At 67.9% G+C, this 57671-nt stretch carries 50 protein-coding genes (2 of these 50 cut by a window edge); 15 read left to right on the top strand and 35 right to left on the bottom strand.

The window, feature by feature from the left end:
- Together OC550_RS05425 and OC550_RS05420 are read right to left on the bottom strand one after the other, a co-directional pair.
- Positions 1 to 1777, bottom strand: the 5' portion of a protein-coding gene (locus OC550_RS05425; RefSeq protein ID WP_262104265.1) for a S41 family peptidase. The gene continues 1721 nt to the left of window position 1, outside the view; the window shows 1777 of its 3498 coding nt (coding positions 1–1777); the start codon lies at positions 1775 to 1777; its stop codon lies beyond the left edge, outside the window.
- Between the two features lie 44 nt (positions 1778 to 1821).
- Positions 1822 to 3522: a serine/threonine-protein kinase gene (locus tag OC550_RS05420; RefSeq protein ID WP_262104264.1), complete on the bottom strand. Its 1701-nt coding sequence runs from the start codon at positions 3520 to 3522 to the stop codon at positions 1822 to 1824.
- A 118-nt stretch (positions 3523 to 3640) separates the two neighbouring features.
- Between OC550_RS05420 and lipB the strand changes: the two genes are divergently transcribed.
- Genes lipB through OC550_RS05405 form a run of 3 tightly spaced genes read left to right on the top strand, consistent with a single transcriptional unit; the run spans position 3641 to position 6133 of the window.
- Positions 3641 to 4339 carry a lipoyl(octanoyl) transferase LipB gene (gene lipB, locus OC550_RS05415; protein ID WP_262104263.1) on the top strand — a complete coding sequence of 233 codons (699 nt, stop codon included), beginning with the start codon at positions 3641 to 3643 and terminating at the stop codon, positions 4337 to 4339.
- On the top strand, positions 4336 to 5337 hold the full coding sequence (gene lipA, locus OC550_RS05410; RefSeq protein ID WP_262104262.1) for a lipoyl synthase: 1002 nt from the start codon (positions 4336 to 4338) through the stop codon (positions 5335 to 5337). Before lipB ends, lipA begins: the two co-directional genes overlap by 4 nt.
- Positions 5338 to 5374: 37 nt before the next feature.
- A complete protein-coding gene (locus OC550_RS05405; protein ID WP_262104261.1) occupies positions 5375 to 6133 on the top strand; it encodes a DUF4191 domain-containing protein in 759 nt (252 codons plus the stop codon).
- A gap of 85 nt (positions 6134 to 6218) precedes the next feature.
- Here OC550_RS05405 and OC550_RS05400 read toward each other — a convergent pair whose 3' ends face one another.
- Positions 6219 to 6656, bottom strand: a complete 438-nt coding sequence (locus tag OC550_RS05400; RefSeq protein ID WP_262104260.1) for an RDD family protein — start codon at positions 6654 to 6656, stop codon at positions 6219 to 6221.
- A gap of 241 nt (positions 6657 to 6897) precedes the next feature.
- Between OC550_RS05400 and glnA the strand changes: the two genes are divergently transcribed.
- Complete coding sequence (gene glnA / locus OC550_RS05395; RefSeq protein ID WP_262104259.1) at positions 6898 to 8322, top strand: type I glutamate--ammonia ligase; 1425 nt, start codon at positions 6898 to 6900, stop codon at positions 8320 to 8322.
- 123 nt (positions 8323 to 8445) lie between these two features.
- On the opposite strand, the gene OC550_RS05390 is transcribed toward glnA, so the two are convergent.
- The 3 genes from OC550_RS05390 to OC550_RS05380 all read right to left on the bottom strand — a co-directional run bounded on the left by OC550_RS05390 (position 8446) and on the right by OC550_RS05380 (position 13332).
- Positions 8446 to 8778 carry a cupin gene (locus OC550_RS05390; RefSeq protein WP_262104258.1) on the bottom strand — a complete coding sequence of 111 codons (333 nt, stop codon included), beginning with the start codon at positions 8776 to 8778 and terminating at the stop codon, positions 8446 to 8448.
- 181 nt (positions 8779 to 8959) lie between these two features.
- Positions 8960 to 11980 (bottom strand): bifunctional [glutamine synthetase] adenylyltransferase/[glutamine synthetase]-adenylyl-L-tyrosine phosphorylase, encoded by a 3021-nt coding sequence (locus OC550_RS05385; RefSeq protein ID WP_262104257.1) that lies wholly within the window; start codon positions 11978 to 11980, stop codon positions 8960 to 8962.
- An 11-nt stretch (positions 11981 to 11991) separates the two neighbouring features.
- Positions 11992 to 13332: a glutamine synthetase family protein gene (locus OC550_RS05380; protein WP_262104256.1), complete on the bottom strand. Its 1341-nt coding sequence runs from the start codon at positions 13330 to 13332 to the stop codon at positions 11992 to 11994.
- 151 nt (positions 13333 to 13483) lie between these two features.
- On the opposite strand from OC550_RS05380, the gene panB reads away from it, so the two are divergent.
- The 3 genes from panB to OC550_RS05365 all read left to right on the top strand — a co-directional run bounded on the left by panB (position 13484) and on the right by OC550_RS05365 (position 16086).
- The gene (gene panB / locus OC550_RS05375; protein WP_262104255.1) at positions 13484 to 14350 is read left to right on the top strand and encodes a 3-methyl-2-oxobutanoate hydroxymethyltransferase; all 867 of its coding nucleotides are present in this window, start codon (positions 13484 to 13486) and stop codon (positions 14348 to 14350) included.
- Positions 14351 to 14462: 112 nt separating this feature from the next.
- Positions 14463 to 14735, top strand: a complete 273-nt coding sequence (locus OC550_RS05370) for a hypothetical protein (protein WP_262104254.1) — start codon at positions 14463 to 14465, stop codon at positions 14733 to 14735.
- A complete protein-coding gene (locus OC550_RS05365; RefSeq protein WP_262104253.1) occupies positions 14686 to 16086 on the top strand; it encodes a hypothetical protein in 1401 nt (466 codons plus the stop codon). The genes OC550_RS05370 and OC550_RS05365 overlap by 50 nt, the downstream gene beginning before the upstream one ends.
- Here the strand turns inward: OC550_RS05365 and OC550_RS05360 are convergent.
- Positions 16083 to 16247 carry an SPOR domain-containing protein gene (locus tag OC550_RS05360; protein WP_262104252.1) on the bottom strand — a complete coding sequence of 55 codons (165 nt, stop codon included), beginning with the start codon at positions 16245 to 16247 and terminating at the stop codon, positions 16083 to 16085. The genes OC550_RS05365 and OC550_RS05360 overlap by 4 nt on opposite strands.
- A 77-nt stretch (positions 16248 to 16324) precedes the next feature.
- On the opposite strand from OC550_RS05360, the gene map reads away from it, so the two are divergent.
- On the top strand, positions 16325 to 17203 hold the full coding sequence (gene map / locus OC550_RS05355; protein WP_262104251.1) for a type I methionyl aminopeptidase: 879 nt from the start codon (positions 16325 to 16327) through the stop codon (positions 17201 to 17203).
- 52 nt (positions 17204 to 17255) lie between these two features.
- A complete protein-coding gene (gene ppgK / locus OC550_RS05350) occupies positions 17256 to 18071 on the top strand; it encodes a polyphosphate--glucose phosphotransferase (RefSeq protein WP_262104250.1) in 816 nt (271 codons plus the stop codon).
- 111 nt (positions 18072 to 18182) lie between these two features.
- Here ppgK and nrdR read toward each other — a convergent pair whose 3' ends face one another.
- The 25 genes from nrdR to dinB all read right to left on the bottom strand — a co-directional run bounded on the left by nrdR (position 18183) and on the right by dinB (position 47424).
- Positions 18183 to 18683: a transcriptional regulator NrdR gene (nrdR, locus tag OC550_RS05345; RefSeq protein ID WP_262104249.1), complete on the bottom strand. Its 501-nt coding sequence runs from the start codon at positions 18681 to 18683 to the stop codon at positions 18183 to 18185.
- 82 nt (positions 18684 to 18765) lie between these two features.
- On the bottom strand, positions 18766 to 20151 hold the full coding sequence (gene hisD / locus OC550_RS05340) for a histidinol dehydrogenase (RefSeq protein ID WP_262104248.1): 1386 nt from the start codon (positions 20149 to 20151) through the stop codon (positions 18766 to 18768).
- 44 nt (positions 20152 to 20195) lie between these two features.
- Positions 20196 to 23738, bottom strand: a complete 3543-nt coding sequence (dnaE, locus tag OC550_RS05335; protein WP_262106263.1) for a DNA polymerase III subunit alpha — start codon at positions 23736 to 23738, stop codon at positions 20196 to 20198.
- Positions 23739 to 23794: 56 nt separating this feature from the next.
- Entirely contained in the window at positions 23795 to 24730 is a 936-nt protein-coding gene (locus OC550_RS05330) for an RluA family pseudouridine synthase (RefSeq protein WP_262104247.1), read from the bottom strand.
- Positions 24723 to 25364 carry a signal peptidase II gene (lspA, locus tag OC550_RS05325; RefSeq protein ID WP_262104246.1) on the bottom strand — a complete coding sequence of 214 codons (642 nt, stop codon included), beginning with the start codon at positions 25362 to 25364 and terminating at the stop codon, positions 24723 to 24725. The genes OC550_RS05330 and lspA overlap by 8 nt, the downstream gene beginning before the upstream one ends.
- Before the next feature lie 130 nt (positions 25365 to 25494).
- The gene (locus tag OC550_RS05320; RefSeq protein WP_262104245.1) at positions 25495 to 26187 is read right to left on the bottom strand and encodes a DivIVA domain-containing protein; all 693 of its coding nucleotides are present in this window, start codon (positions 26185 to 26187) and stop codon (positions 25495 to 25497) included.
- A gap of 146 nt (positions 26188 to 26333) precedes the next feature.
- Positions 26334 to 26624: a YggT family protein gene (locus OC550_RS05315; RefSeq protein ID WP_262104244.1), complete on the bottom strand. Its 291-nt coding sequence runs from the start codon at positions 26622 to 26624 to the stop codon at positions 26334 to 26336.
- A 72-nt stretch (positions 26625 to 26696) separates the two neighbouring features.
- Positions 26697 to 27230: a cell division protein SepF gene (locus tag OC550_RS05310; protein ID WP_262104243.1), complete on the bottom strand. Its 534-nt coding sequence runs from the start codon at positions 27228 to 27230 to the stop codon at positions 26697 to 26699.
- A 44-nt stretch (positions 27231 to 27274) separates the two neighbouring features.
- Positions 27275 to 28039 carry a YggS family pyridoxal phosphate-dependent enzyme gene (locus tag OC550_RS05305; RefSeq protein ID WP_262104242.1) on the bottom strand — a complete coding sequence of 255 codons (765 nt, stop codon included), beginning with the start codon at positions 28037 to 28039 and terminating at the stop codon, positions 27275 to 27277.
- Entirely contained in the window at positions 28036 to 28740 is a 705-nt protein-coding gene (locus OC550_RS05300; protein WP_262104241.1) for a polyphenol oxidase family protein, read from the bottom strand. Before OC550_RS05300 ends, OC550_RS05305 begins: the two co-directional genes overlap by 4 nt.
- A gap of 26 nt (positions 28741 to 28766) precedes the next feature.
- Positions 28767 to 29975, bottom strand: a complete 1209-nt coding sequence (gene ftsZ / locus OC550_RS05295) for a cell division protein FtsZ (RefSeq protein ID WP_262104240.1) — start codon at positions 29973 to 29975, stop codon at positions 28767 to 28769.
- A 209-nt stretch (positions 29976 to 30184) separates the two neighbouring features.
- On the bottom strand, positions 30185 to 31429 hold the full coding sequence (locus OC550_RS05290; RefSeq protein ID WP_262104239.1) for an FtsQ-type POTRA domain-containing protein: 1245 nt from the start codon (positions 31427 to 31429) through the stop codon (positions 30185 to 30187).
- Entirely contained in the window at positions 31429 to 32859 is a 1431-nt protein-coding gene (gene murC / locus OC550_RS05285; RefSeq protein WP_262104238.1) for a UDP-N-acetylmuramate--L-alanine ligase, read from the bottom strand. The genes OC550_RS05290 and murC overlap by 1 nt, the downstream gene beginning before the upstream one ends.
- Positions 32856 to 33965: an undecaprenyldiphospho-muramoylpentapeptide beta-N-acetylglucosaminyltransferase gene (murG, locus tag OC550_RS05280; protein ID WP_262104237.1), complete on the bottom strand. Its 1110-nt coding sequence runs from the start codon at positions 33963 to 33965 to the stop codon at positions 32856 to 32858. The genes murC and murG overlap by 4 nt, the downstream gene beginning before the upstream one ends.
- Before the next feature lie 59 nt (positions 33966 to 34024).
- A complete protein-coding gene (ftsW, locus tag OC550_RS05275; RefSeq protein ID WP_262104236.1) occupies positions 34025 to 35329 on the bottom strand; it encodes a putative lipid II flippase FtsW in 1305 nt (434 codons plus the stop codon).
- A gap of 9 nt (positions 35330 to 35338) precedes the next feature.
- Complete coding sequence (gene murD, locus OC550_RS05270; protein WP_262104235.1) at positions 35339 to 36883, bottom strand: UDP-N-acetylmuramoyl-L-alanine--D-glutamate ligase; 1545 nt, start codon at positions 36881 to 36883, stop codon at positions 35339 to 35341.
- On the bottom strand, positions 36880 to 37989 hold the full coding sequence (gene mraY / locus OC550_RS05265) for a phospho-N-acetylmuramoyl-pentapeptide-transferase (RefSeq protein ID WP_262104234.1): 1110 nt from the start codon (positions 37987 to 37989) through the stop codon (positions 36880 to 36882). Before mraY ends, murD begins: the two co-directional genes overlap by 4 nt.
- Positions 37986 to 39488 (bottom strand): UDP-N-acetylmuramoyl-tripeptide--D-alanyl-D-alanine ligase, encoded by a 1503-nt coding sequence (murF, locus tag OC550_RS05260; RefSeq protein ID WP_262104233.1) that lies wholly within the window; start codon positions 39486 to 39488, stop codon positions 37986 to 37988. Before murF ends, mraY begins: the two co-directional genes overlap by 4 nt.
- A 6-nt stretch (positions 39489 to 39494) precedes the next feature.
- Positions 39495 to 41150, bottom strand: a complete 1656-nt coding sequence (locus OC550_RS05255; protein ID WP_262104232.1) for a UDP-N-acetylmuramoyl-L-alanyl-D-glutamate--2,6-diaminopimelate ligase — start codon at positions 41148 to 41150, stop codon at positions 39495 to 39497.
- On the bottom strand, positions 41151 to 42845 hold the full coding sequence (locus tag OC550_RS05250) for a penicillin-binding protein 2 (protein WP_262106262.1): 1695 nt from the start codon (positions 42843 to 42845) through the stop codon (positions 41151 to 41153). It abuts the gene before it with no gap.
- A gap of 119 nt (positions 42846 to 42964) precedes the next feature.
- Positions 42965 to 43609 (bottom strand): hypothetical protein, encoded by a 645-nt coding sequence (locus OC550_RS05245; protein WP_262104231.1) that lies wholly within the window; start codon positions 43607 to 43609, stop codon positions 42965 to 42967.
- A gap of 62 nt (positions 43610 to 43671) precedes the next feature.
- Complete coding sequence (rsmH, locus tag OC550_RS05240; protein ID WP_262104230.1) at positions 43672 to 44661, bottom strand: 16S rRNA (cytosine(1402)-N(4))-methyltransferase RsmH; 990 nt, start codon at positions 44659 to 44661, stop codon at positions 43672 to 43674.
- Positions 44662 to 44844: 183 nt separating this feature from the next.
- Positions 44845 to 45276, bottom strand: a complete 432-nt coding sequence (gene mraZ / locus OC550_RS05235; RefSeq protein ID WP_262104229.1) for a division/cell wall cluster transcriptional repressor MraZ — start codon at positions 45274 to 45276, stop codon at positions 44845 to 44847.
- Positions 45277 to 45599: 323 nt separating this feature from the next.
- Complete coding sequence (locus OC550_RS05230; protein ID WP_262104228.1) at positions 45600 to 45974, bottom strand: DUF3040 domain-containing protein; 375 nt, start codon at positions 45972 to 45974, stop codon at positions 45600 to 45602.
- 184 nt (positions 45975 to 46158) lie between these two features.
- Positions 46159 to 47424 (bottom strand): DNA polymerase IV, encoded by a 1266-nt coding sequence (dinB, locus tag OC550_RS05225; RefSeq protein ID WP_262104227.1) that lies wholly within the window; start codon positions 47422 to 47424, stop codon positions 46159 to 46161.
- Between the two features lie 98 nt (positions 47425 to 47522).
- Here dinB and OC550_RS05220 point away from each other — a divergent pair, with 98 nt between their 5' ends.
- The gene (locus OC550_RS05220) at positions 47523 to 48668 is read left to right on the top strand and encodes a polyprenyl synthetase family protein (protein WP_262104226.1); all 1146 of its coding nucleotides are present in this window, start codon (positions 47523 to 47525) and stop codon (positions 48666 to 48668) included.
- 13 nt (positions 48669 to 48681) lie between these two features.
- Here the strand turns inward: OC550_RS05220 and OC550_RS05215 are convergent, their stop codons facing one another.
- Positions 48682 to 49035: an Rv2175c family DNA-binding protein gene (locus OC550_RS05215; protein WP_262104225.1), complete on the bottom strand. Its 354-nt coding sequence runs from the start codon at positions 49033 to 49035 to the stop codon at positions 48682 to 48684.
- 220 nt (positions 49036 to 49255) lie between these two features.
- On the opposite strand from OC550_RS05215, the gene OC550_RS05210 reads away from it, so the two are divergent.
- Together OC550_RS05210 and pknB are read left to right on the top strand one after the other, a co-directional pair.
- A complete protein-coding gene (locus tag OC550_RS05210; protein WP_262104224.1) occupies positions 49256 to 50812 on the top strand; it encodes a lytic transglycosylase domain-containing protein in 1557 nt (518 codons plus the stop codon).
- Between the two features lie 99 nt (positions 50813 to 50911).
- On the top strand, positions 50912 to 52918 hold the full coding sequence (pknB, locus tag OC550_RS05205; protein WP_262104223.1) for a Stk1 family PASTA domain-containing Ser/Thr kinase: 2007 nt from the start codon (positions 50912 to 50914) through the stop codon (positions 52916 to 52918).
- Between the two features lie 19 nt (positions 52919 to 52937).
- On the opposite strand, the gene OC550_RS05200 is transcribed toward pknB, so the two are convergent.
- Both OC550_RS05200 and OC550_RS05195 read right to left on the bottom strand, forming a co-directional pair.
- A complete protein-coding gene (locus OC550_RS05200) occupies positions 52938 to 54323 on the bottom strand; it encodes a class II 3-deoxy-7-phosphoheptulonate synthase (RefSeq protein WP_262104222.1) in 1386 nt (461 codons plus the stop codon).
- Positions 54324 to 54412: 89 nt separating this feature from the next.
- Complete coding sequence (locus OC550_RS05195) at positions 54413 to 55399, bottom strand: 1-acyl-sn-glycerol-3-phosphate acyltransferase (protein ID WP_262104221.1); 987 nt, start codon at positions 55397 to 55399, stop codon at positions 54413 to 54415.
- A gap of 162 nt (positions 55400 to 55561) precedes the next feature.
- Between OC550_RS05195 and OC550_RS05190 the strand changes: the two genes are divergently transcribed.
- The 3 genes from OC550_RS05190 to OC550_RS05180 form a co-directional block, all read left to right on the top strand.
- Positions 55562 to 56332 (top strand): carboxylesterase, encoded by a 771-nt coding sequence (locus tag OC550_RS05190; RefSeq protein ID WP_262104220.1) that lies wholly within the window; start codon positions 55562 to 55564, stop codon positions 56330 to 56332.
- A complete protein-coding gene (locus OC550_RS05185; protein ID WP_262104219.1) occupies positions 56325 to 56756 on the top strand; it encodes a hypothetical protein in 432 nt (143 codons plus the stop codon). Before OC550_RS05190 ends, OC550_RS05185 begins: the two co-directional genes overlap by 8 nt.
- Before the next feature lie 165 nt (positions 56757 to 56921).
- Positions 56922 to 57671: the beginning of a long-chain fatty acid--CoA ligase gene (locus OC550_RS05180; protein WP_262104218.1), read on the top strand. Its footprint extends 1059 nt past the window's final position; only the first 750 of its 1809 coding nucleotides appear in the window; its start codon is at positions 56922 to 56924; its stop codon lies off the right edge, out of view.

Here is a 57671-nt window from a genome sequence, read left to right as displayed (position 1 = left end):
AGTCCAGGGCCACGAGGAACGGTTTGGTCGACTGCGGAAAGCTCAGGTCGAAGCTGTGGGTGTCGTAGACCGGGTCGAAGCTGCGCTCCGAGAGGAACGCGGCGAACTTCCCGTCCGGGGTAAACGCGGGCGAGTGGTCCCGGAACCGGCCGTCGGTGATGTCGTGGACGGCGTCGCCGCCGCGCGCCGCGCCGATCCGCAGCCTGGTGCGGGTCCCCTCGGCGGTGACCGGTTCGCTCCAGAGGACCCAGTTCGAGTCCGGGGAAAAGACGACGTCGTTGATCGCACCGTGCGCCGTGGAGGCGAGTTCCCGCAGCTCCTTGGACTCCGCGTCCAGCAGCAGCAGCTGGCCGTACTCGGTTGCCACGGCCGCAAGCTTGCCGTCCGGGCTGGCACACAGCTGGCTGACACGCGTGCGCTCGGGGAAATCGATCCGGGTGCCGGACGGCGCCACCGGCCCGTCGCCGCCGCTGCGGGCCGGAATGGAGGCGGCGGCTCCTTCACCCGCCAACCAGGACCGGCCTGACTGGGGACCGGCGGATCCGGCTGCTACGGCCGGCGCCGGAGCCAGGGCGACCGAGGTGCCGCCCAGCACCGCCGAAGCCGATACCGGCTGGGGCAGGGGGTTGGCCTCCTCGGACGCGGGGACTGCACCGCCGACCTGTGGCTCGGCGTCCTGCAGCGGCAGGTCGTCGAAGACGCGGCGCACGTAGAGTGCCTCCGCTCCCCCGTGGTCCGCCACGTAGATGACGGCGTCGTCGCCGAGCGGGCGGGCCAAGCGGGCACGCACCCCGGGAGCCGCCTCGACGACCCGTGATGGCCCGTCCCGGTGGGTCAGCCAATGGACGGTGCCGTGGGTCTCCACCACGGAGGCAGAACCGTCCCGGTTGGGGACGGCCGCGGCGAGGTGGCGTTCGACGTTGAGCGGACGGCGGCGGCGGCCCGTGGAAGCGGACCCCAGTGTCAGTTCGAGCTTGCGGGGCTCCGCGTCCAGATCCTCGGCCAGCCACAGTTCGCCCGCGGATTCGAACACCACACGCTGTCCGTCGGTGGCAGCGTGCCGGACGTAGAAGTCCTCGTGGTCCGTGTGGCGGCGGAGGCCGCTGCCGTCGGGCAGCACCGAGTACAGGTTGCCGTATCCTTCATGGTCGCTGAGGAAAGCCACCCGGCCGCCGATCCACATCGGATCCGTCAGGTTGCCGTTCAGCTGCGGAACCAGCCGGGCGAACTGCCCCGAGCCGTCCCGGTCGATCCAGAGCTTGCCGGCCGTTCCGCCGCGGTACCGCTTCCACCACGCCGGTTCCCGTGACAGGACGCTGCCGACCACCACCGGCCGCTCGTCGCCGACCGACGGGCCGAACGCAATCGTGTCGAGCGGCCCGAAGTTCAGCAAGCGGGGAACGGCGCCGTCGAGCGGCACGGCGTGAGCCCAGGTGTGGCGCGACTCTTCGCGCTGGAAGGCGCTGGTCACGATCGCCTCGCCGGCTGCGGTGAAGCCCTTCATCCGGGTCGTGGGGTGGCCCCAGTACGTCAGCTGGCGGAAGTCGCCGCCGTCGGTCGATGCCGCGACTGCTTCCGGGGCGCTCCCCTGCACCACGCTCCAGGCGATCTGCGAGCCGTCCGGGGAGAACCGGGGATTCCTCGCCGGCAGCTGCAAAGACGAGACCCGCCAGGCCCGTCCTCCGTCGACCGGCGCGACCCAGACATCATCTTCGGCGATGAACGTGACAAGGCCGGCATGCAGGTGCGGGTAACGGAAGTAGCTCGAGGAAGTCATGCATCGATCTTAGCCACGCCGCGGTGCGAGCCCGCGGACCGCCGTCACCGCGGCGGATCATGAAGTGAAGAGATGAGCCACCGGCCCCGTTCCCGCACGAGGGCGAGCACGAGGCGCTGTACCTTCGGCTCGCCGGCGGCGGCAACGACGCGGCCTCCGGCGTCGCGTTGTTCGAAGCCAGATGTCGTCACCGTCGCGGCAACCTCAACGACCCCGCCGGCACGGCTGACGACGGCGGCGTGCGACACTTCCACGGACAGGCCGCTGAACCGATGCTCCCGTTCCTCCAGCGCAGCAATGACCTCCCGGTCCGCGGCCATGGCCGGCGACCCTTCGGCATTCACCTGGGCGAGCAGTCGTGCATCCCTGGTCAGCAGCGCTTCCGTGCGGAGCCAGGTCAGGCCCTCGACCGCGGCTGCCGGATCATCACCCGTGACGGCGGCGGCATGCTTCCCGGGCGTCGCCCGCGCCGGAGCACCCGGCCCCGGGGAAGCCGGAGCCGCCGGGGAAGCCTCCAGCCCGGCGTGCACGGTCGCCGGGGGCGTCCCCCGGCCTGCCCCCGCGATGGCGGCCCCGACGAGAACGGCCGCCGCGAGTCCCACTGCCAGCAGGCCGGCGGCGAGCACGGCGCCGTGCCTTCTCCCGCCGGCGGCCCTCCCGGCCCTTCCGGTGGCCGCCGCCGCTTCGTGCCGCGGCTTCCGCTCCGCACGGGGGCTGCTCGGCAGTGAGCGGGAGCGACTCAGCGTCCTGCTGGGGCGCCGGCGTGTCGTCCCGCGCACCCGGCCACGGCCGATATGGCCAAGTAGTTGGGACAGCACCGGACGGCGGTCCTTGCCCGTGGCGATCCGCCGGGTCAGCAGCTTGGGCGCCACCGACGGATGCACGGCCGCGGCCAGATCCACCGGCTCGGGCCGTGCCGCCCGGAAGGCACGGCGGGCGAACTCTTCAGAACCGGGGCGCTCGGCGGCCGCCTCCGACAATCCTGCTTCAAGCAGTTCGACGAGCGTCACCGGCACGTCGGGCACCATGACCCGGAGCGGCGGCCGCTTGGCCGTGCGGGCCGGAACCCGCCCGGTCAGCATGTACCAGCCAAGCGCGGCCAGCGCATACACATCCGCGTCCGGTTCGAGTCCTTGGTCCGGGCGGGAGGAAGCGGCCGCCTCCGGCGCGAAGAACCCCGGTGTGCCTCCCGGAACGGAGCGGACCGAGCCGACGGGACGTGCGACGCCGAAGTCGCTGAGCAGCGGCTTGCCGTGCTCGGTGAAGAGCACGTTCCCCGGCGCCACGTCCCCGTGGGTCATCCCGCGCGCGTGCAGGAACGCCAGGGCCTGCGCGATCGGCGTCAGCACCGTGACGGTCTCGGCGACGCTGAGCGGCCCCCGTGCGGCGACCAGGGCCCCGAGCGACCCGCCGGCAGCATGCTGGAGCAGGAGCCCGGGGCCGGCGTCCGTCGGAACCATCCGCAGGGCCGTCACCAGATGGTCGTGGGCCGCTGCCCCCAGTAGCTGCCGCTCCCGGTCCGCCTCCGCCGCGGCGGCAGCATCGGCGTGATCAGGACCGTTTTGCGGCCGGAAGACCTTCAGCGCATACTCCGCGCCGCCCCGTTCCTCGGCGACCAGCCAGACATGGGCGGCTGCTCCGCTGCCGAGCCAGCGGATGACGCGGAAACCTTCCGCTACGGGTCGCGGTGGCTCCTCGGCGCCGACGGCCAGGCCCCCGGAATCCGGTAACAGTGGCTGTGTCATGTGTCCAGATCTACTACAGGCGGGCGGCACGCGCTGGAGTTATCCACAGGCTGCAGTGGCTCCCCGGCCGCCGACACACAACTACGTGTTGGAGGGGCTGCGGCGTAGGCTGGTCCGCATGAGCCTAGAGTTTTCCCGAATCGGGTTTGCCCCCGACTATGTCGACTACCAGGAGGGCTGGGACCTCCAGCGCCGCATCCACGATGCAGTCCTGGCAGGAGAGGCGCCCAGCACCGTCCTGCTCCTCGAGCACAGCTCTGTATATACGGCCGGCAAACGCACCGAGGAACAAGAGCGTCCCCTGGACGGCACCCCCGTTGTCAACGTTGACCGGGGCGGCAAGCTGACGTGGCACGGACCCGGCCAGCTCGTCGGCTACCCCATCGTCGCGCTGCCCGAACCAACCAAGGTCGCGGACTACGTCCATGTCCTGGAACAGGCCCTGATCAACGTCCTGGCGGACTTCGGCATCAACGGCACGCGCATCGACGGCCGGTCCGGAGTCTGGATCGAGGGTGAGGGAGGCCGCCAGGACCGGAAGATCGCGGCGATCGGCATCCGGGTCAAGCACCGCGTGACGATGCACGGCTTTGCCCTGAACTGCAGCAACGAACTGGCACCCTACGAGCAGATCATCGCCTGCGGGATCAGCGACGCCGGAACCACCACCATCAGCACCGAAACCGGGCGCCCCGTGACCCCGGCGGACGTCGCCGACCGGGTCGAGGAAGAACTGCGACGGTTCGAAACCGCGCTCGTCAAAACCGGTGACGCCACCGGAGCCGGCTCCGTCCGGCAGGAAGGAGCATTGCTGTGAGTGCTGCCCCCGAAGGCCGCCGTCTGCTGCGCATCGAAGCCCGGAACGCCGCGACCCCGGTCGAGCGCAAGCCGGAGTGGATCAAGGCCAAGGTCAACATCGGGCCCGAGTATGTCCAGCTCAAGAACCTGGTCAAGGAAGAAGGCCTCCACACGGTCTGCGAAGAGGCCGGATGCCCGAACATCTTCGAATGCTGGGAGGACCGGGAAGCCACCTTCCTGATCGGCGGCTCCGAATGCACCCGGCGCTGCGACTTCTGCCAGATAGACACCGGCAAGCCCTCGCCGATCGACATCATGGAACCGACCAAGGTCGCCCGGTCGGTCGCCAGCATGAACCTGCGGTACGCCACGGTCACGGGTGTCGCACGCGACGACCTCGAGGACGAAGGCGTCTGGCTCTATGCCGAAACAGTCCGCAAGATCCACGAACTGAACCCGGGCACCGGCGTCGAACTCCTGATTCCGGATTTCTCCGGCAAGCCGGACCACATCGCCGCCATCTGCGAATCGGCGCCGGAGGTCTTCGCGCACAACGTGGAAACCGTACCGCGCATCTTCAAGAGCATCCGGCCGGCCTTCCGCTACGAACGGTCGCTCGACGTGATCACCCAGGGCCAGCGGCACGGCATGGTCACCAAGTCCAACCTCATCCTCGGCATGGGCGAAACCCGGGAAGAGGTCTCGGAGGCGCTCCGCGACCTGCACGAAGCCGGCTGCGACCTGATCACGATCACGCAGTACCTGCGTCCGACGGAGCGGCACCATCCGGTGGACCGCTGGGTCAAGCCGGAGGAATTCGTCGAGCTGCGCGATGAGGCCGAGGAAATCGGCTTCCTCGGCGTCATGAGCGGACCGCTCGTGAGGTCCTCCTACCGGGCGGGCCGGCTCTGGGCGACGGCGATGCGCAAGAAGGGCCGGGAGCTTCCGCCCGAGCTGGCGCACATCGGCGATTCCGGCTCCACGCGGCAGGAAGCCGCCAGCCTTGTCGCGCACTGAAATCCACCGTCCCCGGCCACTGTAGAATTGCCTCATTATGTCCAATAGCACTGGTTCCGACGCCACCCCGAAGCGCGCCTTGTTCTCGCGCAAGCCCAAGCCCGATAAGCCCGCCAAGGCCAAGAAGGGCCCGGGCCGCCTGAAGCAGATCGGCCAGGTCTTCCAGATGACCCGGCGCAACGACCCCAACGTCGTGTGGATCATGCTGCTGGCCTTCCTGGGCATCGTCGCCGTCGGCCTGCTGATTGGCCTGTTGATCAACAACTGGGTGACGCTGCTCATCATTGCGATCCCGCTGGGCCTGCTCGCCGCCATGTTCATCCTGTCCCGGCGCGCCGAGCGTGCCGCCTTCGCGCAGATCGAAGGCCAGCCGGGCGCGTCCGGAGCCGCCCTCAGCGTGCTACGCCGCGGGTGGATCCTGCAGGAGCAGCCCGTCGCGGTCAACCCTCGCACCCAGGACGCCGTGTTCCGCGCCGTCGGCCGTCCCGGCATTGTCCTGGTGACCGAGGGCCCGTCGCACCGCGTCAAGCCGCTGGTGGACAACGAGCGGCGCCGGCTCGCCCGCATCCTGCCCAACGTCAAGATCCACGTGATCGAGACGGGCCGGGGCGAGGGACAGGTGGAGCTGTCCAAGGTGGCCAAGCACGTCCAGAAGCTCAAGAAGGAGCTGACCAAGCAGGAGGTGCAGGCCGTCGACAAGCGCCTCAGCGCCCTCGGCACCAACAAGCTTCCGATCCCGAAGGGTGTCGATCCCTTCAAGGCCCGCCCGGACCGGCGCGCCATGCGGGGACGCTAACCATAACGACGGCGAAGGCCACCTGGGAATTCCAGGTGGCCTTCGCCGTCGTTATGGGACTTTTTACGAGAGTTCGAGGCGGCGCCTACATCCGGACCAGGAGGGTGGACATCGCCCGGTCATGCAGCCCGCGCTGGTCCTGGTCGAAGATCACCGCGGGAATCACCAGGCACAGCAATACGGTGCGGACGACGGCGGCCAAGAGGCCGGGCGCCGATCCGTCCGGTTTCCGCACCGCGATCCCCATAATCCGGTGGCCGATGCTGTAGCCCAACGTGCCGACCAGCAGCAGCTGCTCCACCGCGAAGATTGCCAGGATGCTCAGCTCGGCCCCGCCGAACAGCCACCCCGCGATCAGGTAGCTCAGGCCCCAGTCGATCATCAGCGCGACTATACGGCGGCCCGGCCGGGCGATCGAGCCGGGTCCGGTCCGGGGCAGGCCCAGTCGCTGGCCGGGCCAGTTCTGCTCGTTGGATTGGGGCGGCCCTTCGAGCCAGGAGCCAAGGTCTCTTCTGCTTACCACCCCTTAAGGGTACCGACACTTGGCAGCGTGGACGCCTGCTCAGGGCTGCTGCCGTCCCGGCGTAACGCGGTCGGCGCGGCGGCCCGCGGCACGCTAGTCTTGACGGGTCGGACCCCATAAGTAACCTGCCGGAAACATTTGCGACACCAACGGGAAATTCCGTGGTTCTACATTGGTCACTGTTGCCGGCGCCTGTGTCGCTGCCGGCGGTTACCCCCTGAATGCGTAAGGAGCATGCCCGATGTTCAACAATGCGGACGAAGTCCTCAAGTACATCGCGGACGAAGATGTTAAGTTCATCGACATCCGTTTCACCGATCTGCCCGGCGTCCAGCAGCACTTCAACGTGCCGGCCAAGACCGTTGACGCGGACTTCTTTGTCAACGGACAGCTGTTCGACGGCTCCTCCATCCGCGGGTTCCAGGGCATCGCCGAATCCGACATGCAGCTCATCCCGGATGTCACCACCGCGTTCATCGACCCGTTCCGCGTCGAGAAGACCCTGGCGCTGAACTTCTCGATCGTGAACCCGCGCACCGGCGATCCCTACCACCGCGATCCCCGCGGCGTGGCCGAGCGCGCCGAGGCCTACCTGGCCTCCACCGGCATCGCCGATACCGCGTTCTTCGCCCCCGAGGCCGAGTTCTTCATCTTCGACGACGTCCGCTTCCAGTCCAGCCCGGAGCACTCCTTCTACGCCGTCGACTCCATCGAGGCGCACTGGAACTCCGGCCGCAAGGACGAGGGCGGCAACCAGGGCTACAAGACCCCGGTCAAGGGCGGCTACTTCCCCGTCGCGCCGATCGACAAGCAGGCCGACCTCCGCGACGCCATCTGCGTGGAACTGGACGCCGTCGGCCTCGAGGTCGAGCGCTCCCACCACGAGGTCGGCGCCCCCGGCCAGGCCGAGATCAACTACAAGTTCGACACCATGGTCCACGCCGCGGACGACCTGCTGAAGTTCAAGTACATCGTCAAGAACGTGGCCGACGCCTGGGGCAAGTCCGCGACCTTCATGCCGAAGCCGGTCTTCGGCGACAACGGCTCGGGCATGCACTGCCACCAGTCGCTGTGGATGAACGGCGAGCCGCTGTTCTACGACGAGAAGGGCTACGCCGGCCTCTCCGACACAGCCCGCTGGTACATCGGCGGCCTGCTCAAGCACGCCTCCGCCGTGCTCGCCTTCACCAACCCGACGGTCAACTCCTACCGCCGCCTGGTCAAGGGCTTCGAGGCTCCGGTCAACATGGTCTACTCGCAGGGCAACCGCTCCGCCGGTATCCGCATCCCGATCACCGGCTCCAACCCGAAGGCCAAGCGCATCGAGTTCCGCGCCCCGGACGCCTCCTCGAACCCGTACCTGGCATTCGCCGCCCAGCTGATGGCGGGCCTCGACGGCATCAAGAACCGCATCGAGCCGGCTGACCCGATCGACAAGGACCTGTACGAGCTGCCCGCCGAGGAAGCCAAGGACATCCAGAAGGCTCCGGGCACGCTCGAGGAAGCCCTGGACGCGCTCGAGGCCGACAACGAGTTCCTGCAGGCCGGCGGCGTCTTCACCCAGGACCTGATCGACACCTGGATCGCCTACAAGCGCGAGAACGAAATCGCCCCGCTGCTGCTGCGCCCGAACCCCTACGAGTTCGAGCTCTACTACCACATCTAGCCGGAGCCGGCGCGAAGCAGGCGCCGCGACTACAGAGGGCCCGTCCGAACTGCCGCTTGGCAGTCCGGACGGGCCCTCTGTAGTTGGCTCTGGTTGGCCTTAGTTGTTATGCCTCGGCGCAGGTCAGCCGGGCAGATGCGTCTCGGTCACAGCGGTCAGCAGGAAGACCGAGTCCTCGCTCGCCTCGACGGAATGCCGTTCCTGCGGCACCAGCGCCAATTGGTTCTCGTTGACGACGACCCTCCCGCTGGCGGAGACCAGGGTGATGGACCCTTCAAGCACATACACGCTGCCGGCCACCGGCGCGTTGTGCTCGCCCAGCACGGCGCCGGCTTTCAGCGCCAGCACCGTCTGCCGCAGGGGCCCCTCCTGCGCCACCATCGCCGCGCTGCGCCCGTGCGGGGCCTCCACCGCGACGGCCAGATGTTCCCGGGCTACCAGCTCAATGTCGGTCATGTTGCGCTCCTTCGTCATCAGGTCCTGGCCCCAGCCTAGCCGTCAGGAGCGCGAAGCCGGCAACACCGGCCGACCGGTGCGGGGACGGACGACGGCGGTGGCCGCGTTGGCAAGCCGCCGGGCTCATCGCCAGCGACCGTGCGATGGCCACGCGCTGCTGCTGGCCGCCTCACCTAGGAGGCTACTCCGTGCCGAAGCCGTAGAAGTACCGTTCGAAGATGCCGCGTGTCCGGCGGGTGAGCCTCAGGTAGTCCTCTTCAAGCGCGCCGCCGTGCCCGGGCTGGTAGCCGCACCAGCGGGCCACCGCCTCCAGATCGCGGCGGGAGGACGGCAGCAGGTCTGCGTTCTTGCCGCTCCAGATGACGTTGGCGGACCTGATCCGGCTCGCCAGGGACCAGCTCCGGCGCAGCGTCAGGACGTCGGCGGCCGGCAGCAGGCGGGCCTCCTCGATGGCGTCCAGGGCGTCCAGGGTTCCGGTGGTGCGCAGGCCCGGATGGTCGTGGGCGTGCAGCAACTGCAGCAGCTGGACCAGCCATTCCACGTCGCTCAGGGCACCGCGGCCCAGTTTTAGGTGGCGGGCCGGGTCGGCGCCGCGGGGCAGCCGTTCCGATTCCACCCGGGCCTTGATCCTGCGGATCTCGCGGACTTCCTCCGGCCCCACCTCGCGCCCGTAGCGGATGGGATCGATGAGCTCGATGAACTCGGCCGCCAGCTCGTCGTCACCGGCGATCGGCCGGGCGCGGAGCAGCGCCTGGGTCTCCCACACGAGGGACCAGCGCTGGTAGTACTCCCGGTAGGAGTCCAGCGAGCGGACCATCGGGCCGTTCTTGCCCTCGGGGCGCAGCGCGGCATCCAGCTCCAGCGGGCGTTCGGCGAGCACCGGCGGGCTGCACGGCTGCTGCAGCAGCGACGAAAGCTGTGAGACGATCCGCAGCGCCTGCTGTTGCGCCGCGTCCGGATCCGCCTCCGGCAACGGCTTGTGCAGGTAGATGACGTCCGCGTCCGAGACGTAGCCGATCTCGCGGCCGCCCTGGCGTCCCATCGCGACCACAAGGACCCTGGTCAGCTGCTCGTCCTCCTCGAACACCACGCCCTCAGCGACGTGCAAGGCACCGAGGATCGCCGCCCGATCCGCATCGGACAGCGCGATCCCCACCTGGTTCTGGTCCAGCAGGCCCGAGCTGTCGGCGATGGCGATGCGCAGCATTTCCCGTCGGCGGATCTGGCGGATGAGCCGCATCGCGGCCTTCGGATCCTGGTGGCGGGACATCTTGTGCCGGATTTCCTGCCACTGCAGTTCGAAGCTCCGCGGCGCCAGCTCCTTGTCGGAGCCCAGCCACGCCGCTGATTCGGGGGACACCTCCAGCAGGTCGGTGATGAACCGGCTGCTGGAGAGCACGTGGCACAGCCGCTCGGCCGCAGAGCTCGAGTCACGGAGCATGCCCAGGTACCAGTGGGACTCCCCCAGAGCTTCGCTGAGCCGGCGGAAGCCGAGCAGGCCGGCATCAGGGTCCACGCCGTCGGCAATCCACTCCAGCAGGACCGGCAGCAGCTGGCGCTGCAGGAGCGCACGGCGCCGGATACCCGCCGTCAGCGCCTCGATGTGCCGCATGGCGCCGCGGGGATCCAGGTAGCCCAAGGCGGCGAGCCGCCCCTGCGCCGCTTCCGGCGACAGCCTGACCTCATCGGCGCTGAGGTTCGCGGCCGTCGCCAGCAGGGGGCGGTAGAAGATGCTCTCGTGCAGCTCGCGGACCCGGCGCTTGGTCTGCTGCCATTGCTGCAGCAGCACCTCCGGGGCCGGCCGTCCCATTGCCAGCGAGCCCAGGGAGGACTTGGCCAGCGCGCGCAGGGCGGCCTCGTCCTGCGGCATCAGGTGGGTCCGGCGGAGCTGCACCAGCTGGATGCGGTGCTCGAGCACGCGCAGGTATCGGTAGGAGCGGTCGAATTCGTTGGCGTCGGAGCGGCCGATGTAGCCGGCCGTGCTCAACGCGGCGATGGCCGACGTCGTGTCCCGCACCCGCAGCGACTCGTCCACCCGGGCGTGGACCAGCTGCAGCAGCTGGACGGTGAACTCGACATCGCGAAGGCCGCCGCGCCCGAGCTTGATCTGCCGCCCGCGCTCGTGCACCGGAATGTTGTCGGTGACCCGGCCGCGCATGGCCTGCACGGACTCCACGAAGCCCTCCCGCTCGGAGGAGCTCCAGATCAGCGGCGCCACCGCTTCCTCGTAGCGCAGGCCGAGGTCCCGGTCCCCCGCGATGTGCCGGGCCTTCAGCAGGGCCTGGAACTCCCAGGTGTGGGCCCAGCGCCGGTAGTAGCTGAGGTGCGACTCCAGGGTCCGCACCAGCGGGCCGTCCTTGCCCTCCGGACGCAGGTTGGCGTCAACCTCCCAGAGCCCGGGCTCCGGTCCGGCCGAGGAGATCGCCCGCGTCATGCCCGTGGCAAGCGCCGTGCCGATCACCGCCGCCCGGGCCTCGTCGAGTCCGTCGGCTTCCACCACGTAGACCACGTCGACGTCGGAAATATAGTTCAGTTCCCCGGCGCCGCACTTGCCCATCCCGATGACCGCGAGCCGCACCCGCCCGGCCTCATCCGCCCCGAAGCGCTCTTCGAGCTCCGCGCGGGAGACCGCGAGCCCCGCCTCGATCGCCGCCGCCGCGAGGTCCGCGAGTTCGCGGCCAGCAGCAGGCATGAAGTCCACGGGCGAAGCCGCGCAGAGGTCCCTGATCGCGAGCTCTGCCAGGTGCCGCCGGTACCGGCTGCGCAGCCGGCTGTACGCGTCCTTCCCGGACTGCCGCGCGACCGGCTGGTCCGAGGCTGGGTCGGCGCCGACCGATTCGAGCAGCGATGCGCGCAGCCGCGCCGCCGGAACGGCGGCCGGTTCGGGGCTGGCCTTGGTCCGCAGCACATCCAAATGCTCGGGCCGGCGCAGCAGGAACTCGGCCAGTGCCTCCGAGGCGCCCAGGAGGCGGAACATCGCCTCGCTGGTGTCCGCGTCCGCGGAGGCCAGCTCGGCCAGCTGGGGGTGCCGCTCCAGGAGCCTGACCAGCGAAACCAGTGCAAGGTCGGGGTCTGCTGCCTGGCTGAATCCCTCGAAGAGGCGGTCACGGTCCAGGCCGTTCAGTTCGCGGGCGGCCAGGAAGCGCGTGCTCTTCTCGAGGTCCTTGAAGCCGCTGGCGATCAGCTGCCGGTTCAGGCTCATGCGGTCCGGACCTACAGGATGCCGATGTTCCGGTGCAGCTCGTGCGGCGTGACCTGGATCCGGTAGTCGTGCCATTCCGCCCGCTTGTTCCGCAGGAACACCTCGAAGACCTGCTCGCCGAGGATCTCCGCCACCAGTTCGGATTCCTCCATTACGCGGACCGCGTCGTGCAGGCTGGACGGCAGCGGGTCGTGGCCCATGGCCCGGCGCTCGGCCGAGCTGAGGCTCCAGACGTCTTCCTCGGCGCCCGCCGGCAGCTCGTAGCCCTCTTCGATGCCCTTCAGCCCGGCCCCGAGCAGGACGGCGTAGGCCAAGTAGGGGTTGGCCGCCGAGTCGATGCCGCGGTACTCGATCCGCGCGGACTGGCCCTTGTTGGGCTTGTAGAGCGGCACGCGGACCAGGGCGGAACGGTTGTTGTGGCCCCAAGAGATGTAGCTGGGGGCTTCTCCCCCGCCCCAGAGGCGCTTGTACGAATTGACGAACTGGTTGGTGACGGCCGTGAACTCCGGGGCGTGTTTGAGCAGGCCCGCGATGAACTGCCGGGCGGTCTTGGACAGCTGGTACTCTGCACCCGCTTCGAAGAACGCATTGGAATCCCCCTCGAACAGGGAGAAGTGGGTGTGCATGCCGGAACCGGGGTGCTCGGAGAACGGCTTCGGCATGAAGGTGGCGTAGATGCCCTCCATCAGCGCCACCTCCTTGACCACCGTGCGGAAGGTCATGATGTTGTCCGCGGTCTGCAGCGCGTCGGCGTAGCGCAGGTCGATCTCGTTCTGGCCCGGGCCGTCCTCGTGGTGGCTGAACTCGACCGAGATGCCCACGTTCTCGAGCATCGTAACGGCGGTCCGGCGGAAGTCCTGGGCCACGCCGCCGGGCACATGGTCGAAGTAGCCGGCCTGGTCCACGGGAACCGGCACGCCGTCGGGGCCGAGTTCCTGCGACTTGAGCAGGTAGAACTCGATCTCCGGATGCGTATAGCAGGTGAAGCCCATGTCCGCGGCCTTGCTCAGGGCGCGCTTGAGCACGTTGCGCGGGTCGGCCGCGGAGGGCTCCCCGTCCGGCGTCAGCACGTCGCAGAACATCCGCGAGGTCTGCTCCGCCTCGCCGCGCCAGGGCAGGATCTGGAAGGTCGCCGGGTCGGGCTGGACCAGCATGTCCGATTCGAAGACGCGGGCCAGGCCCTCGATGGACGAGCCGTCGAAGCCCAGGCCCTCTTCGAAGGCGCCCTCGACCTCGGCCGGGGCCAGTGCCACGGATTTGAGCGATCCGACAACGTCGGTGAACCACAGCCGGACAAACCGGACGTCCCGTTCTTCGATGGTTCTGAGCACAAATTCCTGCTGGCGGTCCATTGATACCCTTTCCGTGCCTGGCCTCGTGGCCTTGAAGCGGCCTGCTAGTACTCACTCTACTGAAGGAAACCCTTGTTTCCTGCCCCACGGAGCCGCCCCGCCGCCGTCGTCCTCTGGAGCCGCGGCGCACCGGCCCACTAGGCTCTACACCATGACGTCCCCCAGCTCCGGGCCAGAACAGCCCGCCCCCTACGGCACCGGCCCGGCCCCGCAGACCAAGCCCAGCGGCAGGATCCGCATCCACCACCTGCAGCAGGCCAAGGATGAAGGCCGGCGCTTCGCCATGCTGACCGCCTACGAGCAGTACGCCGCAGAGATCTTCGACGAGGCGGGCATCGAGGTCCTGCTCATCGGGGACTCGGCCTCCAACAACGTCTACGGAAACGAGACCTCGCTTCCGGTCACGGTGGACGAACTGCTGCCGCTGTGCCGGGCGGTGAGCCGCTCCGCCAAGCGCGCCTTCATCCTCGCCGACCTGCCGTTCGGCAGCTATGAGGTCTCCGCCGCCCAAGCAGTGGAAACCTCAGTGCGGTTCCTCAAGGAAGGCGGCGCGCATGCGGTCAAAATGGAGGGCGGGGCGTACTACGCGGACACCGTCCGCGCCATGGTCCACGCCGGCGTCCCGGTCATGGGGCACATCGGCTTCACCCCGCAGAGCGAACACTCCCTCGGCGGCTATCGGGTCCAGGGGCGGGGCGATGCCGCCCACCGCCTCATCGAGGATGCCACGGCGCTGGAAGCAGCCGGCGCCTTCGCGGTGCTGATGGAGATGGTGCCGGCGGAGACAGCGGCGGCGGTGGATGGTGCCCTGCGCATTCCAACGGTCGGCATCGGGGCTGGCAGCGCTACCACCGGCCAGGTGCTGGTGTGGCAGGATATGGCTGGCCTCCGCGGGGGCAGGATGGCCAAGTTCGTCAAGCAGTACGCCGACCTGCGCACGGTACTGGGCGCTGCCGCCCGTGAGTACGCCGCCGATGTGCGCAGCGGCACCTTCCCCGGCAGGGAGCACAGTTTTTAGCCATCTGGCGGGCTGACGTCATCGTGCTGTAGCGGTTCGTGCCGGCTAACGTTTGATCTCATCCTTGGCGGGTGAGTCCCGAGGCCACCGCGTGCGCTCCACTGGAATAGTCATGGTTGCCCAACTTGCCAGTGCAGCGATCAGCCGGATTACAGCCCCGGCTTTCATCCCGGCCATCCAGATGGCCAGGATCGGTCCGATCTGCTTGACGCTGGGCTATGCGGCCTTCCTGGTCCTTTCGGCAGGTCGGGCGCCGGTGGCGCCCATCCTGCTCATGGGGCGCAAGGGAGCATCTGCCACGGAGACGGAAGCGGGCAGCCGGCTAAGAACGTCCCATGCCGCAGGGCATGCCGACGGTGAGCGGATGGAACACCACCATGAGTGAGATTGGCAAACCGCTGCCTTCTGCAGAATACGAAGAGTTGATGGCGCTGCGTCGGGAGAACGCCGAGCTGAAAAGAGAGCGCCTGGAGACGGAGCCCGGCACACCGGCCAGGACTAGTCGCACTTCGCACGTCTGGCGGTGGGTCGCATCAGCCATCCTGCTGGTCCTGACCTGCGTGCTCACCATGTCAGCGGTGGCCGCAGCCTACCTGCGCAGCGAAGTACTCGATACCGACCGTTACCTGGCCACCGTCGCACCGCTGTCGTCGGACCCGGTCATCCAGGCAGAAATAGCAGACCAAGTCACCGAACAGATCACCTCCAGGGTTGATATCGAGGGGCTCACCCGGGAGGCTCTGGCCGCCGTCACCCAAGCGACCCCCCGGGTGGCTCCGTACGTTACCGGTTTGGCGCCCGTCATTGCCGACCAGGCCGCGACCCTGATTCATGACACGACCGCCAGGCTGGTGGCCACCGAGCAGTTCGACGACCTGTGGATCCAGGCCAACCGGAGAGCCCATCAAAGGCTGGTCGCGATCCTGACCAGAGAGAACGACGGTGCGGTCACGATCGATCAAGCCGGTACGGTCACCTTGTCCGTTGCTCCCATCATTGAGCGGGTCAAGAGCGTGCTGCTCGAAAAGGGCGTGGGCTTCGCCCGCAACATTCTCGAGGTCAACGCTGAGATAACCCTCTTCCAGGCCCCGGCGCTCGTCCGGGCACACAGGGCCGTCAGCACGCTCAACACGGCAGCTGAGCTGTTGCCCTGGGCGGCGTTAGCCTGTGCTGCTGGCGCAGTGGCCGCCGCGCCTCGCAGCGGCCGGCGGCGGGCGGTCATCTTCGCCGGGCTCGCATTCAGCGTGGCCATGGCCCTGCTGGCCATAGGACTGGCCATCGGACGGGGCTACCTGCTCAATCAGATCCCGCCCGACGCCATCTCTCCCGGCGCCGCACAGGTGCTGATCGACACGCTGCTGGTGCCGTTGCGGACCACGCTGCGGATGGTGTTCGTGCTGGGCCTGGTGGTTGCGCTTGCTGCCTTCCTGAGCGGCCCCTCGGGCGCTGCCCGCGCAGTACGCAGGGGGTTCACCAATGGTGCCGATTTCGTGACCGGCAAGATCAGCTCCGGGCCGGCCAAACCGTGGCAGCGCTGGCTGGCCCGGCACCGGCGCATCCTGGAGGCTGCCGTCGTCGCCATTGCGGCACTGGTCCTGATCTTCTGGACCTACCCAACCGCAGCGGTAGTTCTGACACTGGCAGTCATTGTTGTGCTGCTGGTCATCGTGATTGAGGTGCTCTCGCGCCAGGCTGTGGTTGAGAGGGAGGCAGTCATGGCCGGAGAAGGCGGTTAGTCCTCGTCCTGGGCATCCCAGGCCTCGTTGCGTTCACGGACCTTCTCCAGCGCCTTTTCGGCCTCGGCCTGTGTCTCGTAGGGCCCGATCAGCTGGGTCCAGTCGGACTGCGCGCCCACCTCGACCTGGTGCGTGACCACGTTGAACCAGTATTCCGGCATATGTGTCCCTTCCTTGGGGCCGGCGCAAGCCGGCCTGATTGGCCGCCGCAGCGGCACCGGGCTATAAGATCGATACTATGCCCCACATCGCAGCAACAGCACCCTTGGGCACGCTCGTCCAAGGCACCGTCAGTCCGGTCCTCCCGGTTCCGTCTTCGATCCCGCGGCCCGAGTACGCCTGGAAGCCGGCGCCGGCGAAGTTCACGGGTTCCGAGGTCAAGGACGCGGACACCATCGAGCGGATCCGCCGTGCCAGCCGGATCGCCGCGCAGGCGATCGTCGAGGTCGGCAAGCATATCCGTCCGGGGGTGACGACGGACGAGCTGGACCGGGTGGGCCACGCGTTCCTGCTGGACCACCAGGCCTACCCGTCCACGCTGGGCTACCGAGGCTTCCCCAAGTCCCTGTGTTCCTCGGTCAACGAGGTGATCTGCCACGGCATCCCGGACACCACCGAGCTGCGCGACGGGGACATCATCAATATCGATATCACAGCGTATGTCGACGGTGTCCACGGCGACACCAACTACACCTTCCTGGTCGGCGACGTGGACGAGGAGTCCCGCCTGCTCGTCGAGCGGACGCAGGAATCACTCAACCGCGCCATCCGCGCGGTGGCCCCGGGCCGCGAGATCAACGTGATCGGCCGGGCGATCGAGTCCTACGCCAAGCGCTTCGGCTACGGCGTGGTCCGCGACTTCACCGGACACGGGGTCGGCGAGGCGTTCCATACCGGCCTCATCATCCCCCATTACGACGCCGCCCCCGCCTACAGCCGGCTGATCGAGCCCGGCATGGTCTTCACTATCGAGCCGATGCTGACTCTGGGCACCGTCGAGTGGGACATGTGGGACGACGACTGGACCGTCGTCACGAAGGACCGCAAGCGGACCGCACAGTTCGAGCACACCCTGTTGGTCACCGAAAGCGGAGCCGAAATCCTGACATTGCCCTGACCAGCAAGTAGGCTGGCGGCAAACAGGACCCCGGACCACGGACGGAGCATTCATGGGCGAGATGGACGATGGCCGGAGGGCCGCAAAGAAGGCTGCCCGGTCCGTCCTCGGGATCGATATCGGGGGCACCGGAACCAAGGGCGGCATCGTCGACCTGAAGAAGGGCAAGCTGGTCGGGGACCGTTTGCGGCTGGACACGCCCAAGCCGTCGACCCCGGAGGCCGTCGCCGAGGTGGTTGCCGCCGTCGTCGAGGAACTCTCCGCGCGCCCCGAGGGGCCGCCGCCGCAGTCCCCCGTGGGCGTGACGTTCCCGGCCATCATCCGGCACGGCGTCGCGCTCTCAGCCGCAAACGTGGACCCGAGCTGGGTCGGGACGGATGTCGACAAGCTCCTGTCCGAGCGCCTCGGACGCGAAGTCCACGTCATGAACGACGCCGATGCCGCCGGCCTCGCGGAGGCGCGGTTCGGGGTGGGCGCAGGACGCGATGGCACCGTGCTGGTGATTACGCTGGGGACCGGCATCGGTTCGGCCTTCATCTTCAACGGCCAGCTAGTCCCGAACGTCGAGCTGGGGCACCTCGAGGTGGACGGCTTCGACGCCGAGACCAAGGCCTCCGCCATGGCGCGGGAGCGCGACGGCCTCGACTGGGACGAGTACGCCGTGCGCCTGCAGCGCTACTTTTCCCACGTGGAGTTCCTCTTCTCCCCCGAGCTCTTCATCGTGGGCGGCGGAATCTCCAAGCGCAGCGTGGACTTCCTGCCGAAGCTCAAGCTGGCCACGGAAATCGTGCCCGCCGAACTCAAGAACAACGCGGGCATCGTCGGCGCCGCCCTGCAGGCCGCGCACCATTTCAAGTACCCCGGGTAGCCGGTTCCACGCAGCGGCCTGTCGCTAGGCGGCCGGGTCGGCTCGTCGGCCGGCCTCACCTCCGGGTGCGGCGCCTCGAGGTCCCTCCGGGCACCAGCGCCCCCGGGGAGCCTACCGCGCGGTGAGCGGACGCTGCTTGCCGGAAGGCCCGGCCTTCGCCGCGGCCTCGGTCTCCGACCGCAACTGCCCGATGGCCGACTCGAAGTCGTCGAGCGACTCGAACCCCTGGTACACGCTGGCAAACCTCAGGTACGCCACCAGGTCCAGCTTCTTCAGCGGGCCCAGAATCGCCAGGCCGACCTGGTGCGCATCGATCTCCGCCGCGCCGCTGGCACGGACCGTCTCCTCGACCTCCTGGGCAAGCAGGGCCAGGTCGTCATCCGTCACCGGCCGGCCCTGGCACGCCTTGCGCACGCCGTTGATCACCTTGGTTCGCGAGAACGGCTCGCCGGCGCCTGAGCGCTTGACCACGCTCAGGCTGGTCGTCTCCAACGTCGTGAAACGGCGGCCGCATTCCGAGCACTGCCGGCGCCGGCGGATGGCCGAGCCGTCCTCGGTCAGCCTGCTGTCGACGACGCGGGAATCCGCATTGCGGCAGAACGGACAGTACACGCCGCACTCCCTTCCTGACCCGCGCTGGCGGATCGATCGTTAAAGCCACTGGCACAGATAACAGCGGCAGGCTTTGGGTGACTCACCGGCCGGCAGGCTGGGCAGCGCCTGCCGCGCCGTCCCGGAACCGCACCGAGACAGCGTCCCCGTGGGCCGGCAGGTCCTCGGCCTGGGCAAGGGCGACGATGTGCCCGCCGACCTCCTCCAACGCGGCGCGCCCGTAATCGATGATCTGCACCGCCTTGAGGAAGGTCGTGACGTTCAGGCCGGAGGCGAACGTGGCCGTTCCGCTGGTGGGCAGCACATGGTTTGAGCCGGCGCAGTAGTCGCCGAGGCTGACCGGGCTGTAGTCGCCGACGAAGATCGCACCGGCGTTGCGGATCCGCGCCGCCACGGCGGCAGCGTCCCGCGTGTGGATCTCAAGGTGTTCGGCAGCGTAGGCGTCGCACACCGCGATGCCCTGTTCGACGTCGTCCACGAAGATGATGCCCGACTGCGGCCCGGTCAGCGCCTGCGCCACCCGCTCGGCGTGCCGGGTGGCCGCCGCCTGGACGGCCAACTCGGCGCGAACCGCATCGGCCAGAGCGGCGGAGTCGGTGACCAGGACGGATGCCGCGTGCGGGTCGTGCTCCGCCTGGCTGATCATGTCCGCGGCGACGAAGGCCGGGTTGGCGGTCTCGTCCGCGAGAATCGCGATTTCCGTTGTGCCGGCCTCGGCGTCGATGCCGACGACGGACTTCACGAGCCGCTTGGCGGTGGCGACGAAGACGTTGCCCGGGCCGGTGACGACGTCCACGGGTTCCAGCGCGGGCCCGGCGTCATTGGCCGGCACCCCGTACGCGAAGGCCGCGACCGCCTGGGCTCCGCCGATCGCATAGACCTCGTCGATGCCCAGCAGCCGCGCTGCCGCCAGGATCGTGGGGTGCGGAAGGCCGCCGAAGTCCTTCTGCGGAGGCGAGGCGAGGGCGATCGACCGGACGCCGGCGGCCAGCGCGGGAACCACGTTCATCACGACCGACGAGGGATAGACTGCCAGTCCGCCCGGGACATAGAGTCCGACGCGTGCCACCGGCACCCACTTGTGCGTGACCGTGGCCTCATCGGCAATGGGGACGACGGCGTCCGCCGGCTTCTGTGCCTCGGCGAAAGTCCTGGCGCGGGCGATCGATTCCTCGAGCCCGGCCCGGACCGCGGGATCCAGTGCCGCCAGGGCCTCTTCCAGCGCCTCGGCGGGAACCTTCGGGTGCGACTGCTCGACGCCGTCGAAGCGCTGTGCCAGCTCCGCCAGGGCTTCGAAGCCGCGGCTCCGGACGCTGCCGATAATCTCCTCCACCGCCTGCGAGGCCACATCGAAAGTAGTCTCGGCTCGCGGCATCGCGGCCTTCAGCTCGGCGGAGCCAAGGCGCCGCCCGCGCAGGTCGAGGACGGGCAGGGCGAAGGATGAATCGGAGTTGGTCGCAGCAGTCACGGTTCTATTCTACGTAAGCGCAGGACCTGGCCCGGATTACCGCGTCATACGTCCAGGCAGGCGGGCCCGAGCAGGATCTTCAGGTCGCCAAAAAGCGCAGGGGTCGGATTGACCCTCAGGTCCACGCCGAGCTTCATGACCTCGATCTTGCGCGAGCTGTTCAGCCTCACCTGGACCTCGGTGGTCCCCGGATGCGTGCGGAGGACATCCCCGAGCGACGAGACCATGGTTTCGGTGGCCTTGAAGCTGGCCATCGAAATGACGACCGGCCCGGAATGGCCGTCGCTCAGGTCGGGAACGGTCAGTTCCTGCGCATTGAGGGTGACCGCGCCGTCGTCGCGGCGCTGCAGGCGGCCACGCACCACCACAATCAGGTCCTCGGCCAGGATCGACGAGATCGGGCCGTAGACCTGCCCGAAGAACATGACCTCCATCGAGCCGCCCAGGTCCTCGACCTCAGCGCGGGCGTAGGCGTTGCCGCTGTTCTTGGCGATCCGGCGCTGCAGGGAGGTGATCATGCCGGAGATGGTGACGATGGAGCCGTCGGCGGGGCCCTCCTCGCTGATCACCGACGTGATGGACATGTCCGCATGCTGGCTGAGCAGGCCCTCGAGCCCCTGCAGCGGATGGTCGGAGACATACAGGCCGAGCATGTCGCGCTCGAACGCCAGCTTGTCCTTCTTTTCCCATTCCGGCAGGTCGGGGATCTCCACCGCCAGCGCACCGCCGGCCTCGCCGCCGTCGTCGAAGGCGCTGAAAAGGTCGAACTGGTTCGCCGCTTCGTTGCGCTTAAGCACGATGACGGAGTCCACCGCCTCTTCGTGCACCATGGCCAGCGCACGGCGCGGGTGCCCGAGCGAATCGAACGCCCCGGCCTTGATCAGGGATTCGATGGTCCGTTTGTTGCAGACAACGGCGGGGACCTTCTGCAGGAAATCGCTGAAGTTGGCGAAATGCCCCTTCTCCTCGCGGGCGCCGACCATCGCATGGACGACGTTCGCGCCGACGTTCCGGACGGCGCCCATGCCGAAGCGGATGTCCTTGCCGACCGGGGTGAAGTTGACGCTGGACTCGTTGACGTCAGGCGGCAGGACGGTGATGCCCATGTGCCGGCACTCATTCAGGTACATCGCCAGCTTGTCCTTGTCGTCGCCGACGGAGGTGAGCAGGGCGGCCATGTACTCGCCCGGATAGTGCGCCTTCAGGTACGCCGTCCAGTAGGAGACCACGCCGTAGGCGGCCGAGTGGGCCTTATTGAACGCGTAGTCGGAGAACGGGAGCAGGATGTCCCACAGGGTCTTGACGGCGGCGTCGGAATAGCCGTTGTCCTTCATGCCCTGGGAGAAGCCGGCGAACTGCTTGTCCAGCTCCGACTTCTTCTTCTTGCCCATCGCGCGGCGCAGGATGTCCGCTTGGCCCAGCGAGTAGCCGGCCAGCTTCTGCGCGATGGCCATGACCTGCTCCTGGTACACGATCAGGCCGTAGGTGCCGCCGAGGATGTCCTCGAGCGGTTCGGCCAGCTCGGGATGGATCGGAACGATCTCCTGCAGCCCGTTCTTGCGCAGCGCGTAGTTGGTGTGCGCGTTGGCGCCCATGGGACCGGGACGGTACAGCGCCAGCACGGCGGAAATGTCTTCGAAGTTGTCCGGGCGCATCAGCTTCAGCAGCGAACGCATGGGCCCGCCGTCGAGCTGGAAGACGCCCAGCGTGTCTCCGCGGGCGAGCAGCTCGTACGAGGCCTTATCGTCGAGGGCCAGGTCTTCCAGGACCAGGTCTTCGTCGCGGTTGAGCTTAATGTTCTCCAGGGCGTCCGAGATGATGGTCAGGTTCCGCAGCCCCAGGAAGTCCATCTTGATCAGGCCCAGGCCCTCGCAGGTCGGGTAGTCGAACTGCGTGATGACCTGGCCGTCCTGCTCGCGGCGCATGATCGGGATGATGTCGATCAGCGGGTCGGAGGACATGATGACGCCGGCGGCGTGAACGCCCCACTGCCGCTTCAGTCCTTCCAGGCCCAACGCAGTCTCGAATACCTTGGCCGAGTCGGGATCGGACTTGAGCAGCTCGCGCAGCTCCTCGGCCTCTCCGTAGCGCGGCGCGTCCGGATTGTGCACGTCCGGGAGGGAAATGCCCTTGCCCATGACGTCCGGCGGCATCGCCTTGGTCAGCCGCTCCCCCACGGAGAACGGGTAGCCCATCACGCGGGACGAGTCCTTCAGGGCCTGCTTGCCCTTGATGGTGCCGTAGGTGACGATCATGGCCACGCGTTCATCGCCGTACTTCTCGGTAACGTACTTGATCACTTCAGAGCGGCGCCGATCGTCGAAGTCGACGTCGAAGTCGGGCATGGACACTCGGTCCGGGTTCAGGAACCGCTCGAAGATCAGGCCGTGCTTGAGCGGGTCCAGGTCGGTGATCCGCATGGCGTAGGCGGCCATGGAACCGGCGCCCGAGCCACGTCCCGGTCCGACCCGGATGCCGTTGTTCTTGGCCCAGTTGATGAAGTCCGCCACCACCAGGAAGTAGCCCGGGAAGCCCATCTGCGAGATGACGCCGATTTCGTAGTTGGCCTGCTTGCGCACCTCGTCGGGAATGCCGTCGGGATAGCGGTAGTGCAGCCCGGCCTCGACTTCCTTGATGAACCAGGATTCCTCGTTCTCCCCCGGTGGGCAGGGGAAGCGCGGCATGTAGTTGGCCTTGGTGTTGAACTCCACGTTGCAGCGCTCGGCGATCAGCAGCGTGTTGTCGCAGGCCTCTTCGTAGTCCCGGAAGATCGCGCGCATTTCGGCCGGCGACTTCAGGTAGAACTCGTCCGCATCGAACTTGAAGCGCTTGGGGTCCGCCAGCGTCGAGCCGGACTGGACGCACAACAGCGCGGCGTGCGACTTCGCGTCCTCGGCGTGCGTGTAGTGCAGGTCGTTCGTGGCCACCAGCGGCAGCTTCAGCTCCCGGGCCAGCTTGATCAGGTCCGCGTGGACGTTGCGCTCGATGTCCAGGCCGTGGTCCATCAGTTCGCAGAAGAAGTTCTCCGGCCCGAGGATGTCGCGGAAGTCCGACGCCGCCTGCATCGCCTCCTTGTAGAGGCCCAGGCGCAGCTTGGTCTGGACCTCGCCGGAGGGGCAGCCGGTGGTGGCTATGAGGCCCTTGCCGTAGGTCTGGAGCAGGTCGCGGTCCATGCGCGGCTTGTAGAGGTAGCCCTCGAGCGAGGCGAGCGAGGACATCCGGAAGAGGTTGTGCATCCCCTCGGTGGTTTCCGCCCACATGGTCATGTGCGTGTAGGCGCCGGCACCCGAAACGTCGTTGCGGCCGCCGTCGCCCCACCGCACACGGGTCTTGTCCTGCCGGGCGGTTCCCGGCGTCAGGTACGCTTCAACACCGATGATGGGCTTCACGCCTGCGTTCCGGGCCTTGTTCCAGAAGTCGAAGGCCCCGAAGACAAAACCGTGGTCCGTGGTGGCCACGGATTCCATGCCGAGTTCCTTGGCATGGTCGAACAGGTCCGTCAGGCGAGCGGCGCCGTCCAACATCGAGTATTCGGTGTGGTTGTGCAGGTGTACGAAGTTTCCCGTACCGGTCTTAGAGCTAGTCACTGTTGCCACCAAAACATTCTAGGCGGCACGCCCCGCCGGGCCGAGCCGCCTCGCCATCAGACCCGATGCTCGACCAGCGCCTCGACCGCATAGGCCAGATCAGCCGGGTAGTCGCTTTCGTATTCGACCCACTCGCCCGTGCCAGGGTGGGTGAAGCCGAGCCTCCTGGCGTGCAGCCACTGCCTGGTCAGGCCAAGTTCCGCAGCCAGCTTGGGATCGGCCCCGTAGGTCAGGTCGCCGGCGCACGGGTGGCGCAGGGCGGAAAAATGCACGCGGATCTGGTGGGTCCGCCCGGTTTCCAGATGGACCTCCACCAGGGTGGCTCGCCCAAAGGCCTCCAGAACCTCATAGTGCGTCACCGAGGGGCGTCCGTCCTCGACGACGGCGAACCGCCAGTCATATCCGGGGTGCCTGCCGATGGGGGCGTCAATGGTCCCCTCCAGCGGATCGGGCAGGCCCTGGACCAGGGCATGGTAGACCTTGTCCACTGTGCGGTCCTTGAAGGCCCGCTTGAGCAGGCTGTAGCCGTGCTCCGTCTTGGCAACCACCATGACCCCGGAGGTACCGACATCGAGGCGATGGACGATGCCGGCGCGTTCGGCGGCCCCGGAAGTCGAGATCCGGTACCCGCGTGCCGCCAGGACGCCGACCACCGTCGGGCCCACCCAGCCGGGCGACGGGTGTGCCGCGACCCCGACAGGCTTGTCGATAACGACGAAGTCGTCCTCGTCACCAAGTATCTTCATATCCTCCACGTCCTCAACGACGACGGCCAGCGGGTCACGTTCCTCGGGGCGGCTGACGCGCAGCTCGCCGCGGTCCGGGAGCCGCTCGGATTTGCCGACTACCCGCCCCGCGATCGTCACGTGGCCGTCGCTGCACCAGGCCGCAGCCGAGGAGCGGGAGATCCCCAGCAGCTGCGCGAGGGCGGCGTCTACCCGTTTGCCGGCGGTATCCGGCCCGAGGGTGAATGTGGAAACCTGCTCAGGCACTGTCCTGCCCCTGGGACGGCTCCTGCGGACGATCCCGGCCCGTTCTGTCCACGCCGGCCTCGTGCTTCCCATTCCCGACCCGCTGGCCGTCCATGCCGATACCGCGCAACGTCAGCAGGCACCACAGGATCACCGAGCCGACGATCGCCGCGTCGGCGATGTTGAAGATCGCGAAATTGGGCAGCGCGATGAAGTCCACGACATGGCCGACGCCGAAGCCGGGTTCCCGGAACAGCCGATCGGTGAGGTTGCCGAGCACCCCGCCCAGCAGGAACCCCAGTGCCACGGACCACCAGAGCGACCGGATGCGGCCCGCGTAGAAGACAATGGCGGCTGCGACCACCGACATGATGATCGTGAAGACCCAGGTGTAGTCCTCGCCGATCGAGAAGGCCGCCCCCGAGTTGCGGATGAAGTGCCAGTGCAGCAGCGGCGGCATGACCGGAATGACGTCGCCCTCGGACATCGTGCCCACCACCCAGGCCTTGGTCAGTTGGTCAAGGCCGTAGGCAAGGGCGGCGCAGGCCGCCAGGATCAGCACGAAACGAGTGGCGCCGCTCTTGCCCGCCGTCGGGCTGGCGGTTCCGCCGCTGCTGTCGGCAGGCGGCTGGTCGGCGCGGTTTGGTTCAGACATGGTTCCTTCGAGCGGCAGGGCGGCGGGTCGGGATGGGAGCGGCAGTATGGCGATGGCCGGTGTCAGGGGCAGCCCCGGCACCGGCCATTTGCATCCATGCCCGCGGCACGGCGCTCACATTCGCAGTGGTCTAGGAATCCTTGATGTCAGGCGTCGCGAAGGAACCGCGTGCCTCGAGGTCGCGCAGCTGGCCTTCGATGTAAGCCTTCAGGCGCGAACGGTAATCCCGCTCGAATCCGCGCAGCTGCTCCAGCTTGCGCTCCAGGACGGCCTTCTGCTGTTCGAGGGCGCCGAGGGTCTTGCGGCTCTTCTCCTGCGCGTCGTTGACCAGGGTGCTGGCTTCGATCTGCGCTTCCGCGATGATCTTGTCGCGCTGTTCCACACCGGCATTGACGTACTCGTCGTGGAGTTTCTGGGCCATGGCCAGGACGCCGGCGGCAGACTCGGCCGTGGCCGCGTGGCCGGAGGGCGCAGCGGCGGCCGCCGGCGCGGATACCGCCGGTGCCGGCGCGGTGGCGGGGGCAGGTGCAGGTGCGGGCGCCGGGGCCTTGGCTTCTTCCTTGACCGGCTCCTTCGGCTCTTCCTTCACCGGCTCTTCGACCTTCGGCGCGGCGGCAACCGGCGCGGGGACGCTGGCCGTCGACGGCCGGCCTGAGGTGGCCTCGGCGAGCTTCTTGCGCAGCTCGTCGTTTTCCTGGTTCAACCGGCGCAGCTCTACGACAATTTCGTCAAGGAAGTCGTCGACCTCGTCCTGGTCATAGCCTTCACGGAACTTAGTCGGCTGGAACCTCTTGTTGACAACGTCTTCAGGCGTCAGAGCCATGTGGTCACCTCATACTGGTTCTTGTAGATCACGAATACATGCGAACGCGTTCATGACAACGGTAGCGAAAAGATTCCCTGACACGTTACATTCACTGCCTCTGAAAGTCAGCGTATAACTTTTCAGCACTGAAGCATAACCGCGTGTCAGCGCGCCAGACCGGCAATGATGGCCAGCGCGATACTGGTCACGATGAAGAGGACCAGGAATGCGAGGTCCAGCGAAAAACCGCCGATTCGCAGCGGCGGAATCATCCGGCGCAGCGCCTTCAGCGGCGGGTCCGTCACGGCATAGATGCCGGAGGCAGTGACCAAGGCGACGCCCCTCGGACGCCACTGGCGCGCAAAGGTCTGGACGACGTCGAAGACGATACGGATGATCAGCGCCAGCTGGAACAGCATGAGGACGAGATAGAGCAGAACAAAAATGATGGACACGCCGGTTCCACGATTCCTAGCGTTGAAGGTTCAGGTACTTCACGAATACTGCCTCAGCGACAGCCTCCGGCGCTAGCTCTGGTTGAAGAAGGTGGCCTGCTGCTCGCTGGCCTTCTTGTCCTCGCCCAGCACCTCCATGGTCGAGGGCGAGAGCAGGAACACCTTGTTGGTTACCCGCTCAATGCTGCCGTGCAGCCCGAACACCAGCCCTGCCGAGAAATCGACCAGCCGCTTGGCGTCCGCCTCCCCCATGTCCGTAACATTCATGATCACGGGGATCCCGTCGCGGAAGCTCTCACCGATGATCTTGGCATCGTTGTAGGAGCGGGGATGGACCGTCGTGATCTGACGCAGCACGTTCGACTCCTCGCGGGATGATGGGGCGCGCTTAATTGGCGTCACCGGGGCACGGTACTCTTCGGCAGCGACCGGCTTGGCAGGAGCGGGAGGGTTCTCGGTCCGGCGCTCTTCGCGCGCGGGCTCGGGAGTTACTTCCTCCCTGGCCGGTGCTTCCCTGCTGGCAGGCTCATTCTGCTCGGGCTCATACTGCTCGTCACCGTCGGCGAGCCCGAGGTAGATCATTGTCTTGCGCAAGGCGCCAGCCATGGTCTGCTCCTAATCGTGTCTTCACCACTGCTCTTGCCAAAACGCTACATCACGGGCGGTCGCGGTCCGAGGACATCGGACCCGACACGCAGGTGTGTCGCCCCGGCCGCAACGGCCGCTTCGAGGTCCTGGCTCATCCCCGCCGAAACCATCTCGGCCGAGGGGTGCGCCCGGCGCAGGTCGGCCGAATACTGCATCAGCCGCGAGAAGGCTTCAGCCGGATCCGCGCCCAGCGGCGCGACGGCCATCAACCCGCCCAGTTCCAGCCCGTCGGCTTCGGATACCGCGGCGGCAAGGGCCCCGATTTCCTCAGGGCTGGCTCCGCCTCGCCCTGAGGAGCCGGCAGCGCCCTGAGCCGTCCTGTTCTCCAGGTCCACCTGAATCAGTACCAGCAGATCCTCCCGCGGCTGCCCGCCCTGTTCCGTGCGCCGGGCCTGTTCCGCGGCCATCGCCTTGGAGAGCGACTTGACGAGCGACAACCGGTCGACGGAGTGGACCGCGTAGGCGTACCGCACGACCGACTTCGCCTTATTCGTCTGCAGCTGGCCGATGAAGTGCCACCGCAGGCCGGACGTGGCCGCGACGGCTTCCAGTTCCGCCGCTTTCGCGGCGGCTTCCTGGTCCCGGTTCTCCCCCACGTCCCGGACCTCCAGTTCCGCCAGCGCGGCAACGTCCGACGCCGGGAAGAACTTCGTGACGACGATCAGTTCGGGGGCCGGACCGGACCGCCGGGCAGCGGCCGCCGCAATTCTCTCCCGCACCCGCATGAGGTTCGCCGCGAGCTGGCCTTTCCGTTCTGCGTCCGTCATGCTTCCGTCCAGACGAGGCCGGCGAACCGGCCGGTGGCGTGGTCCCTTCGGTAAGAGAAGAGTTCGGGCTGCTCCAGGGTGCACCCGCCGACCCGCTGCACCGCGACGCCCAGGGAGGCCAGCTGGGCGTCGGCGCCGGCGGGAAGGTCCAGGGCCGGTGTTCCCCAGGACGTTTCGGAGCGAAGCTCGGGCAGGGCCGCCGTCGCCTCATCCTGCATGGCGGCAGGAACCTCGTAGCACCGTCCGCAGATGGCCGGGCCGATCCATGCCCGGACACCGGATCCACCCGCGGCCTCCAGTCGCCGGACGGTGTTGACGAGGACACCGCCAAGCAGGCCCCGGCGACCGGCATGGGCCACGGCCGTGGCATGCCCGTGGCCGGTCTCAGCCGTGAAGACCACCGGCAGGCAATCCGCGACCATGACCCCCAGCGGTACATCGCCCGCAGGGGCAACCAACGCGTCAAGCTCGGCGGGACCCTCGGTCGGCTCCATGGGACGGACCGTGCCGACGGTCGCCGAATGGACCTGGTTCATGAACCGCAGCCCGCCACCGCCGATCCCCAAGGCAGACTCGAGGGCCCGGCGGTGCCTCCCCACGGTCTCGGGATCGTCGCCGACATGCAGCGCCAGGTTGCCGGCAGTGCTGTCGGTGAAACCGACCCACAAGCCGTCGTCGACCTGTTCCCGCCACCAAAACATTGCCGGCCCTCCTCCCTGCAGACCTCCTACTTCAGGAAGTCGGGAACGTCCAGGTCGTCGGCACGGCCGGCGGCCAGGTCCGGCTCGACGACGGCCGGAAGGTCAACGTCGAATCCGGCGTCGGCCGGCAGGTCGTAGCCACGCGAGCCGCCGTGCCCCCACGACCTGGCCGCGCTGGACGCGGCCTGCGCTTGGACCGGCTCAGCAGCGGGCTGCGACGGCGGCACGGAGGGAGCAGCAGGGGCGGCGGCAGCCGGCTTGTGGGCGGGCTGGGCCGCGGAGGTGACGTCCACCTGGTCGAAGCCGGCGGCGATGACGGTCACGCGCGCTTCGTCTCCGAGCGCGTCGTCGATCACGGCACCGAAGATAATGTTCGCCTCCGGGTGCGCAACCTCCTGGACCAGGCGGGCCGCTTCGTTGATCTCGAACAGGCCGAGATCCGAGCCGCCCTGGATCGACAGCAGCACGCCGTGCGCGCCGTCGATGGAGGCCTCGAGCAGCGGCGAGGCAATGGCCAGCTCCGCCGCCTTGACCGCGCGGTCCTCCCCGCGCGCCGAGCCGATCCCCATCAGCGCCGAGCCTGCGCCCTGCATGACGGACTTGACGTCGGCAAAGTCGAGGTTGATCAGGCCGGGCGTGGTGATCAAGTCAGTAATGCCCTGGACACCGGAGAGCAGGACCTGGTCCGCCGAGCGGAAGGCGTCCAGCATGGAGACATTGCGGTCGCTGATGGAGAGCAGCCGGTCGTTCGGGATGACGATCAGCGTATCGACTTCGTCCCGCAGGGTCTCGATGCCGCTTTCGGCCTGGTTGGACCGGCGGCGCCCCTCGAAGGTGAACGGCCGGGTGACCACGCCGATGGTCAGCGCGCCGAGCGAACGGGCAATGCGGGCCACGACCGGTGCTCCGCCGGTGCCCGTGCCGCCGCCCTCGCCGGCGGTCACGAACACCATATCCGCGCCGCGCAGCACTTCCTCGATCTCTTCGGCGTGGTCCTCGGCTGCCTTGCGGCCAACCTCCGGATCCGCCCCGGCGCCGAGGCCGCGGGTAAGTTCACGGCCGACGTCGAGCTTGACGTCGGCGTCGCTCATGAGCAGGGCCTGAGCATCTGTATTGATCGCGATGAACTCGACTCCGCGGAGTCCCACCTCGATCATCCGATTGACGGCGTTCACGCCACCGCCGCCGATGCCGACGACCTTGATGACGGCCAAGTAATTTTGCGGTGCTGCCACGTCCTGTGTCCCTTGTTCGAATCTCTGCTCTGGTCTTGTCCTCCAGGCCGGATCGAGCCGCCAGCCCATCGGTTCACCTGGACATAACGTTAACTCTCAGGTTGAGGGTTAGAGTTATGTCAAGCTACTTCTATTCCGAGACGCTATTGGCATCACTGCCCTCATGCAATGACCAGCCTCCGCGTGTCGTCCAACTCCCTTTCTATTGCTCATTTCGTGACCGGCCGGGTGGGTGTCGAGACGTCGTACACCGTAATACCGCCCTCCGGCTCCTCCGCCTTCAGCAGCACTTCGAAGACCTTCGCCTTCAAGTCCAGCTGGTCCGCGTTGCCCCAGATGACCTTCTTGCCGTTGGTCAGCTGCAGCTGGACGGAATCCACGGTTTTGGCGGAGGCGTGCTCCAACTCCGCCAGCACATCCTGCGGCAGGGCACCCAGGACCGTCGTCAACGTCCGGAAGATCTCCCGGTCGTCGGCCGCTGTGCTGTCGTCGATCAGCGGCAGTTCGGCATCCGACCGCTTCCCCACCGTCGCCAGCCGCTTGCCGTCCGCGTTGATCAGGGCAAACTTCTTGCCGGTCTCCAGCAGCGCCACCGGCGGGTGCTCGATCACCTTGACACCGAGTTCCGACGGCGGCTTCGCCTCGACGGCGACATCCTCCACGGCGGGAAAGCCGGTCAGCAGGGCCTTGACCTCCTTGTCGCTGACCTGTGGCAGCGGCTTGCCCTTCAACGGCTCCAGGGCGGACTCGACCTGTGCTGTGGGGGTCAGGTCCGTCCCGCTGACGCTCACCGTCTGGACCGCCAGCACCGGCGAAAAGACCAGCACGGCGAGCAGCACGGCAAAGAGGGCTACCGCGGTGCCGCCGCCGATGAGGAGCCGTCGGCGCAGCTTGCGCTTTGGAGACTCGGGGAACGCGACGACCGTCCGTGCCGCGTCGTCAACGGACGACGGCGTCACGGCCTTACGCTGCCTGGTGGCCTTGGCGGGCGGTCGGGTGCGCGCGGGCGCGGGACCGTCGTCGGCCGCCGGTCTTCCGGAGCCGCCGCTGCGTCCGCCGGCATCCTTCTCCGGTTGCCGGGCCGCTTTCCCCCGAACGAGGGCGCGCCAGCCGCCGCCGGTCTTCCCGCGGCTGCCTTGAGGAGGCTCGGGCAGCGCCTTTGTGGCGCTCGTCGCCGTGCTGCCCTTGATACTCATGACCGTAACTTTGCCCGAGTTGACCCGGACGTTGCCGGGCTCCACTCCGGAGGGCGCCTGTCCGGGCCCGCTCGGGCCGGAGGAGCGCTTCGCGGGTTCCGGAATCCGGCGCCCGTCGCTGGTGCGCTTCCCGGGCTCGGCGGACCGCTGGCTGCCGGGCCCCGGAGCCGGCTGGGCCGACCGCGGCGCGGCGCCGGCGCCGTTGGAACCCGGAGCACCCTTAGGAGTGGCGGGCTTGCGCGGCTTCCGGACGGCCATCAGTGGCGGCCGTCCACTGTCCGGTGGGCCAGGTCCTCCACAAGCCGCGGGCCGTATTGGGTGACGTCCCCCGCCCCGATGGTCATCACGATGTCGCCGGGCTGCGCGCGCCCGGCCACGGCCAGCACGGCGTGGGCCGGATCGGGCTCGTAGCCGCCCGATGTGTCCAGCCGCTCGGTGATCAGCTCGCTGGTGACGCCGGGGATGGGATCCTCGCGGGCCGGGTAGATGTCCAGCACGGCCACGCTGTCCGCAAGCGACAGCGCCCTGGCGAAGTCAGCGGCGAACTCGCGGGTCCGGGAGAACAGGTGGGGCTGGAACAGCACATGGACCTGATGGCCCTGGGCCACCCGGCGGGCTGCCTGAAGCGCCGCCGCGACCTCGGTGGGGTGGTGGGCGTAGTCGTCGAAGACCCGGACCCCGCCGGCTTCTCCGCGCGCCTCGAACCTGCGGGCCGCCCCGGTAAAGCCGGCCAGCCCAGCCGCAGCCGCCGCGGGGTCCAGCCCGACGTCCAGTCCGGCCGCGAAGGCGGCAGCGGCGTTGCGGATGTTGTGCTCGCCCGGAACCTGCAGCCTCAGTTCCTGGGTACCGCCGCGGAAGTCGACGGTGCTCGTGCTCGAGGCAGCATCGAAGCGGCTGTCCCGAATGCGCACGTCCGCGTCCTCGGCGTAGCCGTAGCCGACGATCCGCTGTCCCGTGCTGCGGGCCCGGAAGCGCTCGGCCAAGGCGCGGGCCCCGGGATCATCAACGCAGATGATCAGCACGCCATCCCGCGGCAGGAGCGCGGCGAAGCTGTCGAACGAGGCGTAGACGGATTCGGCCGAGCCGTAGTGGTCGAGATGATCTGCTTCCACGTTCGTCACGATGATGGTCTTCGGCAGGTAGTTCAGGAAGGAGCCGTCCGACTCGTCCGCTTCGGCCACGAAGATGCCGCCGCTGCCGCGGGCCGCGTTGACGCCCAGCGCGGCGACGTCGCCGCCGATGGCGAAGGACGGCTCGCGCCCGGCGCTTTGCAGCATCACGGTGACCATCGCCGTCGTCGTTGTCTTGCCGTGCGTTCCGGCGACGGCGATCAGTTCCTGCGATCCCATGGAGGACGCCAGCGCGACGGAGCGGTGGATGATGTTCAACCCGCCCGCGACGGCCGCCTGGAGCTCGGGGTTGTCCGGCCGGATGGCGGTGGAGACCACCACGGTGTCCGCGCCGGCGACGTTCCCCGCGTCGTGGCCAAGGTGGACCGTAGCGCCGAGATCCTGCAGTTGCCGGAGCGTGCGCGAGTCCTTGCTGTCCGAACCGGAGACGGCCACGCCGCGAGCCAGCAGGATCCGGGCGATGGCGGACATACCGGCGCCGCCGATGCCGATGAAATGGACCCGGCCCAGGTCTTCGAAGGCCAGCCTCGTGGTGGTGTGGAAGTCTGCGGCTTTCATCGGTTCCCCTCCCCTGCGGCTCCGAAGACCATCTTTGCCATCCGCTGGTCGGCATCCCTGATGCCCAGGCCGCGTCCGGCCGCAGCCATGGCCTCCAGCCTGGCGGGGTCCTTGAGCAGGGCCGGCACGTTGGCCTCGACCCATTCCGCGGTGAAGTCCTGGTCCCGGACGAGGACGGCTCCTCCGGCCCCGGCCAGGTCCGCCGCGTTAAGGGCCTGCTCGCCGTTGCCGTGCGGCAGCGGAACGAGCACTGCGGGCAGTCCGACGGCGGCCACCTCGCAGACGGTAGCGGCACCGGCCCGGGCCAGGAGCAGGTCCGCCGCGGCGTAGACGTCTTCCATGCCGTCGACATACTCGACCTGCCGGTAGCCGGGTGCGCTCAGGGGAGCCCCCGCCGCGTCCAGCTGCTGCTTGCCCCGCCCCGTGATGTGCAGGGTCTGGATCCCGGCGTCCGCCAGCGCCTGGAGCGCCCCGCCGATCGTGCGGTTGATGCTGGCGGCCCCGGAGGAGCCGCCGGTGACGATCAGCGTGGGCTTGTCCGCCGCCAGTCCCAGGCGTTCGCGCGCCGCCGGCCGCCGGGCGGCCCGGTCCAGCGAGGAGATCTCCGTGCGCATGGGCATGCCCACCCAGGCGGCGTGAGGCAGCCGGGTGCTCTGGAACGCCACCGCGACATGCGGGGTCAGCCGGGCGCCCACGCGGTTGGCCAGCCCGGGCCGCGCATTCGCCTCGTGGATCACCATGGGCACCTTGGCCCGGCGCGCGGCGATGTACATGGGTGTGCTGACGTAGCCGCCGACACCGACCACGACGTCCGCACCGGCCTGTTCGATAATTCCGCGGGCCTGCCTGACGGCGGCGGCGAACTTGAACGGAAGCTTCAGCAGATCCAGCGAGGGACGCCGCGGCAGCGGGACCCGCTCAATGGTCGCCAGCTCGAAACCTGCCGCGGGGACCAGGCGGGTTTCCATGCCGGCCGCGGTGCCGACCGCGAGCACTCTCGCATTGGGGTCATCGGTCCGGATGGCCCGGGCGATAGCGAGCAGGGGGCTGATATGCCCGGCTGTACCGCCGCCGGCGAGAACCACGGAAAGGTTCGGGGAGTTCATCTTGGAGCTTGGGTACCTTCTGTTTCGGGACAATATCTTGAGGTGCGGCCACAGGGGGTTCAGGCCCGCTGAACCTTTTTTGCCCTCGCGGCCCGTTTGGCGTCCGGCCGTGCAAAGGACAACAGTACCCCCACCGCGGCCAGCGTGATGGTCAAAGCGGAGCCGCCGTAGGAGATGAACGGCAGCGGCACGCCGATGACCGGCAGCAGTCCCGTGACCACCCCCATGTTGACGAAGGCCTGCCCGATGATCCAAACCATGATGGACCCGCCGAAGATCCGCACGAACGGATCCTCGCGGCGCATCACCGTGCGGACAATCGCGACGGCGAGGATGCCGAAGAGCGCGACCACCACCAGCGTGCCGAGCAGTCCCAGCTCCTCGCCGATGATGGCGAAGATGTAGTCGTTGTGCGCCTCGGGAATCCAGCTGTACTTCTGCCGGCTCTGGCCGAGGCCCACGCCCCACCAGCCACCGGACGCCAGGGCGAACAGGCCGTTGCAGGACTGCATGTTCAGCCCGGTGGTATCCTCGCAGCTCTGGTCCAGCCACATGGTAATCCGGGCCACGCGGTTGGGGCTGGTGATGGCCAGCAGCAGCACGCCGGCCACGGCGGTTGCGCCGGCGACGGCGAACAGCTTCATCCGGGCTCCGCCGAAGAACAGGGCGCCGGCGACGATGAGCATGATGATCATGGCGGTGCCGAGGTCATTCCCGGCAAGGACCAGCAGCACCACCAGTCCGCCCACCGGCAGCACGGGCACCACCAGGTGCTTCCACTCGTGCAGCAGCGGGCCCTTGCGGACGAGGACGCACGCGATCCAGAGGCCGAGGGCCAGTTTGGCCGCCTCGGAGGGCTGGGCGGTGATGCCCGGCGCCAGCTGGATCCAGTTCCGGTTGCCGTTGACGTTGACGCCGAGCGGCGTGAACACCAGCACCAGCAGCGCGAGCGAAAGCCCCAGCGCGGGCCAGCCGAGCTTTTTGAACGTCGGGACGCTGAGCCGGGACAGCACCAGCATCAGGATGATGCCGCCCGCGGCGAACAGACCCTGCTTCATGAACAGGTCGAAGGGAGAGGCGCCCTCCGCGATCGATTCGACTGCCGAGGACGAGAGCACCATGAGCAGGCCGATCGCCGTCAGAGCCAGCGCCGATCCCAGGATCAGGTAATAGCTGAAGCCGGAAGGCTCGCGGTCCGCGCCGTCCGCCCGGTCCAGCAGGGCCTTGGCCTTGACCAGCCACGCCGCGCGCGGCTGCCGGGCCGGAGCCGCAGGCCGCTGCCCGCCGGCCGACGCCGCGGCATTGCCTGCCGCTGGCTTCGACGCCGGCTTCCGGGACGAGCCCCGGGTAGGCGTGGTGACCATCAGTACTCCTTATCCGGTCTGTGCCGGTCCTTCCCCAAGTCCGCGGACGGCTGCAATGAACGCGTCGCCACGGTCGGCATAGGACCTGAACTGATCCATCGAAGCAGCCGCCGGAGCCATGAGCACGGTGTCGCCATCGGAGGCGATCCGCGCCGCGGCCTCGACCGCGTGCTCCATGATCCGATCGCCGCCCGCCAGCGCCTGTCCGCTCCCGCCAGGCTGCCCGCCTTCAGTCTCTCGCGGCGGGACCGCGATTACCGGGACATCGGGCGCGTGTCGTTCCAGGGCCGCAAGCAGGTCCGCGCTGTCCACGCCGATGATGACGGCGGCCTTCAGCCGGGGGGCGTGCAAAGACACAAGTTCGGCATAGTCCACGCCCTTGGACAAGCCGCCGGCGATCCAGACGACCGACGAGAAGGCCGCCAGGGAGGCGGACGCGGCATGCGGGTTGGTGGCCTTGGAATCGTTGATCCACAGCACGCCGTGCCGTTCGGAGACCTTCTGGATCCGATGTGCGCCGGGGTCGAAATTCCGGATTCCTTCCCGCACCGCTGCGGGCTCGACGCCGTAGGCCCGCACCAGCGCCGCCGCGGCCAGGGCGTTCGCCACCAGGTGCCGCGGCGCCACGTCACCCAGATCGGAGATCGCGGCGAGTTCGGCGGCAGAGTCCTTGCGCTGCTCGATGAACGCGCGGTCCACCAGCAGGTTCTCCACGACTCCCACCATGCTGATCGCAGGCATGCCGGTGGTGAAGCCGATGGCTCGGCAACCCTCGACGACGTCGGCCTCTTCGACCATTGCCTCGGTTTCCCGCTGCTCGGCGTTGTAGACGCAGGCAACCCGGGTGTTCGCGTAGACCTTGGCCTTATCCGCCAGGTAGTTCTCGTAAGAACCGTGCCAGTCCACGTGGTCCTGCGCTACGTTGAGGCAGACGCTGGCCAGCGGCGAGAGTGAGTGCGACCAGTGCAGCTGGAAGCTTGACAGCTCGACGGCGATCACATCGTAGCCCTCCGGGTCCCTGACGGCATCCAGGATGGGCGTGCCCACATTGCCGGCGGCGATCGCCCTGAGGCCCGCGGCCTGCAGCATCGACTCGGTCAGCCCCACCGTGGTGGTCTTGCCGTTCGTGCCGGTGATGGCCAGCCACTCGGCGGTCTTGCGACCAGCCTTTTCGCGGACCCGCCACGCCAGTTCGACGTCCCCCCAGATCGGGATGCCGGCGGCCGCCGCTGCGGCCAGCAGGGGTTGCTCCGGGCTCCAGCCCGGCGAGGTCACGACGAGTTCGGCCGGCTCACCGTCCACCAGCGGAAGGGTCCCCGCGGCCGAGCCGCCCAGCAGCACCTGCCGGGCGCCGACGATGTCCAGTGTGTCCGCTTTGGCCCGGTTTTCCTCCGAATCCCGTCCGTCAACGACGACGACCCTGGCGCCGAGTTCGATCAGCGTGTCCGCGGCGGAAAAACCGCTCAGGCCGATGCCGGTCACGACGACGCGCAGGCCCGCCCAGTCGGCGTCCCACGTCGTCAGGGAATCCAGCTGGCTCCCGTGCGCGCTCATAGTCCCACGACCCATTCCGCGTAGAAGATGCCCAGTCCGGCGGCCACGCACAGCCCGGCAATGATCCAGAAGCGGACGACCACGGTCACCTCGGCCCAGCCCTTGAGCTCGAAATGGTGCTGCAGCGGGGCCATCTTGAAGACCCGCTTGCCGCCGCTGAGCTTGAAGTAGGCCACCTGGATGATGACCGACAGGCTGATCAGCACGAACAGGCCTGCCAGCACCACCAGCAGCAGCTCGGTGCGGGAGAGGATGGCGAAGCCTGCGACGGCACCGCCGATGGCCAGCGAACCGGTGTCTCCCATGAAGATCTTGGCCGGCGAGGTGTTCCACCAGAGGAAGCCGACGAGCGCGCCCATCAAGGTACCGGCCAGGAGCGCCAGGTCCAGCGGATCCCGAACTTCATAGCAGACCTCCCCCGGCACCTTGACGGAGCCGCAGGTCTGGTTGAACTGCCAGATACCCATCAGCATGTAGGCGGCGAAAACCATGACGGAGGCACCCGCGGCCAGCCCGTCCAGGCCGTCCGTGAGGTTCACGCCATTGGTGGCGCCCGTGACGATCAGGTTGGACCAGATGACGAACAGGATGGCGCCGAGCACGGTTCCGGCGAAGGCCAGGTCAAGCCACGGGATGTCCCGCACGAACGAGATCTTCATCGACGCGGGCGTCCGCCCTGCCTCGTCCGGGAAGTTGAGGGCGAGGATGGCGAAGGCCACGCCGACAATGCCCTGCATGACGATCTTCTGCCAAGCCCGCAGGCCAAGGCTGCGCTGGTTCGAAATCTTCAGGAAGTCGTCCGCGAAGCCGACCAGGCCCATGCCGCCCATGAGCAGCAGCAGCACCCAGCCGGACGCCGTCGGACCCGTATGGGACGGGCTGATCATCCATTCGGCCAGATGCGTCAGCAGGTAGGAGGCAACCACTGCCGCCACGATGACCGCGCCGCCCATGGTGGGGGTGCCGCGCTTCGTGTGGTGCGAGGTCGGTCCATCGTCACGGATGAACTGGCCGTAGCCCCTGCGCACCAGCAGCTTGATGAAGAGCGGCGTGCCGACGAGGGCCAGCACCAGTGATAGAGCCGAGCCGATGAGCAGGGCGATCATGCGGGCAGGCCTTCTTCCTCTGCAGGCTGGGAACCGGTCTGACCGGCGCTCTGGGCCACTTGGTCGCCGAGGAACCGAAGTCCGGCTCCGTTGGATGATTTGAAGAGCACGAGGTCGCCGGGCAGCAGTTCTTCCTGCAGCACCCGGTACGCGTCCTCGGGCGTCTCGACGAACATCGACTCGTCGCCCCAGGACCCTTCCATCACCGCCGCATTGTGCATCGCCTTGGCCCCGGAACCGACCACGATCAGGCGGGCGATGTTCAGGCGCACCACGATGCGGCCGATCGCGTCGTGCTCGAGCACGGACTCATCGCCGAGTTCCAGCATTTCCCCCAGCACCGCCCAGGTCCGCCGGCCTTCGCCGCGCCCCAGCTCGGCGAGGGTCCGCAGCGCGGCGCGCATGGACTCCGGGTTGGCGTTGTAGGCGTCGTTGATGACCGTGACGCCGTCGGCGCGTTCGGTACGTTCCATCCGCCACCTGCTGGCCGGACCGCGGCCCTCCAGGCCGGAGGCGATCAGGTCGGCGCTGATGCCCAGCGACCAGGCGGCCGAGGCGGCCGCGAGCAGGTTGGCCACGTGGTGGCTGCCGATCAGGCCGGAGCGGACGTGACGGCGCGCCCCGTCCGGGAATACCAGCGTGAATTCGGGGTGGCCGGCGGCCGTGGTCCCGAGTTCGGTTGCCCGGATGACCTGCGCCTCCGGAGCCTCAGGGGTGAATCCGTCGTCCGAGGTGAAGAAGAGCTGCCGCGCAGAGGTCCGGGAGCTCATGGCCCGCACCCGCTGGTCGTCCGCGTTGAGGACGGCGGTCCCTTCCGGCTGCAGCGCCTCGACGAGTTCGCCCTTGGCACGCGCTATGTTCTCAACCCCGCCGAATTCCCCGGCGTGGGCCGAACCGACGCAGAGAACGACGCCGGTGTGCGGCTTGACCATGTCCGTCAGGTAGGTGATGTGGCCGATTCCGGTCGCGCCCATCTCGACCACCAGGAACCGGGTGTCGAAGTCCGTGTTGAAGATGGTGAGCGGGACGCCGACTTCGCCGTTGTAGGAGCCGACGGGAGCAACCGTCGGGCCCGCCTGGGCCAGGATGCCGGCCAGCAAGTCCTTGGTCGTGGTCTTGCCGGCGCTGCCGGTGATGCCCACGATGTCCAGCGGGCCATGCGCCCGCAGCCGCTCCAGGATGCCGGCGGCGATGGCCCCCATGGCCTCCACCGCGTCGGGCACGACGACCTGCGGAAGGATGCGGCCGCCGTCGTCCGTCACTTCCCGCTCCGTCAGGGCCAGCACGGCTCCGGAGCCGAAGGCGGGCAGCACGAAGCGGTGGCCGTCAGTGCTGTCCCCTGGCTTGGCTACGAACAGGCTTCCGGGGCCGGCCTCGCGCGAATCGGTCACGGCGGAATCCACCGTTACCGACGCGGTATCCGCCGAGCCATCCACCGGCTCGCCCGTGAGGCGGCCGCCCGTCATTGCCGCGATTTCGGCTGCAGTAAGTTCAATCATGACGATCTAGGACTCTACCGCCTCGGCGCCGAGGGCAGAGAATCCGTGCCGGCGCAACGCGCGGCGCAGTTCCACCCGGTCGTCGAGTTCCAGGTTGACGCCCTTGACCTCCTGGAACACCTCGTGGCCGCGGCCGGCGACCAGCACGGTGTCCGCCGGCGCAGCCAGCGCCACGGCCCGGTCAATCGCGTCTCCACGTGGGAAGACTTCCAGTACCTGGGTGGCCAGCGCGCCGGTCCGGACGGCCTCCTCAGCCCCCGCCAGCACCCCGCTCCGGATGGCCTGTTCGTCCTCGCCGTGGGGGTCGTCGTCCGTGACAATAACGACGTCGGCCAGCCGCGCCGCGATCGCGCCCATCAGCGGGCGTTTGGTCTGGTCGCGTTCGCCGGTGGCCCCGAACACGATGATCACCCTGGAGCCCTCCTCCGGCCGGCGCACCGAGGCGAGCGTGCGTTCCAGGGCGTCCGGGTTGTGCGCGAAGTCGACGATGGCGGCCGGTTCGTCGCCGACCAGCTGCATCCTTCCCGGCACCTCGACCGTCAGCGGGTCGGCTGTGTCGAGGGCGTGCTGCAGCCGCGCGGCCCCGACCCCGGAGGCCAGCAGCATCACCAGGGCCAGCGCCGCGTTGGAGACGTTGAAACTGCCCGGCAGGCCGGTACGGGCCTTCAGCACCTGCTTCCCGGGTCCGTGCAGCTCGAACCTGTGCCCCAAGCCCACCCGTTCGACCGCGCGGACCGACCAGTCCGCCTCCAAGCCACCCTGGGTGGCCAACGTCACGGTCTCGATACCGGACTGGCCGGCCAGCAGGCGGCCCCATTCGTCGTCAACGCAGACGACCGCCCGGCGGGCCCGCTGAGGCGTGAAGAGCTTGGCTTTGGTGAGGAAATAGTCCTCCATGCTGCCGTGCAGGTCCAGATGGTCCTGGGTGAGGTTGGTGAAACCGGCGACGTCATAGCGCACGCCGTCCACGCGCCGGTAGGAGATGGCATGCGAGGATACCTCCATCGCCGCCGCGTCGAGGCCGCGTTCGCGCATCAGGGCGAGGATGCCGTGGACCTGCGGTGACTCCGGCGTCGTCAGGGCGCTCGGAATCGGCTCATTGCCGGCAACAATCTCGATGGTGCCGATCAGCCCGGTGGTCTTTCCCAGGGACTTCAGCAGCGAGTTGACGAAGTAGGTCGTCGTGGTCTTGCCGTTGGTCCCGGTCACGCCGAAGAGCTGCGGCCGCGGCGCATCGGCCGGCTGGCTGTTGAAGATCCGCGCGGACAACGGTCCGACCAGGTCCCGGAGCCCGCCAGCGGTCAAGACCGGGACACCGCCCAGGTCCGACGCCGCCAGGAGCCGCACGCCGTCGTCGTCAGTGAGGACTGCCGCGGCACCCGCGGCCGCCACCTGTGAGGCAAACTCCGCCCCGTGGCGGTTGGCCCCGCCGAGCGCCACGTACAGATCCCCCGGCTCGACGCTGCGCGAGTCCATGGAGATGCCCGTGACCTCGGTCCCCCAATCGACGCCCTCCGCCGCCGCGAGCGGCGGGAATCCCGCATCGGCCAGCGCCTCCCGCAGGGTGCGCAAAGTGACCGGTTCGACCAGTTCGGGCCTCATGGGCGAGGCAGAACGGCGCGGCGGACGAGGGGTGGTGCTCACAAAATACTCCAGAATCATCTATTCGAGCGGCAGTTTGACCGGCTTGGTGTCGGACGGCGGGACGTTGTACGTGCTGAGCACCTGTCCCATGACCTTCTTGAAGACCGGCCCCGCAGTCAGCGAGAAAACGCCGCCCTTGGGGCGCTGGATGGTCGCCACCACCACGTACTCAGGATCCTCCATCGGGGCAATGCCTGCGTAGGAGATGGTGTAGCCGCTGAACCCGCCGTCGTCGGAGGGTGCCTCGGCTGTGCCCGTCTTCGCCCCCATCCGGTAGTCCTCAACCTTACCCGGCAGCCCGCCGCCCTGGTTCGCCATCGTCTCGAGCATGTCCTGGACCTGGTCCGCCGTCTCGTTGGATACCGCGCGCGAGCCTTCCTCGCGCGGCACCTCGTGCTCGGTGCCGTCCGGGTCGATGTAGGCGTCGATCAGGCGCGGCTCCATCCGGACCCCGCCGTTGGCGATCGTGGCATACGCCGCGGCAGTGTGCAGCGCCGTCTGGGCCAGGCCCTGGCCGAAGAGGACGGTGAATTCCTGCCGGCCGTCCCACTGCTCCGGCGCGGCCAGCAGGCCCGGCGTAGTGCCCGGGATACCGATGTCGTACTCTTCGCCGATGCCGAACCTGCGCAGGTAGTCGTAGCGCTGCTGGCGGGTCAGCTGCTCGCCGATCATGACCGTGCCGGTGTTGAGCGACTTGGCGAAGATGCCCGCCGTGGTGCGCGTCTCCGTGCCGTGCGGCAGCGCGTCGGTAAAGGTCTCGTTGTTGACCGTGTACTTCGGCGGGATCTTGTACTTCGTGGTCGGTGTGGTGATCCCCTCTTCGATGGCGGCAGCCATGGTGATCATCTTCGTCGTCGATCCGGGTTCGAAGGCCCTGGTCGCGGCGAGCGATTGCCGCATGCCGTCCTTTGTGGCCCCCGGATCGTTGGGGTCCACGGTTTCCGAGTCCGCCAAGGCGATGATGTCCCCGGTCTTGGCATTCATCGCCACGATGGTGCCGTACTCCGCGCCGTACTCCTTCACCTGCGCCGCGATGGCCTCCTGGGCGTACCACTGCAGATCGGAATTCAGCGTCAGGCGGACGCTTTGGCCGTCCTCGGCAGGGGTTTCCTCATTGGTGGCGACCGGGATACGGATGCCGTCGGCCCCGATCTCGAAGGTCCGTTCCCCGGACGTGCCCGCGAGCAGATCCTGCTGGGTGGCTTCGATGCCTTCCAAAGGGCTGCCATCGGAACCGAGGAAGCCGACGATGGAACCCGCCACCTGGCCCATCGGGTAGCTGCGCGTTGTTGTCTCGCGCGACTGCAGCCCGGGAAAGGCGAGGTTTTCCACCTTCTCCTGGATGTCCGGCGTCACCGACTTGGCCACGTAGTTGAATGGCAGGTCGCCGACGACGGCCTTGGTAACCGTCTCCACGTCCTGGCCAAGGATGCCGGCAAGTTTCTTGATTTCCCCGTCGATCTTGACCTGTTCCAGCCGCTTGGTCTTGGGATTGAACCGTTCGAAGTCCTCGACCAGCCGCTGGTCCACCACGATGTCGAAGCGCTGCACGCTGCGCGCGAGCACCGTGTTGTCCGCGTCCAGGATCTCGCCGCGCAGCGCGGGAATCTCCGAGGTGCGCAGTCGCTTGTCGACGGCGGCCTGGGCCATTCCGGCGGTATCCAGGCCTTGCAGCTGGAACAGCCTCGCACCGAGGATGACCAGCAGGACCATCACGATGGCCAGCCCTGCCCGCAGCCGCCTGGCTGTGGCGTGTGCCCGTTGACTGTCTTGGACGTTGGCCTTACCAGCTGCCACTACTCATCCTTGCCTGTCCTTACGGGCTTGTCGTATTACTGCCCTGTTTTCTGCTTCGGAGCCGGAATGGTTCCGCCGTTCAGTTCAGCTTCGCTGAACTCAACCGCCTTCTGTTCGCCAGCCGGCTTATTTTCGGCCGTCGGCTTCTTTTCGGCCGCCGGTGCAGGCTCATTGTGCTGCGCGGCTGCCGGCTTCTCCTTCTGCACCGGTTCGGCCGGAGTCTTTGCCTCCGGACGGATGGCGGGCACCTCGGCCGGAAGTTCGGGACGCTCCACCTGCTGTTTCGGAGCGGACCTATCCTTCTCCTGGGCAGCCTGCGGCTTTCCGTTCACCTTCATTGCTTCCAAGTCGATGGAACCAACCGAAGGAGAAGCCACCATGCCCAATTCTGCCGCCTCGGCGGCCAGATTCTGGGGAGCTTGACGATTCTCGAGCTCCTGTGTCAGTTTTTCGTTCTGCTGCGCGAGCGCCACTTGCTCCCCGCGCAGCTGCACGATTTCGTACTGGCCGCCCGACACCGAGATGTTCAGCATCAGCACGCTGCCTAGTGCCGCCACCAGCACGGCGAAGCAGAAGACGGCAAACGGGACCCGGCGACGGGCCGGCCCGGAGGGTACGAGTGCCAGCGGAGTGCGCCGCGTCTGGGCTGGCTTGGGCTGGGCATGGTTGCCCTCCAGCACCTGCGCGGTACTGCCGTGCACGTAGGTTTCCGTGGCCGGCCGCGCCTGGCGCGCTGTAGCACTCATGATGCACTCCTGTTCCGAATACGCTCTACCGCCCGCAGCCTGGCCGATGCCGCCCGCGGATTCTCTTCGATCTCTGCCGCCGTCGGCACTTCCGTCCCCTTGGTCAGCGTCTTGAGCCGGGCCTTGTGCTCCTCGAGTTCCACCGGGAACCCGACAGGAGCCGACGACCGGGATCCGGCCGCGAAATAACCTTTCACGATTTTGTCCTCGAGCGAGTGGTACGACATGACCACAACACGCCCGCCCAGGGCCAGCACTTCCAGCGCAGCCGGGATCGCCCGCTCAAGGACGTCCAGTTCCTCGTTCACTTCGATCCGGAGGGCCTGGAAGGTCCGCTTGGCAGGATGGCCTCCGCTGCGTGCAGCCGCTGCGGGAACCACGCCCCGGATTACCTCCACCAATTCGCCGGTTGTCGCCAGGGGCGCCTCCTCGCGCGCCCGCACGATGGCTGCCGCGATCCGGCCGGCGAACTTCTCTTCGCCCCATTTGCGGATGATGCGGACGAGATCGTCCTGGGAGTAGGTGTTCACCACATCGGCGGCCGTCGGTCCCGCACTGGTGTCCATGCGCATGTCCAGCGGCGCGTCGTAGGAGTACGCGAAGCCCCGCTCCCGCTCGTCGAGCTGCAGGGATGACACGCCCAGGTCGAACAGCACGCCGTCGACGGTGCCGAATCCGAGGTCGCGGACGACGTCGGCGATCTCGTCGTAGACCGCGTGGACAAGATCGGTGCGGTCCGCGAAAGCCGCCAGGCGAACCCCGGCGAGGGCGAGGGCCTGTTCGTCGCGGTCGATACCGACCAGATGCAGGTTCGGGAACCGGGTCAGCAGCGCCTCCGAATGACCGCCCATGCCCAGCGTTGCATCAACGACGACGGCGCGGCCGTTGGCCTCGATCGCGCGTTCGATGGACGGGGCCAGGAGATTGACGCAGCGATCGCGCAGCACGGGGATGTGGCGGTCCTCCGTGGGACGCTCATCGCTCATGCCGTTTGCTCCTTATGCCTGTAGGAAGTGCTCTTGTCCTTTAAACCCGACGATTCTTGGATCGGATCCCCATCCGCGCCTGGCCTGCCCCGCCTGGCTCAGGGGAAGGTGAGCCAGGTGGTCATGCTGGGCGGCTGGAGATCCCATTCAAGAATCTGCCGTTTGCCTGTGTACTGACGGGTGTCAGAAGATTCCGGGTATTGCGTCTTCATCGGTGTCGGAGAAGGCTGCTTCCTTCTCCGTGAGGTATTCGGACCAGGCCTGGGCGTCCCAGATCTCGGCCCTGGTGCCGGCGCCGATCACTGCCAGTTCACGGTCCAGCCCTGCGTAAGCGCGGAGCGCGGGCGGAATCGTTACCCGGCCCTGCTTATCAGGTACCTCATCAGAGGCTCCGGACAGGAAAACCCGAATGTAGTCGCGCGCTTGCCGCGACGAGATGGGCGCCTTCCGCATTTCGTCATGCACCCGTTCGAATTCCCGCTGGCTGAAGATGTAGATGCAACGCTCCTGGCCCCTCGTCAGGACCAGGCCGTCCGCCAGTTCCTCACGGAACTTGGCTGGAAGAATCAGGCGCCCCTTCTCATCGAGCCTGGGGGTGTGCGTTCCGAGGAACATAGCCACCGCCCTTGCCGATAGGAGGAGTCCGTCAGCCCCCTGCAACCACCTCTACCCTCTGATGTCCTCCACTTTACTCCACTTCACTCCCCGGTCAACCCTAAAACACACTCTCACTGGGAAAAACTTGGATTCGGCTGGCCGGCCCTCCCTTGGAAGGACGCGGCCGGGCGGGGTGTGGTGGGAAGTGGAGGGAATCGGCCCAGGTTCGGCCGCGCTCCGGCTGAAACCGCAGTTAAACGACGAAAGACCCGTCATTCGACGGGTCTTTCGTGAGCTTGTCTTACGCGGTGGAGCGAAGTGGAGCCGCCGGGGCGGGTCTGCTAATGGTCCTCTCCCTGGCGTCGCTCGTCCCACTTCTCTTCGAGCGACGACATGAAGCCGCCGCCCTTAGGCTGCTTGGAAGCCTTGCGGCCGCCCGTTCCGGCCTTGCCGCCGGAACGCCTGCTGGTCGCCCAATACACGCCGGCGCCCATCACCAGGAAGCCGAGCACACCCAGAGCAATGATCTGGCTGGAAATACCAATGAGCAGAATGAGGATTCCGGCCACGGCGACAAGCGACCCAACCACAATCTGGCGGGTCGACAGCGACCGCCCGGATGCCGATTCCATGTGGCTGGCAAACTTCGGATCGTCGGCATGCAGCTGCTGCTCCAACTGATCCAACAGCCGCTGCTCATGCTCTGAGAGTGGCATCTGAGTCTCCTTCTTCCGTCCCCCACGTCCGCATATCGTCAAACGCGCAGCCTCCGCAAAGAGTTCCGGAGGCGCGTTGTTCCGGCGACTTTGCCTTAGTACTAAGGATAGATTGCCGGGGCCCCATTCGAAAGCCGGAAGCGTGATTGCAGGGCCCACAGAGCCGATTGCGCGCGCGGGCGATTCAGGGCCCCGTCGGCTCTCCCCGCCGGGCCGCTTCCGTCGGCCGGGACGCCGGCTCCACGGCCCCGCGTCCACCGGGATCAGGACGGTGCGGCTGCGGCAAAAGCGATGCGGGCAGCACGCCGCCGCTGCCGAACTTGCTGTTGACCTTGTCCAGCGCTGCCTCGGCGCTGCGCCAGCTGTCCTCGCTGCCGTCGATGCTGAGCTGGTATCCGCCGGCCGCGGGTTCGAGTTGCTCCGCACGCAGCCCGATGAGCCGCACCGCCATGGGCCGCGTACCCAGTGCGGCGAGCTGGGCCACCGCGGCGGCATAAAGCTCGTGCGCGCTGTCCGCCGGTTCCACCAGGCGGCGCGAGCGGCTCAACGTCGTAAAGTCCGCGTAGCGAAGTTTCAGCGCTACTCCCCTGCACTGCAGCCCGGCGGACCTCAGCCGCACCGCCGTTCGATGCGCCAGGCGCAGCAGTTCGCGCTCCAGCACGGCCGTATCGTCCACGTCTTCGGCGAAAGTCTCTTCCGCCCCGATGCTCTTTTCCACCCGTTCGGGCGTGACCTTCCGGTCATCAATGCCCCAGGCCAGGCGGAACACGTGCTCGCCGGTGGCGCCCAACAGCCGCCTGAGAGTCTGCTCAGGGGTGTGGGCGAGATCCGCAACGGTCCTGATGCCCTGGCGGGCCAGGACTGCGCTCGTCTTCGCTCCCACGCCCCAGAGCGCTTCCACAGGCAGGGTGTGCAGGAACTGCACGGTGCGCTCCGGCGGCACGAGCAGCAGCCCGTCGGGCTTTGCATGCGTCGAGGCGATCTTGGCCACGAACTTGCTGGAGGCGATGCCGACGGTTGCAGGGATGCCGAGCTCCCCGCGGATTGTTGCCCTGATCAGGCGCCCGATCTCCAGCGGCTGGCCCAGCCTGCGGATGGACCCGGTCACGTCCAGGAAGGCTTCGTCGACGCTGAGCTGCTCAACGTCGGGAGTCATCGTCCGGAAGATCTCCATGATCCGGGCCGACGCCTCCTGGTACTTCCAGTGATGCGGGGCAATGATCTCGGCCTGCGGACACATCTGCTGGGCCCTCGCCATGGGCATGGCGGAGCGCACTCCGTACCGCCGCGCTTCGTAGGACGCCGACAGCACCACCGAGCGCCCGGTCGGAGAACCCACGATGACCGGTGCGCCCACCAGGTCGGGCCGTTCCAGCAATTCGACAGAGACGAAGAACGCGTCCATGTCTACATGCATGATGACGCGCTCATTCCGCTGGCTTGCACCCACTCCTTAATCCTAGGGCCGGCCGTGCCCTGGGCAGGCCTTAGCGGGCAGGCCCATGGCTAGACTTGGTGGGTACCGCACCACCCGCTAAGGAGTATGTCTTGCAGCTGCCCGACCCGCAGTCCCTTCCCGCCGCCGCAGGAGCCGGCGCAGACGAAGCCGTAGCGGGCGTTGGCGGAGCCGCCGCGGAGCAGGACGGCTACCGAACGCTGCTCTCGGAGCGCATGGCCGGGTTCCTCGACCTGCAGCGGGGCCAGCTGCAGGAAGTCTCCAGCGATGCGTCCGAACTCGTGGATGCCATTGCCCAACTGGCCGACGGCGGCAAACGCTTGCGGGCGCTGCTTTCCTACTGGGGCTGGCGCGGGGCGGGCGGTGCCCGGCTGGCAGACGACGCCGTGCAGGCCGGCGTGGCCATCGAGCTCTTCCAGGCTGCCGCCCTGATCCACGACGACATCATCGACCGCTCGGCCACCCGGCGTGGAAAGCCGAGCGTGCACCGCAGGTTCGAGCTCAACCACGCTGAGCGGGGCTGGGCGCTCGACCCGGCCCACTTCGGTCAGGCCGCCGCCATCCTGACCGGCGACCTCTGCCTGTCCTTCAGCGAGGAGGTGTTCGCCGGGATCCCGGCAGCCTCGGGGTCCGCGCGACTGATTTTCAACCGGATGCGCACGGAAGTCATGGCTGGGCAGTACCTCGACGTCCTGGAAGAGGTTGCCGGACCGGGGCGCCCCTCCGGCGAAGCGGTGGACCGGGCCCTTCGGATCCTGCGGTACAAGTCGGCGAAGTACTCCAGCGAGCATCCGCTGTGCCTCGGCGGAGCCCTTGCCGGCGCCGGACCGCAACTGATCGCCGCCTACTCCGCCTTCAGCCTTCCGCTCGGCGAGGCTTTCCAGATCCGCGACGATGTCCTCGGCGTCTTCGGCGACCCTGCCACCACCGGCAAGCCCGCCGGCGACGACCTGCGCGAAGGCAAGCGCACGGTCCTGATCGGACTGGCCGTCGACCGCTGCTCACCCGCGGAGGCGGAGTTCATCCAGGCCAAGCTGGGCTTGCCCGATCTTAGCGACGGCGAAATCGACAGCCTGCGCGCCATTATCGAGAGCTGCGGGGCACTGGCCGAAGCCGAGTCAATGATTTCCGCCTTCAGTTCCGACGCCTATTCCGCGCTGGAAAAGCTACCGGTGGAGGACACGGTGGCCGGGGCATTGCGCGCCCTAGCCGACCGCGCCGTGCAGCGCACGTCCTGACAGGGCTCCGCTCCTACCAGCCCAAGGCCTGTGCTCGCCTGCGGATCTCCGTCTTGCGGCCCTGCCGCAGGGCGTCCACCGGCCGGCCCGGCAGGGAGTCATCCTCCGTGAAGAGCCAGCGGAGGATTTCCTCGTCGTTGTACCCGGCGTCGGACAATACGGAGATGGTCCCCTTCAGGCTGTCCATTAGCCGGTCCTCCAGCAGGAATTCCGCCGGAACCGACCTGATGCTCCTCTCCCCGACGCGGGCGGCTACTAGCGCGCGTTCCTCCAGGAGGCTGTGGACCTTCTTAATGGGCAGGCCCAGGCGTTCCGCCACGTCGGGGAGCGGGAGCCATTCGGTTATCAACGATTCAAGTTCACTCACGGAACAAGCCTCCCATGTCGGGGCGTCCTGCTGCCAGATCGGGCGCCGACACGCCACTGCCGCCATTGGACGTGCGCAATCTGCTGTTGTGTTATGCGGATTTAGTGTAGATTCACAAAAGTCACAGTTTTCACACAGATAACAGACGACACATTCGCACCACGTACAACATGCCTACGGGCCTCGGCAGATGCCGCTGACCACTGATGAGGAAATGTCCATGACTGACCAGCGCCCGTTCACCCGCAACCGCGCCGAAAGCCGGACTCCCGCCCAGTCCTCGCGCGCGCTCCTATCGGCCGCCGCCACCGCCGCGATTCCCGCCGTCGTCCTTTCCTCGGCCGCCTTGGCCGTCCCTGCCCAGGCCGCCGAGATGCCGCCCCGGGCGATGCTGCAGCCGAAACTGGCCGGCCCCGACCTTCCCGTGAACCGCGGCACCATGATTCCTGCCTCGGACGTTGCCGTACAGCTCCCGTCAGCGCTCCGGCCCGCACTGCGGGCGACGCCTGCGACGCACACCGTCAAGGCAGGCGACACTGTCAGCGGCATCGCGGCCAAGTACGGGCTGAGCGTCTCGAAGGTCCTCGGCGCGAACGGCCTGAAGGCCAACTCAGTCATCTACCCCGGCCAGAAGATTAAGCTGGGCAGCGGTTCCTCGTCTGCCGGCGGCTCCGCCGCCGCGTCCGCGGCTTCCTCCTCGTCGAAGACCTACACGGTCAAGGCCGGGGACACCCTGTCCGGCATCGCCTCCCGCCACAACATGGGCCTGAGCAAGATCCTTTCGCTCAACGGCCTGGAAACCTCCTCGGTTATCTACCCGGGCCAGAAAATCAAGGTCAGCGGCAGCGCCGCTGCCGGCGGCACCCAGGCCCCCGCCTCCACGGTTTCGTCGGCCCGGTCCTCCACCTACACGGTCAAGGCCGGCGACACCCTGTCCGGCATCGCCTCCCGCCACAACATGGGCCTGAGCAAGATCCTCTCGCTCAACGGCCTGAAGACCAGCTCAATCATCTATCCCGGCCAGAAGATCAAGGTCAGCGGGACCGCGGCGGCCGCCTCCACCGCGTCCGGCCCCGCGGCCTCCGTCTCGGCGGTCGCCCCGATTGCCAAGACCTACACGGTCAAGGCCGGGGACACCCTGTACGGCATCGCGCTGAAGCACAAGACGACCCTGAGCAAACTGCTTCAGTCCAGCGGCCTGAAGTCGGGCTCCGTCATCCACCCGGGCCAGAAGATCAGGCTGCCCGGTTCCGGCGGATCCAGCTCGGTGTCGACCGCCTCCTCGGGACAACTCGTGCCGGACAGCTTCCTGCATTACACCTACCCGGATGCTGTCGTGGCCAAGGCCAACGAAAACAAGCGCCTGCTGCTCTCGACTCCGCAGCCGAGCCAGGCTCAGATGAAGTCGATCATCGCGCAGACCGCCCGCAGCATGGGCGTTGATCCGGCGCTAGCACTGGCACATGCGTACCAGGAATCCGGCTTCCAGCAGACGGCCGTCTCCCCGGCCAACGCCATCGGGGCCATGCAGGTGATCCCGTCCTCCGGCGACTGGGCGTCCGACCTCGTCGGACGCAAGCTGAACCTGCTGGATCCCTACGACAACGCCACGGCCGGCATCGCGATCATCCGGTCCCTGGTGCGCACCAGCGACTCGCTGGACAAGGCGATCGCGTCCTACTATCAGGGCCAGTACTCGGTGTCGAAGCACGGCATGTATCCGGACACGAAGGCCTACGTGAAAGCCGTCAAGTCCCACATGAAGAGCTTCAAGTAACGCTCCGGCGGACCTGGCGGTTCGAAGGACAACATGCGGCGGGGGTTCCGATCGAATGTCGATCGGGACCCCCGCCTCGTTAGGACATAGGATCGAAGAGTGCAGGAACATGTCACGGACGCGATGGTCGGCGCCACGGTTGACGGGCGCTACCTGATCCAGTCACGCTTGGCCCGCGGGGGCATGTCGACGGTCTACCTGGCGACGGATACGCGCCTCGACCGGGAAGTCGCGCTGAAGATCATGTACCCGCATCTGGCCGAGGATCCGAGTTTCCTGGAACGTTTTGTCCGGGAAGCCAAGTCGGCCGCGCGGCTGTCGCATCCCCACGTCGTCGGCGTCCAGGACCAGGGATTCGACGGCAACGTCGCCTATCTGGCGATGGAATACGTGCCCGGCCACACGCTGCGGGACGTCCTGCGGGAGAAGGGGACTCTGAAGCCCCGCCTGGCGTTGGCCCTGCTGGATCCGGTGGTGGAGGGCCTGGCCGCCGCCCACAGCGCCGGCCTCGTCCACCGCGATGTCAAGCCGGAGAACGTGCTGATGTCCTCCGACGGCCGCATCAAGATCGGCGACTTCGGCCTGGCCAAAGCGGCTTCGACTACCTCGAATACGGGCACGCTGATCGGCACCGTCGCCTATCTTTCCCCTGAGCTGGTCACCGGCTCCCCCGCCGACGCGCGCAGCGACGTCTACTCGGTCGGCATCATGCTGTTCGAAATGCTGACCGGCAGGCAGCCGTTCTCCGGCGATGTCCCCATCCAGGTTGCGTTCCAGCACGTCAATTCCTCGGTCCCCGCACCGTCGTCCCTGGTGCCCGGGCTCGCGCCGGACCTGGACGAACTGGTGCTGTGGTGCACCGCCCACGACCCGGAACAGCGGCCGATAGACGCCAACGCCCTGCTCGGCGAGCTGCGGCACGTGCGCACGACGTTGAGCGACGCGGACCTCGACGGCCACAGTGCACCGCCGCCTCCCGCGCCCCCTGCCCCGACGGAGGCCGTGCCCGCGCCGAACCCGACGGAAGTGCTCGGCAGGGACCCGAACCGCACAACCGTGATACCGCCGTCGTACCAGCACACCCAGGCCCTCACCCGGCCATCCGAGCCGGCCGTGCGGGACGCCGCGCCCGCCGCTCCTACGAAACGGCAGGCACGCTCGCAGCAGCGGGACCTGGCCCGCCAAGCGCGCCGGCCGGAACACTCCCTGCGCCGGAACGCGGGGCGCCGCGGCCTGCTGTGGATCCTGGTGCTCGCGCTGCTGGCGGTCCTGGCTGCATCCGCGGGGTGGTTCTTCGGGCTCGGCCCCGGCGCCGCCGTCGACATTCCGGCGGTATCCGGCAAACCGGCCGGCGAAGCACAGTCCCTGCTGGACGGCCAGGGCCTGAACTACCGGCTCGAGGAGTCTTTCCACGAGGAATTCGAAGAGGGCGTCGCCATCGGCACCGAGCCGCCCGCCGGCGGGCAGGTCCGGCGTTTCGAAACGCTGACGCTCATGGTTTCCAAGGGGCCCGAACTATTCGACGTTCCGGCCCTCGAGGGGCTGACGGCCGAAGAGGCGCAACGCGAACTTGAGGGCGGCAATCTGGTCCTGGGCGAGCGGAAAGAGGCGTACGACGAGGCGGTCCCCGCGGGCCAGGTACTGGCGCAGGATCCGGCTGCCGGAGAACAATTCCGCCGCGGGACGCCGGTGGACGTGACACTGTCCAAGGGACCTCGGCCTTTCGACGTCCCGCAGGTCACCGGGCTGAGCCAGGACGACGCTTTAGCCGCCCTTCAGGAGGCCGGGCTGGAGGCAGACATCGCCCCGGAGGCGGTTTTCGACCGGGAAGTGGCCGAAGGAGACGTGGCCGCGCAGAGCCCCGCCGAGGGCAGCGTGGTGCGCGGCGATACCGTGACGCTGACACTCTCGAAGGGCCCGCGGATGGTCGAGGTGCCGGACTTCGTCGGCGAACAGGTCGATGACGCCCGGCGGGCCCTCGAAGACCTGGGGTTCGAGGTCGAGGTCAATGAGATCCTCGGCGGATTCTTCGGCACCGTCCGGGCGCAGGATCCGGTAGGAACGGAAGTTCCGGAAGGCTCGGTCGTCACGCTGACCGTGGTGTAGCCGAGCCTCCCGGGGACTTTCAGGGACGCTTGCCGAGGGCGCCGGCGACCAGGAAGGCCATCTCCAGCGACTGCATGTGGTTCAGCCGGGGATCGCAGACCGACTCGTAGCGCTCGAGGAACGCATGCTGGTCGATCGGATCGGCCCCGCCCAGGCATTCCGCGACGTCGTCGCCCGTCATTTCGACATGCAGGCCGCCCGGGAAGGTACCCAGGGCATGGTGCACCTCGAAGAATCCGCGGACCTCGTCGATGACGTCGTCGAAATTGCGGGTCTTGTAGCCGTTCGGCGAAGTCACCGTGTTGCCGTGCATCGGATCGGTCACCCACAGCACCTTGGCGCCGCTGGCCGTGACCTTCTCCACCAGGGCCGGGAGCTTCTCGCGGATGTTGCCAGCCCCCATCCGGGTGATGAAGGTCAGGCGGCCGGGCTCGCGCTGCGGATCCAGCTTGTCGATGAGCCGCAGGGCGTCGTCCGCGCTGCTCGTGGGCCCGAGCTTCACGCCGATGGGATTGCGGACCCGGGACAAGAAGTCCACGTGCGCCCCGTCGAGCTGCCGGGTCCTCTCGCCGATCCAGAGGAAGTGGCCGGACGTGCCGTACGGAAGGCCGGTGCGCGAATCGATGCGGGTCAGGGCGCGCTCGTAGTCGAGCACCAGCGCCTCGTGGCTGGCGAAGAATTCCACCCGCTTGAGGGCATCGAAGTCCGCCCCGCAGGCGTCCATGAACTTGACCGCGCGGTCGATCTCGCGGGCTAGCGACTCGTAGCGGGAGTGGGCCGGGTTGGCTGTAAAGCCCTTGTTCCAGTGATGGACCAGCCGCAGATCCGCGAAGCCGCCCTGGGTGAAGGCGCGGATCAGGTTCAGGGTCGAAGCGGAGGTGTGGTACGCCTGCACCATTCGGTTAGCGTTGTGGGCGCGGGACTCCGGCGTGAACTCGTAGCCGTTCACCATGTCCCCGCGGTAGGCCGGCAGGGTCACGCCCTCGCGGGTCTCGTCATTGGACGAACGGGGCTTGGCGAACTGCCCGGCCATGCGGCCCATCTTGATGACCGGCAGGGACGCGCCGTAGGTCAGGACGACAGCCATCTGCAGGATGGTGCGGACGCGGGCACTGATTTTGTCCGCCGTGGCACCCTCGAAGGTCTCGGCGCAATCGCCGCCCTGCAGCAGGAATGCCTTGCCCTCGGCGGCATCAGCCAGGCGTTGGCGCAGGAGATCGACCTCGCCGGCGAAGACCAGCGGCGGCAGGCTCGATAGCTCGGAGACCGCGGCACGGTGGACCTCGCTATCGGCCCACGTCGGCTGCTGGACAACGGGCAAATCGCGCCACGCGTCAAGGCCGGGATATTCCGCGGCTCCGGGCTGCGGGCTGGCAATCGGGTGGGCTACAGGCAGTTCAGTCACATATCCATGCTAGTCCGGTTCCGGCGTGGGTTCGGCGGCCCGGCGTAACGCTGAACACGGAAGCTGTCACATACCCGCGGCGGTACAGGCTAACGGAGCTCCGGCTTGCCGGCAGGGCCGGCGGAGGACGGGCCGCTGTCAGCCGGCGCTTCGCTGCCCGGAGCATCCCCATCCGCCGGTGCTGCCGCGGGACGCTGCCCGCCGTGACGTTCCCCGCCCGGTGTGGCAGCCGGTGCCGCGGCCGCCGGCAGGTTGGAGGACCCGGCGGCGCCGGCGGCCGGGTTGCCGACGATGGTGACCGTCCCGGGAGCCTTGGCACCCGGCGCGCCGCCCGCACCCGTCTCGGGAAGTCCGACGGCGGCGGCCGCCCGCGCATCCGCACCCCCCTTACCGGACTTCCGCGCCGCCAGCCGCGCCTTGACGGTGCTGGCGTAGGCGTCGACGTATTCCTGTCCGGACAGGCGCATGATTTCGTACATGATCTCGTCGGTGACCGACCGCTGAATGAAGCGGTCGTTCTCGAGGTCCTTGTAGCGGCTGAAATCGAGCGGCTTGCCAATGATCGTGCCGACGCGGCGGATGTTGGGGATCCGCCGCCCGATCGGCTGGACCTTGTCCGTGCCGATCATTGCGACCGGGACCACGGGCACGCCCGTCGAGAGGACCAGCTTGGCCACGCCGGTCTTGCCGCGGTACAGCCGGCCGTCCGGGCTCCGCGTGCCCTCGGGGTAGATCCCCAGCAGCCCGCCCTCGTTCAGCACGTCCACCCCGCCGGACAGCGAGGAGGCCGAGGCCGCGCCGCCGGAACGATCCATCGGCAGCTGGTTGGTCATGCGGAAGAAGGCTGCCGTGAGACGCCCCCTGAGTCCCCTGCCCGTGAAGTATTCGGACTTGGCCAGGAACACCACGGGCCGCGGAACCGCGACCGGCAGGAAGATCGAATCCGAGAAGGAAAGGTGGTTGCTGGCCAGGATCGCGGGCCCGTCAGGCAGATTGTCGAGTCCTTTGATCCAGGGGCGGAAAAGCAGCCGCACCACCGGTCCGACGAAGATGGTCTTCATCACCCAATAGAACACGTGAGCCCTTCCCGTTGAACGCCCGCGCCGGCCAGCTGCGGTCGGTCACCTCATCTACCTTGAGTGACTTTACTCTAGAGAGCGTGCCCGGCAGGCACACAACGTGCCCGCGGCGAACTGCCCGGCATGGGAAGAACGCGCCGCGGGTGTCACGATAGAGTCATGACCATGATGGAGCCAGTCCCTCCGTTCACCAGCCCCGGCCACGGTCCGAATTCGCGCATTGGCATTGTCCTCAGCCACGGTTTTACGGGCTCGCCGCGAAGCCTGCAGGACTGGGCGGAGTACCTGTCCGCGCAGGGATATGCGGTGCGCCTGCCGCTGTTGCCCGGCCATGGCACGACCTGGCAGGAGCTGGCCCGCACGCCGTGGCGGCAGTGGTACGACGCCGTCGAACGGGCTTATGACGAACTCGCCCGAGAGCGCACCGCTGTCTTCGCCGCCGGGCTGTCCATGGGCGGTGCCCTCGCGCTCCGTCTGGCCGCCAGCCGCCCCGTCGCCGGTGTCATCGCCGTCAACCCCGGCCTGACGTTCGCCAACCCGGCCGCCCGCTTCGCCGGCGTGCTGCGCTACTTCATCAGGTCGACCCCGGCCATCGCGAACGACATCCGCAAACCGGGAATGGACGAACTGGCCTATGCCCGCACGCCGACGGCCGCGGTCCACCAGTTGGGGCTGCTCTTCGCCGACACGGCCAGCGCGCTGCCCCGCGTGACGGCGCCCGCGCTCGTCTTCCGCTCCGCGGTCGACCACGTGGTGCCGGAGTCCAGCACGGACCTGCTGCGCCGCCGGATCGGCTCGGCTGAGGTGGAGGTCGTGGAACTGGACAACAGCTACCACGTCGCAACCATGGACCACGACGCCGAACTCATCTTCGAGCGCTCGGCAGCGTTCATCGCGTCGGTGGCCGGCAGGAAGCACGCGCATGTCTGAGCGTGAACCGTCGCAGGACGACGCCGTCTGGCAGGACCTCGTCGCCCGGCTCGAATCAGCCGAGTCCGCCCCGGATCCGCAGTCTCCGGCCGCCCCGGACCCGCAGTCTCCTGCCGCCGGGGAAACGCAGCCCGGCGCCGGCACTCCACCGGGGCCACGGGATTTCAGTGAGCCAGCGGACGACGACGAGGGGTTCGTTCCGCCGGAACCGGCACCTTTAGGCGCCGGCGACCCGCTGATAGTGCTTGCCTGGTGCGGCGCCGCGGGCGCTCCGCTCGCGCTTCTGCTGATGGCGATGTTCTGGCGCAGCGCGCCCTTTGCGGTCATCGCCGGCCTGGTCGTCCTGTTCATCGCCGGGGCCAGCTACCTGGTGTCCCGGCTTCCCGGCGACCGCGACCATGGTGATGACGGAGCCCAGGTCTGACTGCGCCCTGCCCCACCCGACCGTCTATCTCCAGCGTCCGCCCGGCCTGCGCTGCAGGGAGCCGTTATCGTTTCGTAGGTTACCGGCAAGTATGCGGCTGTGATTTAGGTTATAGGCTTAGGTGGAACTCAGTGGGGGTAAGTGCCCGATACCGAAGGAGCCGTCGTGCGCGAATACAGCGTTCCTGTCATGGTCAATGTGCCGAGGCAGTCCAACATCACCGACCTCGTCGTCAAGCAGGCCGCCAAGGCCTCGGACCCAACGCTGTTCTCGCGCCCTGACGGGTCCGGCGGCTGGCAGGACGTCCGTGCCTCCGAATTCCTCGCCGACGTCACTGCCCTTGCCAAGGGCATGGTCGCTGCCGGCGCCGCGCCGGGAGAGCGCATCGGCATCATGGCCAGGACCCGCTACGAATGGTCCCTCGTGGACTTTGCCATTTGGTTCGCAGGCTGCGTCTCGGTACCGATCTACGAGACGTCCTCACCGAGCCAAGTCGCCTGGATACTCGGCGATTCCGGAGCCATCGGCGTGTTCGTGGAAACCGACCACCACGAGAACATCGTGCGGCAGGCGGCGAGGAACGAAGGCCTCGACCACGTCGGCCACGTCTGGCAGCTCGACGGCCTCGACGCTCTCCGCGAGGCGGGCGCTGGTATCGACGACAGCCTCATCCAGGAGCGGCGCCAGACGGCTTCCCTCGAGGACCTCGCCACCATTATCTATACCTCCGGCACCACCGGCCGGCCCAAGGGCTGCGAACTGACCCACGGGAACTTCGCGGAACTGGCCGAGAACGCGGCGGCCGCCCTTCCGGACGTCGCCCACGAGGGCGCCCGGACCATCATGTTCCTGCCGCTCGCCCACGTCTTTGCCCGGTTCATCGAGGTGCTCTGCGTCGCCTGCGGAGCCACCGTG

The sequence above is a fragment of the Arthrobacter sp. Marseille-P9274 genome (assembly GCF_946892675.1).
In the GTDB taxonomy this organism is placed as follows: domain Bacteria; phylum Actinomycetota; class Actinomycetes; order Actinomycetales; family Micrococcaceae; genus Crystallibacter.
This window is presented reverse-complemented; position numbering and strand designations above follow the sequence as displayed.

What these genes read in the sequence shown, in the direction of transcription:
- OC550_RS05420 (WP_262104264.1), bottom strand. Translation starts at nt 3,522, where the DNA reads ATGACACAGCCACTGTTACCGGATTCCGGGGGCCTGGCCGTCGGCGCC.
- lipB (WP_262104263.1), top strand. Translation starts at nt 3,641, where the DNA reads ATGAGCCTAGAGTTTTCCCGAATCGGGTTTGCCCCCGACTATGTCGAC.
- OC550_RS05405 (WP_262104261.1), top strand. Translation starts at nt 5,375, where the DNA reads ATGTCCAATAGCACTGGTTCCGACGCCACCCCGAAGCGCGCCTTGTTC.
- glnA (WP_262104259.1), top strand. Translation starts at nt 6,898, where the DNA reads ATGTTCAACAATGCGGACGAAGTCCTCAAGTACATCGCGGACGAAGAT.
- OC550_RS05390 (WP_262104258.1), bottom strand. Translation starts at nt 8,778, where the DNA reads ATGACCGACATTGAGCTGGTAGCCCGGGAACATCTGGCCGTCGCGGTG.
- OC550_RS05385 (WP_262104257.1), bottom strand. Translation starts at nt 11,980, where the DNA reads ATGAGCCTGAACCGGCAGCTGATCGCCAGCGGCTTCAAGGACCTCGAG.
- OC550_RS05380 (WP_262104256.1), bottom strand. Translation starts at nt 13,332, where the DNA reads ATGGACCGCCAGCAGGAATTTGTGCTCAGAACCATCGAAGAACGGGAC.
- panB (WP_262104255.1), top strand. Translation starts at nt 13,484, where the DNA reads ATGACGTCCCCCAGCTCCGGGCCAGAACAGCCCGCCCCCTACGGCACC.
- OC550_RS05370 (WP_262104254.1), top strand. Translation starts at nt 14,463, where the DNA reads ATGGTTGCCCAACTTGCCAGTGCAGCGATCAGCCGGATTACAGCCCCG.
- OC550_RS05365 (WP_262104253.1), top strand. Translation starts at nt 14,686, where the DNA reads ATGCCGCAGGGCATGCCGACGGTGAGCGGATGGAACACCACCATGAGT.
- OC550_RS05360 (WP_262104252.1), bottom strand. Translation starts at nt 16,247, where the DNA reads ATGCCGGAATACTGGTTCAACGTGGTCACGCACCAGGTCGAGGTGGGC.
- map (WP_262104251.1), top strand. Translation starts at nt 16,325, where the DNA reads ATGCCCCACATCGCAGCAACAGCACCCTTGGGCACGCTCGTCCAAGGC.
- ppgK (WP_262104250.1), top strand. Translation starts at nt 17,256, where the DNA reads ATGGGCGAGATGGACGATGGCCGGAGGGCCGCAAAGAAGGCTGCCCGG.
- lspA (WP_262104246.1), bottom strand. Translation starts at nt 25,364, where the DNA reads ATGTCTGAACCAAACCGCGCCGACCAGCCGCCTGCCGACAGCAGCGGC.
- OC550_RS05320 (WP_262104245.1), bottom strand. Translation starts at nt 26,187, where the DNA reads ATGGCTCTGACGCCTGAAGACGTTGTCAACAAGAGGTTCCAGCCGACT.
- OC550_RS05310 (WP_262104243.1), bottom strand. Translation starts at nt 27,230, where the DNA reads ATGGCTGGCGCCTTGCGCAAGACAATGATCTACCTCGGGCTCGCCGAC.
- OC550_RS05305 (WP_262104242.1), bottom strand. Translation starts at nt 28,039, where the DNA reads ATGACGGACGCAGAACGGAAAGGCCAGCTCGCGGCGAACCTCATGCGG.
- OC550_RS05300 (WP_262104241.1), bottom strand. Translation starts at nt 28,740, where the DNA reads ATGTTTTGGTGGCGGGAACAGGTCGACGACGGCTTGTGGGTCGGTTTC.
- OC550_RS05290 (WP_262104239.1), bottom strand. Translation starts at nt 31,429, where the DNA reads ATGGCCGTCCGGAAGCCGCGCAAGCCCGCCACTCCTAAGGGTGCTCCG.
- murC (WP_262104238.1), bottom strand. Translation starts at nt 32,859, where the DNA reads ATGAAAGCCGCAGACTTCCACACCACCACGAGGCTGGCCTTCGAAGAC.
- murG (WP_262104237.1), bottom strand. Translation starts at nt 33,965, where the DNA reads ATGAACTCCCCGAACCTTTCCGTGGTTCTCGCCGGCGGCGGTACAGCC.
- ftsW (WP_262104236.1), bottom strand. Translation starts at nt 35,329, where the DNA reads ATGGTCACCACGCCTACCCGGGGCTCGTCCCGGAAGCCGGCGTCGAAG.
- murD (WP_262104235.1), bottom strand. Translation starts at nt 36,883, where the DNA reads ATGAGCGCGCACGGGAGCCAGCTGGATTCCCTGACGACGTGGGACGCC.
- mraY (WP_262104234.1), bottom strand. Translation starts at nt 37,989, where the DNA reads ATGATCGCCCTGCTCATCGGCTCGGCTCTATCACTGGTGCTGGCCCTC.
- murF (WP_262104233.1), bottom strand. Translation starts at nt 39,488, where the DNA reads ATGATTGAACTTACTGCAGCCGAAATCGCGGCAATGACGGGCGGCCGC.
- OC550_RS05255 (WP_262104232.1), bottom strand. Translation starts at nt 41,150, where the DNA reads ATGATTCTGGAGTATTTTGTGAGCACCACCCCTCGTCCGCCGCGCCGT.
- OC550_RS05250 (WP_262106262.1), bottom strand. Translation starts at nt 42,845, where the DNA reads ATGGTCCTGCTGGTCATCCTCGGTGCGAGGCTGTTCCAGCTGCAAGGC.
- rsmH (WP_262104230.1), bottom strand. Translation starts at nt 44,661, where the DNA reads ATGAGCGATGAGCGTCCCACGGAGGACCGCCACATCCCCGTGCTGCGC.
- mraZ (WP_262104229.1), bottom strand. Translation starts at nt 45,276, where the DNA reads ATGTTCCTCGGAACGCACACCCCCAGGCTCGATGAGAAGGGGCGCCTG.
- OC550_RS05230 (WP_262104228.1), bottom strand. Translation starts at nt 45,974, where the DNA reads ATGCCACTCTCAGAGCATGAGCAGCGGCTGTTGGATCAGTTGGAGCAG.
- OC550_RS05210 (WP_262104224.1), top strand. Translation starts at nt 49,256, where the DNA reads ATGACTGACCAGCGCCCGTTCACCCGCAACCGCGCCGAAAGCCGGACT.
- OC550_RS05190 (WP_262104220.1), top strand. Translation starts at nt 55,562, where the DNA reads ATGACCATGATGGAGCCAGTCCCTCCGTTCACCAGCCCCGGCCACGGT.
- OC550_RS05185 (WP_262104219.1), top strand. Translation starts at nt 56,325, where the DNA reads ATGTCTGAGCGTGAACCGTCGCAGGACGACGCCGTCTGGCAGGACCTC.